The sequence below is a fragment of the Halomonas sp. SpR1 genome (assembly GCF_031010175.1).
Classification (GTDB): Bacteria; Pseudomonadota; Gammaproteobacteria; order Pseudomonadales; family Halomonadaceae; genus Vreelandella.
In genome coordinates, this window is sequence record NZ_JAUAMB010000025.1 from 1 (window position 1) to 57,671 (window position 57,671).

The 57,671-nt window shown below is 57.2% G+C and carries 42 protein-coding genes and 1 tRNA gene (1 of these 43 running past the window's edge); 24 read left to right on the forward strand and 19 right to left on the reverse strand.

Annotated features, from left to right (window positions below):
* Positions 1-180 precede the first annotated feature (180 nt).
* Positions 181-756, forward strand: a complete 576-nt coding sequence (locus tag QT231_RS16315; RefSeq protein ID WP_308337907.1) for an isochorismatase family protein — start codon at positions 181-183, stop codon at positions 754-756.
* A 15-nt stretch (positions 757-771) separates the two neighbouring features.
* Here the strand turns inward: QT231_RS16315 and yaaA are convergent, their stop codons facing one another.
* Entirely contained in the window at positions 772-1,551 is a 780-nt protein-coding gene (gene yaaA, locus QT231_RS16320) for a peroxide stress protein YaaA (protein WP_308337908.1), read from the reverse strand.
* Positions 1,552-1,666: 115 nt separating this feature from the next.
* Positions 1,667-2,698 (reverse strand): NADP(H)-dependent aldo-keto reductase, encoded by a 1,032-nt coding sequence (locus tag QT231_RS16325; RefSeq protein ID WP_308337909.1) that lies wholly within the window; start codon positions 2,696-2,698, stop codon positions 1,667-1,669.
* A 248-nt stretch (positions 2,699-2,946) separates the two neighbouring features.
* On the opposite strand from QT231_RS16325, the gene QT231_RS16330 reads away from it, so the two are divergent.
* Together QT231_RS16330 and QT231_RS16335 are read left to right on the forward strand one after the other, a co-directional pair.
* Complete coding sequence (locus QT231_RS16330) at positions 2,947-3,441, forward strand: tetratricopeptide repeat protein (protein ID WP_088698779.1); 495 nt, start codon at positions 2,947-2,949, stop codon at positions 3,439-3,441.
* 34 nt (positions 3,442-3,475) lie between these two features.
* Entirely contained in the window at positions 3,476-3,988 is a 513-nt protein-coding gene (locus QT231_RS16335; RefSeq protein ID WP_308337911.1) for a hypothetical protein, read from the forward strand.
* A gap of 20 nt (positions 3,989-4,008) precedes the next feature.
* On the opposite strand, the gene QT231_RS16340 is transcribed toward QT231_RS16335, so the two are convergent.
* The 6 genes from QT231_RS16340 to QT231_RS16365 all read right to left on the reverse strand — a co-directional run bounded on the left by QT231_RS16340 (position 4,009) and on the right by QT231_RS16365 (position 7,275).
* Positions 4,009-4,551: a TIGR00730 family Rossman fold protein gene (locus tag QT231_RS16340; RefSeq protein ID WP_308337912.1), complete on the reverse strand. Its 543-nt coding sequence runs from the start codon at positions 4,549-4,551 to the stop codon at positions 4,009-4,011.
* Between the two features lie 34 nt (positions 4,552-4,585).
* Positions 4,586-5,107, reverse strand: coding sequence for a DUF501 domain-containing protein (locus tag QT231_RS16345; RefSeq protein ID WP_308337913.1), 522 nt, complete (start codon positions 5,105-5,107; stop codon positions 4,586-4,588).
* Between the two features lie 12 nt (positions 5,108-5,119).
* Positions 5,120-5,422 (reverse strand): hypothetical protein, encoded by a 303-nt coding sequence (locus tag QT231_RS16350; protein ID WP_308337914.1) that lies wholly within the window; start codon positions 5,420-5,422, stop codon positions 5,120-5,122.
* A gap of 51 nt (positions 5,423-5,473) precedes the next feature.
* Positions 5,474-5,881, reverse strand: a complete 408-nt coding sequence (locus QT231_RS16355) for a thioesterase family protein (RefSeq protein WP_308337915.1) — start codon at positions 5,879-5,881, stop codon at positions 5,474-5,476.
* A 100-nt stretch (positions 5,882-5,981) separates the two neighbouring features.
* The gene (locus tag QT231_RS16360; protein WP_308337916.1) at positions 5,982-6,788 is read right to left on the reverse strand and encodes a hypothetical protein; all 807 of its coding nucleotides are present in this window, start codon (positions 6,786-6,788) and stop codon (positions 5,982-5,984) included.
* A 55-nt stretch (positions 6,789-6,843) separates the two neighbouring features.
* Positions 6,844-7,275, reverse strand: coding sequence for a hypothetical protein (locus QT231_RS16365; protein ID WP_308337917.1), 432 nt, complete (start codon positions 7,273-7,275; stop codon positions 6,844-6,846).
* A gap of 37 nt (positions 7,276-7,312) precedes the next feature.
* Between QT231_RS16365 and QT231_RS16370 the strand changes: the two genes are divergently transcribed.
* A complete protein-coding gene (locus tag QT231_RS16370; RefSeq protein ID WP_308337918.1) occupies positions 7,313-8,479 on the forward strand; it encodes a PatB family C-S lyase in 1,167 nt (388 codons plus the stop codon).
* Positions 8,480-8,493: 14 nt separating this feature from the next.
* On the opposite strand, the gene QT231_RS16375 is transcribed toward QT231_RS16370, so the two are convergent.
* The gene (locus QT231_RS16375) at positions 8,494-9,438 is read right to left on the reverse strand and encodes a tetratricopeptide repeat protein (RefSeq protein WP_308337919.1); all 945 of its coding nucleotides are present in this window, start codon (positions 9,436-9,438) and stop codon (positions 8,494-8,496) included.
* Positions 9,439-9,602: 164 nt separating this feature from the next.
* On the reverse strand, positions 9,603-10,661 hold the full coding sequence (locus QT231_RS16380; protein WP_308337920.1) for an SDR family oxidoreductase: 1,059 nt from the start codon (positions 10,659-10,661) through the stop codon (positions 9,603-9,605).
* Between the two features lie 141 nt (positions 10,662-10,802).
* On the opposite strand from QT231_RS16380, the gene QT231_RS16385 reads away from it, so the two are divergent.
* Positions 10,803-11,738 (forward strand): LysR family transcriptional regulator, encoded by a 936-nt coding sequence (locus QT231_RS16385; protein WP_308337921.1) that lies wholly within the window; start codon positions 10,803-10,805, stop codon positions 11,736-11,738.
* Between the two features lie 62 nt (positions 11,739-11,800).
* Here QT231_RS16385 and QT231_RS16390 read toward each other — a convergent pair whose 3' ends face one another.
* Complete coding sequence (locus tag QT231_RS16390; RefSeq protein WP_308337922.1) at positions 11,801-13,141, reverse strand: HlyD family type I secretion periplasmic adaptor subunit; 1,341 nt, start codon at positions 13,139-13,141, stop codon at positions 11,801-11,803.
* A complete protein-coding gene (locus tag QT231_RS16395) occupies positions 13,141-14,907 on the reverse strand; it encodes a type I secretion system permease/ATPase (RefSeq protein WP_308337923.1) in 1,767 nt (588 codons plus the stop codon). Before QT231_RS16395 ends, QT231_RS16390 begins: the two co-directional genes overlap by 1 nt.
* Positions 14,908-15,548: 641 nt before the next feature.
* Between QT231_RS16395 and QT231_RS16400 the strand changes: the two genes are divergently transcribed.
* Positions 15,549-30,581, forward strand: coding sequence for a carbohydrate-binding protein (locus QT231_RS16400; protein ID WP_308337924.1), 15,033 nt, complete (start codon positions 15,549-15,551; stop codon positions 30,579-30,581).
* Between the two features lie 441 nt (positions 30,582-31,022).
* On the opposite strand, the gene QT231_RS16405 is transcribed toward QT231_RS16400, so the two are convergent.
* Positions 31,023-31,099: transfer RNA gene (locus QT231_RS16405), tRNA-Met, on the reverse strand.
* A gap of 271 nt (positions 31,100-31,370) precedes the next feature.
* On the opposite strand from QT231_RS16405, the gene phbB reads away from it, so the two are divergent.
* The gene (phbB, locus tag QT231_RS16410; RefSeq protein WP_308337925.1) at positions 31,371-32,117 is read left to right on the forward strand and encodes an acetoacetyl-CoA reductase; all 747 of its coding nucleotides are present in this window, start codon (positions 31,371-31,373) and stop codon (positions 32,115-32,117) included.
* 62 nt (positions 32,118-32,179) lie between these two features.
* On the opposite strand, the gene QT231_RS16415 is transcribed toward phbB, so the two are convergent.
* On the reverse strand, positions 32,180-34,996 hold the full coding sequence (locus tag QT231_RS16415) for a DUF349 domain-containing protein (protein ID WP_308337926.1): 2,817 nt from the start codon (positions 34,994-34,996) through the stop codon (positions 32,180-32,182).
* Positions 34,997-35,242: 246 nt separating this feature from the next.
* Here QT231_RS16415 and minC point away from each other — a divergent pair, with 246 nt between their 5' ends.
* The 4 genes from minC (at position 35,243) to sbcB (ending at position 38,801) form a co-directional block, all read left to right on the forward strand.
* Positions 35,243-35,989, forward strand: a complete 747-nt coding sequence (minC, locus tag QT231_RS16420) for a septum site-determining protein MinC (protein ID WP_308337927.1) — start codon at positions 35,243-35,245, stop codon at positions 35,987-35,989.
* A gap of 157 nt (positions 35,990-36,146) precedes the next feature.
* A complete protein-coding gene (gene minD / locus QT231_RS16425; protein ID WP_308337928.1) occupies positions 36,147-36,965 on the forward strand; it encodes a septum site-determining protein MinD in 819 nt (272 codons plus the stop codon).
* Positions 36,962-37,213, forward strand: coding sequence for a cell division topological specificity factor MinE (gene minE / locus QT231_RS16430; protein WP_007111776.1), 252 nt, complete (start codon positions 36,962-36,964; stop codon positions 37,211-37,213). Before minD ends, minE begins: the two co-directional genes overlap by 4 nt.
* 94 nt (positions 37,214-37,307) lie before the next feature.
* Entirely contained in the window at positions 37,308-38,801 is a 1,494-nt protein-coding gene (gene sbcB, locus QT231_RS16435) for an exodeoxyribonuclease I (protein WP_308337929.1), read from the forward strand.
* 28 nt (positions 38,802-38,829) lie between these two features.
* Here sbcB and QT231_RS16440 read toward each other — a convergent pair whose 3' ends face one another.
* Positions 38,830-41,694 (reverse strand): insulinase family protein, encoded by a 2,865-nt coding sequence (locus tag QT231_RS16440; RefSeq protein ID WP_308337930.1) that lies wholly within the window; start codon positions 41,692-41,694, stop codon positions 38,830-38,832.
* Positions 41,694-42,380, reverse strand: coding sequence for an SOS response-associated peptidase (locus QT231_RS16445; RefSeq protein ID WP_308337931.1), 687 nt, complete (start codon positions 42,378-42,380; stop codon positions 41,694-41,696). Before QT231_RS16445 ends, QT231_RS16440 begins: the two co-directional genes overlap by 1 nt.
* A gap of 216 nt (positions 42,381-42,596) precedes the next feature.
* Between QT231_RS16445 and QT231_RS16450 the strand changes: the two genes are divergently transcribed.
* On the forward strand, positions 42,597-43,211 hold the full coding sequence (locus tag QT231_RS16450) for a TetR-like C-terminal domain-containing protein (protein ID WP_308337932.1): 615 nt from the start codon (positions 42,597-42,599) through the stop codon (positions 43,209-43,211).
* The gene (locus QT231_RS16455) at positions 43,208-43,873 is read left to right on the forward strand and encodes a 1-acyl-sn-glycerol-3-phosphate acyltransferase (protein ID WP_308337933.1); all 666 of its coding nucleotides are present in this window, start codon (positions 43,208-43,210) and stop codon (positions 43,871-43,873) included. Before QT231_RS16450 ends, QT231_RS16455 begins: the two co-directional genes overlap by 4 nt.
* A gap of 15 nt (positions 43,874-43,888) precedes the next feature.
* Here the strand turns inward: QT231_RS16455 and QT231_RS16460 are convergent, their stop codons facing one another.
* Both QT231_RS16460 and QT231_RS16465 read right to left on the reverse strand, forming a co-directional pair.
* Positions 43,889-45,163, reverse strand: coding sequence for an HlyC/CorC family transporter (locus QT231_RS16460; protein ID WP_308337934.1), 1,275 nt, complete (start codon positions 45,161-45,163; stop codon positions 43,889-43,891).
* A gap of 89 nt (positions 45,164-45,252) precedes the next feature.
* Positions 45,253-46,050 (reverse strand): cytochrome c biogenesis protein CcsA, encoded by a 798-nt coding sequence (locus QT231_RS16465; protein ID WP_308337935.1) that lies wholly within the window; start codon positions 46,048-46,050, stop codon positions 45,253-45,255.
* A 390-nt stretch (positions 46,051-46,440) separates the two neighbouring features.
* Here QT231_RS16465 and ffh point away from each other — a divergent pair, with 390 nt between their 5' ends.
* From ffh to QT231_RS16520, 11 genes are all read left to right on the forward strand, one after another.
* On the forward strand, positions 46,441-47,865 hold the full coding sequence (gene ffh, locus QT231_RS16470; RefSeq protein ID WP_308337936.1) for a signal recognition particle protein: 1,425 nt from the start codon (positions 46,441-46,443) through the stop codon (positions 47,863-47,865).
* A 244-nt stretch (positions 47,866-48,109) separates the two neighbouring features.
* Entirely contained in the window at positions 48,110-48,358 is a 249-nt protein-coding gene (gene rpsP / locus QT231_RS16475; RefSeq protein WP_009098555.1) for a 30S ribosomal protein S16, read from the forward strand.
* 43 nt (positions 48,359-48,401) lie between these two features.
* On the forward strand, positions 48,402-48,947 hold the full coding sequence (gene rimM / locus QT231_RS16480; RefSeq protein ID WP_308337937.1) for a ribosome maturation factor RimM: 546 nt from the start codon (positions 48,402-48,404) through the stop codon (positions 48,945-48,947).
* 101 nt (positions 48,948-49,048) lie between these two features.
* A complete protein-coding gene (gene trmD, locus QT231_RS16485; protein WP_308337956.1) occupies positions 49,049-49,810 on the forward strand; it encodes a tRNA (guanosine(37)-N1)-methyltransferase TrmD in 762 nt (253 codons plus the stop codon).
* 160 nt (positions 49,811-49,970) lie between these two features.
* Positions 49,971-50,327 carry a 50S ribosomal protein L19 gene (gene rplS / locus QT231_RS16490; protein ID WP_008958726.1) on the forward strand — a complete coding sequence of 119 codons (357 nt, stop codon included), beginning with the start codon at positions 49,971-49,973 and terminating at the stop codon, positions 50,325-50,327.
* A gap of 121 nt (positions 50,328-50,448) precedes the next feature.
* Entirely contained in the window at positions 50,449-51,330 is an 882-nt protein-coding gene (gene xerD / locus QT231_RS16495; protein WP_308337938.1) for a site-specific tyrosine recombinase XerD, read from the forward strand.
* Positions 51,305-52,108 (forward strand): DsbC family protein, encoded by an 804-nt coding sequence (locus QT231_RS16500; RefSeq protein WP_308337939.1) that lies wholly within the window; start codon positions 51,305-51,307, stop codon positions 52,106-52,108. Before xerD ends, QT231_RS16500 begins: the two co-directional genes overlap by 26 nt.
* 110 nt (positions 52,109-52,218) lie before the next feature.
* Positions 52,219-53,535: a homoserine dehydrogenase gene (locus tag QT231_RS16505; RefSeq protein ID WP_064236027.1), complete on the forward strand. Its 1,317-nt coding sequence runs from the start codon at positions 52,219-52,221 to the stop codon at positions 53,533-53,535.
* A 6-nt stretch (positions 53,536-53,541) separates the two neighbouring features.
* Positions 53,542-54,930: a threonine synthase gene (thrC, locus tag QT231_RS16510; protein ID WP_308337940.1), complete on the forward strand. Its 1,389-nt coding sequence runs from the start codon at positions 53,542-53,544 to the stop codon at positions 54,928-54,930.
* Between the two features lie 22 nt (positions 54,931-54,952).
* Complete coding sequence (locus QT231_RS16515; RefSeq protein ID WP_308337957.1) at positions 54,953-56,779, forward strand: DHH family phosphoesterase; 1,827 nt, start codon at positions 54,953-54,955, stop codon at positions 56,777-56,779.
* Between the two features lie 44 nt (positions 56,780-56,823).
* Positions 56,824-57,453 carry a YitT family protein gene (locus tag QT231_RS16520; protein WP_308337941.1) on the forward strand — a complete coding sequence of 210 codons (630 nt, stop codon included), beginning with the start codon at positions 56,824-56,826 and terminating at the stop codon, positions 57,451-57,453.
* A gap of 73 nt (positions 57,454-57,526) precedes the next feature.
* Here QT231_RS16520 and QT231_RS16525 read toward each other — a convergent pair whose 3' ends face one another.
* Positions 57,527-57,671, reverse strand: partial view of a heavy metal translocating P-type ATPase gene (locus QT231_RS16525; RefSeq protein ID WP_308337942.1) — the final stretch only. 2,411 nt of this gene lie beyond the right edge of the window; 145 of the gene's 2,556 nt are visible here — the last part of the coding sequence; the start codon falls outside the window, past its right edge — the gene reads right to left on this strand; the stop codon is at positions 57,527-57,529.

Here is a 57,671-nt window from a genome sequence, read left to right on the forward strand (position 1 = left end):
CAGGGACTGATCTCGATACTGGACGCGGTAAGATGGCTCAAGCGTTCTTCATGAACCGCCGTGGTACGGAACCGTATGCCCGGTGGTGTGAGAGGACAGGGGAGGCGACTCCCCTTCCTACTCGATTGTGTCGTACCTATTATGGTTAGCCCAAATAACGATAAAAATTGAGGAGGCAGCATGCAGCTACACCGGGATAAAAGCCTGTTATTAATGGTCGATTTTCAGGCCGGGCTACTGCCTGTGATCGAAGGCGGACAAGAAGCTGCTGGAGAAGCCGCCTGGCTAGGTGAAATGGCGTGCTTGCTAGAGGTGCCGGTATGGTTAACCGAGCAGTCTCCAGAAAAGCTGGGGGGAACCTCGGCACCACTGATCGCCTGCTTGAATGACTATCAGCTCTGGCAAAAACAGCACTTTGGCGCCATGGCGGAAGCTAAATTTCGTGAAGCACTAAACGCAACGGGGAAAACTCAGATTGTGCTGTGTGGAACAGAAGCGCATATCTGCGTGCTACAAACGGGATTAGGGCTATTAGAGGCAGGCTATGAGCTGTACTGGCTGTGTGACGCCTCTGCCAGCCGCCGCCCCCAAGAGGCAACGCTTGCCCGTGAGCGCGCCTGCGCAAGCGGTGCTGTGGCGGTGACGGCAGACATGGTGGCTTATGAGTGGCTACACCGGTGCGACACAGCGCTGTTTAAAGAGGCGCACCAGCGGTTTTTAAAGCCACGTTCGGCTCGCCCCGTACGTTTCTTCTAGGCTGTTCGCCTCGCTCTAGCGATCACTCTCCTTGCGAGTGAAAACGAAGGTATCGCCCTGGGATGCTGAGGCATCGAAGCGATAGCCGGCCACATCGAAAGCCTTAAGTTGATCTGGATCGTTAACCTGCTGCTGAATTAGCCAGGCGCTCATCAGCCCGCGGGCCTTTTTGGCGTAGAAGCTGATGATTTTAAAGGTGCCGTTTTTCTCATCTTTAAACACCGGCGTAATGATCCGTGCATTAAGCTGCTGGGTGTCTACCGCTTTGAAGTACTCATTCGAAGCGAGATTAACCAGCACGTTAGAGCCGCTTTCAGCAATGGCCTCATTGAGTGCCGGTGCCAGAATGGGCTTCCAGTAGGCATACAGATCCTTACCGGCGCTGTTAGGCAGCTTGGTGCCCATCTCCAGTCGATACGGCTGAATTAAGTCCAGAGGCCGTAGCAGGCCGTATAAGCCGGACAGTATGCGCAGATGCGATTGTGCGTAACTGTTCTCTGCCGCGCTGAAATTTTCCGCTTGCAGGCCGGCATAGACGTCGCCCTGAAAAGCCTGCGCGGCGGGTTTGGCATTGCTCATTGTGAAGGGTGGGCGCCACTCCTCAAAACGCGCCGCATTCAGTCCGGCCAATTTGTCGCTGATACCCATGAGTTCGCTGATTTGCTGCGGCGAGTAGTCGCGCAAAATAGTGATAAGCGCTTGGCTCTGTTTCAGAAAGTCGGGTTGTGTTACCTGCTCTGTGGTAGATGGGGTTTCAAAATCCAGCGTTTTGGCGGGAGAGATAATGCTCAGCATCGCATGCTCCTGGTCGTGCCCTGGTAAATAAAAGCTTGATATGGACGCAGTATACCAAGCCTCGGCGTAGGCCGAGGCTATAGTGGTGATAGCCTGAGGAGCGTCAGCTGTCTTTTTACGGACAGGGATTCGGCATGCGGCGGTGAATATCTTCGATTGCCTCTAGCACCTCGTCATCCAGCTTGAGGCTCTCGCTGGCAAGATTACTTTCCAACTGCTCCATTGTGGTTGCACCAATGATATTGCTGGTTAAGAAGCTGCGAGAGTTAACAAATGCCAGCGCCATTTGCGCGGGATCTAACTCGTGCTTCTCAGCAAGCGCAACGTAAGCCTGTGTGGCTGCTTCGGCTTCGGGCGAGGTGTAACGCTTGAAGCGCTCATAGAGTGTCAAACGCCCCTTAGGTGGCTGCGCACCATTCAGATATTTGCCTGAGAGTACCCCAAACCCTAACGGTGAATAAGCAAGTAGACCGACGTCTTCACGGTGGGCAATTTCAGCTAAACCGACCTCGAAAGAGCGGTTAAGAAGGTTGTAGGGGTTTTGGATAGACGCCACGCGGGGTAAATCCAGCTTGTCGGCTAGCTGCAGCGAACGCATTACGCCCCAGGGTGTGTCATTCGACAGCCCTATAGCCCGCACCTTACCGGCATCAACCAGTTCTTTCAGCGCGGCGAGGGTTTCTTCTAACGGTGTCGCGTCTTCGTCTTCGCTATGCACGTAGCCCAGCTTGCCAAAGAAGTTGGTTTGCCGATCTGGCCAGTGCAGTTGGTAAAGGTCAACGTAATCGGTATTCAAGCGCTCAAGGCTAGTGTCGATGGCCTGATGAATATGCTCACGGGTAAGGCGCGGCCCGCCCCGGATGTGTTCAAGCCCTGGCCCAGCTGCCTTGGTGGCTATGATCAGGTCGTCCCGGGCACCACGCTGCTTTAGCCAACTACCGATATAGCGCTCCGTGAGGCCCTGGGTCTTGGCCATGGGGGGAACGGGGTACATTTCTGCTGTGTCGATGAAATTGATGCCAAACGCCACGGCTCGATCGAGCTGCTCGTGGGCTTCAGCTTCGCTATTTTGCTCGCCAAACGTCATCGTGCCTAAGCAGAGTCGACTCACCTCCAGGCCGGTTCTGCCAAGTGGGCGCGTTTGCATGTTCATCTCCTTACTAAGGCGGAATTGCCATAAGATAAGCTACCATTACCAGGCTGGTAAACGGCGTCTGAATGGCATGTTAGCGAGGCTCTTTGCACGCAGCAAATTAATGGGGTTGAGTCGTCGCAAAGGCAGGCGTATGCTTGCCAGCCCATCGACCGGCTAAAGGCCGGTTTCTCGTGTGGTTGGCGACTATTATTAGTGTAACGCTGGCCCAAGGTTCCAACAGATAGGCAGGGTGGTTTGCCATGCTGCAGGCATCAACGTTGTTTACTCGGCTAGAGTTTCGTCTAGCTGAACGGCTGTTTCATAATCACTGGTTGTTGCCGCGTTCACCGCGCACCCAGCGTTTAACGATGCGCTTGTTTAAGCGCTGTGCGGAAGCGGGTCACCCTGATGCGCTCTCCGTTTATGGCCATATGTTGTTTCATCGCAGCCAGACGCCTCAAGACAAGGCGCGCGGCGCGCGTTACGTCCTGGAAGCGGCGCACGCCGGGGATGTGAAGTCACAATACCAGGTGGCGCAAATCCACGAGCATGGCTGTGCTCAGTACCCGCGACGCGAAGACTACGCGGTGACATGGTATGCCCGTGCCGCCCAGTCGGGGCACTATCTAGCGGCGGAGCGGCTTGCCCGTGCTTATCGCCTGGGCGAGTTAGGCTTGGCGGTGGATGGCGAGAGAGCGGCTTACTGGCAGCGACAGGCGGAACAGCCGACACTAGATAACGTGGCCGCCGCATGAAGCGTTACCGCGTTCTGATTGAGTGAGGAAGGTTGTGTCCGAGACGCTACCCACAGTGCTAGATATTGAAGCGTCCGGATTTGGGCGTGGCAGTTACCCCATTGAAGTAGGCATCGCCCGTGCCGATGGAAGCTGCTGCGCTTTTCTCATTCAACCGCTGGAGGAGTGGACGCACTGGGATCCTAAAGCCGAATTGCTGCACGGCATCACTCGTAAGCGCCTTGTTCAAGAGGGCTACCCGGTACGCCAAGTCGCCCACTGGCTGAACGATGAACTGCGCGAGCTGGGTAAGGCGTACAGCGATAGCTGGGGATACGATAACACCTGGCTATCGCTGCTCTTCCATCACGCGGGCATGCTGCCGCGTTTTCGCCTTGAGGCGCTAAGAATTCTGCTTAGCGAAGAGCAGCAGGCTGTGTGGAGCGACACCAAAGAAGCATTGATCGCCGAACAGGGTATTCACCGCCACCGGGCAGGTGAAGATGCCCGCTTACTGCAGCTTACCTATCAGCATACCCGCAAGCTCACCGAGCACCCGGGACGCTAATAACTCTCTCCTCATCAGTTTTATAGCTGGGCTTCCAGCGCCTCAAGCAACTCATGGGGTGACGGTGCGTCTAGCAGCATCTCGCGCGTGGGAGACGCCAAAAAGCCATGACTAACCGTGCTATCTAAAAAAGTCAGTAGCGGCGAATAGAACTCGTCAATGTTCAGCAACCCCATCGGTTTTTCATGCAGGCCCAGATAGCCCCACGTCCATATTTCAAACAGCTCTTCCAAAGTGCCGATCCCGCCGGGTAAGGCAATAAAAGCGTCGGCGTTGGCCGCCATAGTGGCTTTGCGTTCGTGCATGTTGCGCACCCGAATCAGCTCGCTTAAGCCAAAGTGGGCCTGTTCACGCTCCACCAGGTGGTCGGGCATAACACCAATGACTTCACCACCGGCTTCAAGTGCTGCGTTAGCCAGCTCGCCCATCAGGCCAACACGCGCCCCACCATACACCAGGGTGTGGCCGCGCTCCGCAAGCGTGCGCCCCAGTTTATTGGTCGCCTGACGGAAGGCAGGGCTGCTACCTTCACGGGAGCCCAGATAAACGCAAATTCGAGCCATTCGATTAATTCCTTATCACTGTATAAAAAGGCGATTAGGGCACGCAGCGATCTACCTGATGATGCTGATCCATCCACTGGCCAATCACATTGTTGCCGCAAAGGTGGTGGGCGTACTGAGTGTGCAGGCAGCGTATTTGGTGCCAGTTACTGATCCCGCCAATGCCGCGCTCGGTCATCACCTGGGTATAACCCAACTTAGCGACTTCTGCACGCTGAGCATCGCTCATAGCGTCCCAGCGGGCGGTTACATAGTCACGGTGGCTTTGTTGGTAAGCCTCAAGAAATTCGGGCTCTTCCTGGAGGCGCTGCTCGAGTGCTTTGATCACCCCAACGGCTTCGATGCGGGAAATTTCAACTTTAAGCACATCGGAACAGAGCCAATACAGGGTGGGGAAGGGTTTGCCATCAACAATCGGTGCCATGCGCAGTACCAGCGGTGTGCCTTCTCCGTCAGTAGCGGCTACCGCTTCAATACCACGCGGGGCGCGGCCAAGCTGCTGGGCGATAATGGCGAGCTGACGTTCGTCAGGCGCTTGGTTGGTGCGAATCACCATTGGATTGGTCTCTCACGAACGGTCATCTTGAACAAATTTAGTCGAGCGGCCAACGGCTCGGAAAAAGCAGCGATTCAGCTGTTCAGGGGACGCGACATAGCACCACGTCCGCTCACAGTATTCAGCGGCTCGCGCCATTAGCACGTCATAAAGGCGGTTGAAGGGGGCATCATAATCGTAGGGATCGGCACCAAACAAGCGGATATGCGGATAGTCAGCAAAGCGCTCGACAAAATAGTTTTCCAGATCGGCTTCTACGGCACGATGCTGGGCGATGTTGTCAGGGTCTATCCAGAGGTTGTAGCGGATGGCCATTATAAGGCTCCTATTGCCCCGCCGTCGCGGGGCAGCGTCAATCAGGCAGGCTTAGCACTCAGCAGGCGCATCCTGCAGATGCGACGTTAGTGCCTCGCGTAAGTCACCCTCAATGGGCATAGCGCACTTGGCCTGGTGGTCATACTGCACCATAACAGTGTGTCCTAGATTAGTGAGCTTGCCGTGCTGACGTGCCTCTTGGGTCACCGTAAACGAGCTAGTGCCTAACCGCGTTAAGTAAGTACGTATTTCGATGTCGTGACCGTAAAACAGTTCAGCCCGGTAGTCGACCTCCATGCGCGCCATAATCAAGCGCCACTGCTTAGGGTTTAAGTCAGGAGTAAAGAGTTTGAACAAGTCATTGCGGGCAAGCTCAAACCACGCTGGCAGGCGGGTGTTGTTAATGTGCCCTAAGGCATCGGTATCGTAAAAGGCGGGCTCAATGGTACGGGTAAACATGGCATGTCCTTGTTATTAAGAAAGCAGGTAGTTAGTACGGATAGCCGCAACGGCAACGTTCAGGATTAACCCAAGCAAGCGCTTGGTCAAGAAATCTTGGTCAAGCGGTGCGGCGTTGATACCACGCGGTGAGTTGCATCCACGCCAGTAGCCATAGCGTGGCCGCTGCGAAGCCTGCTAATGTGCCCCATAGCAACCCCAAGGTGCTGTAAGTATAGGAAACACATAGCGTGTAACTCAGTAGCGAGCCAAGTCCCATCGGGTAGTGTTTAATAACCGTCGCCACCGGCGCTGCCCCATGATTCAGGTGTAGGATCAGCAAAAAAGGCAGCATCGTGACGGGAAAGGCTGCCAACGTTCCCGCCCAGGCGGGCGGAAGCCAGTGGGCAAGGCTGGTAATGGTAAATATAATTACGGTGGCAAGTGCTGCGCGGGCGGCAAGCGCGGGTAATGAAAATGTTCTGCTGGCGGGTATCCTGACATCAGCAATGTTGCGAAATAAGCCGCTGAACAGAGCAATGGCGCACAGTGTCACCAGCGTGCCGCTCAGGCGCGTGAAGTTAAACTGAGCGAGTAGTGTGCTAACGGCGAGCCAAGCAACCAAACCGCCCGCCACGCCGCCAATAACACCTTTAACGCCAGGCTGTCGTCCAGCCACCCAATAACCGGCTCCTAGCGCCATTGTGGCCGTAAACCCCGCCAGAGTATGCACCGCACTTTGGGTCGCAAACTGAGGGGAAATTTCCAAGCCGATAAAAAATAGCGCCAACGCCGTGCCTAATGGGTAGCCCGCTAGCAGGCCCGCCATGCGCGGGCTAGCGCGCACCGCAATCGCGCCTAGCCCCAGCACCATGCTGATCGAAAGCCCTAATTTCGCAAGCTGCCAAGTGAGAGGGACTTCAATCATGCGGCGTTTTCCTTACTGTTATTGTTTGGGGGCTGTCAGCCTGCGAGCTCATTAATTAAACCAAACGCAGGCCTTGCTGGTCGCGCCAGGCGGCTTCAAGCGCGTCTTGTAGAGGCGCTTGCAAGTGCGCGGGGAGCCCCTCCTGCGCCGCTTGCAGTGAATCAAACGAGCGGTTACGCAGCCAGCAGTACGCCCAGGCGCAGGCTTCGGCGTCGCTATCGGGGGTAGGGCGAGCGGGCATTTGGTTGAGCAGAAAAACCGCAGTGCGCGGGGCCCAGAGCGGCATCTCGCCAAGCTCATCGTGGCTCCACTGTTCCAGGGTGGCACCGCTGGGCGTGGCGTCGGGTGTGCCTAGTTTCGCCACTCGAGCTGTCTCAGCCAAAATAAGCGCTAGCTGGTCTGTATCCGCTTGACCTAGCGAGCGCCATTGCCGCAGTAGCGCCGATAGTCCAGCGCGCATCTTGGTATAAAAGTCATCTTGCGGCATGCTTGGCACAACCCCTATTCAATGAGTGAGATTTGTCATGGCCTATGATTTTGCCACGCCTGTGGAGCGACGCCACCCAGAAGGTGGCTGGGCTTCGCAAAAATGGCACCGTTACGGCGACGATGTGTTACCCCTTTGGGTCGCCGATATGGATTTTCGCTCCCCGCCCGCGGTGATTGATGCGCTGCAGGCTAGGGTAGCTCACGGTGTATATGGCTATGGCGAAGTGCCCGCTACGTTAACAGAAACCCTGTGTCAGTGGAGCGCCCGCCACTACGACTGGCCCATTCAGCCGGCGTGGCAGCAGTGGCTACCAGGCGTCGTGCCAGCTTTGCACCTGGCCGCGTTAGCACTGACCGAACCAGGCGACGGCGTATTAACGGTGGCGCCGATCTACCCGCCATTTTTAGAAGTTGCCAAGCGCACCGGGCGACTGCCCCAGCAGGCGATGTTGGCAGCGCCTTCAACACCGAATGCGCCTTGGCAGCTCGATATTGCCGCCCTGGAGGCCGCTATTACGCCGCGTACGCGCTTGCTGCTGTGGTGCCAGCCCCACAACCCTACGGGGCGTGTATGGCGCCATGAGGAGCTTGCCGCGCTGGCTGAGCTGGTCGAGCGCCACGATCTTTGGGTGGTCTCCGATGAGCTGCACTGCGACCTGCTATTAGACGAAGGCGCCCAGCACCGCCCGTTAGCCGCGGCATTTCCGGAATTAGCGAAGCGCACCATTACCCTATGGGCACCGTCGAAAACCTTTAACCTGGCGGGATTAACCAGCGCCTGTGCGGTGATTCCCGACCCCGCACTGCGTGAGCGTTTTGCCGCAGCGACCAAAGGATTGCTGCCTGATGGCAATGTACTTGGCTTGGTCGCCGCAGAGGCGGCTTATCGCCATGGCGAACCGTGGCGGCAGGAACTGTTAAGTGTGTTGCGTGAACATCGTGCAACACTTCAGGCGCGCGTAGCGACTTGGCCGGGCGTTAGTTGGAGTGCGCCGGATTCTACCTATCTAGCGTGGCTGGATATGCGTAAGGCAGGTCTAGGCGATGCGCCGCATAAGACGCTGCTGAAAGAGGTCGGGGTGGCGCTTTCGGACGGGGCGGCCTTTGGCTGCCCCGGTTTTGTGCGGCTTAACTTTGGCACCACCGCCTCCCAACTGGAAGCGGCGCTGTCACGTATGGATTCACTGCTAAAGCGGGATTGAAAGCCTTCAGGTGCTTAGTAAAGCATTGCAAAGAGCTTGCGGCGGTAGGCAACAGTTAGCGGGTGGTCGGCGCCCAGGGCGTCGAACACCTGCAGCAGCGTTTTACGTGCCGCGTCATCGTTATAAGCGCGATCATGTTTCATTAGCGCCAGCAGCGCTTCGAGCCCTTCATCGTAATGACCGTCAGCCACTTGGCGCAGGGCGCGCTGGTACTGCGCTTCGCTATCGGTGCGATCGCCCAGGGCGGCAATCTCTTCGGCTGAGAGTGCCTGCTCGCTAAACTCGATGCTGGCACGTACGCCCCGTGCAGGCGCCGCATCGCGCTCTTCCGGCGGCAGGTTATCCAGCACATCGCGGGCCTCATTGCCTTGCCCTTCTGCCAACAATACCCGGGCGAACGCTACTTGATAGGCGTAGTGTTCGGGGTATTGCTCCATTAAGGTTTGGTAAATCTCGCGGGCGCCAGCGGTATCGCCTGCTTTCAGCGCCTCTTCCGCCTGCTCTTCTGGGGTGGGCGGTGCCTCACCTGGGGCAGGGAAGTAGCGGTTCAGCCACTCGCGTACTTCTTTCTCCGGCAAAGCGCCCTGGAAGCCATCAACTAAACCGCCTTGGCTAATCAGCTTCACATCAGGCACCGACTGTACGCCCAATTGGCCCCCGATTTCAGGGTTCGCCTCGATATCGAGCTTGCCGAGCAGGAAGGCGCCCGCGTACTCAACAACCAGCTTTTCCAGTATTGCAAGCAGGGTACTGCTGCCAGGATGAGAAGGTGAGTAGCAGCCCAATAGCACGGGCACCTTCATGGAGGCTTCCAGCACCTGCTGAATATTGCCTGCATTAAGCTCGATAATAACGTCTTCAGGGCGCACCGCTGCCTGGTTGGCGTCAGGCGTGGAAGCGTCGGCATTTCCGGTATCCGCAGTCAGCGGTTTACCTGAGCGGGGATCAATAATCTGCATGGGTAGACTCGGCATCAAAAAATGAACAATAGTTCCCCATGATATGCAGGCATGCCCGGGAGGATTCAAGGAAAGAGGGGGAAATAAAACCCAGGGCGCGATCATAGGCGCCCTGGTCGAACCATTTTTTCTGGCAATGTTGTTGGTATTGTTTTGGGTATTGCTTAAGGAATGATGCGTTCTGCGCGAAGGCGAGCGAATAAGTCGAAAAACGCCGCGCGGGTTTCGCGGAAGTGATCAAAGCCGAAATCGCGGGATTTGGTGACGTCGTTAACGCACTCAAGTTCTCGCCCCAGGTCGGCATCGGTGTGCCACCAGGAAGCTAGCTTGGAAACGTCAGGTTCAACCAGGTCGTGCTGCTCGGCAATCTCAGCCCAGGTTGGCGCAATGTCGGCCATTTGCATTTCAAGCGGCTGCGGCGTTTCCGGGCGATCTGGCACCTCAAGCTCAAAGAACTCACCTATTTCACGCCACAGTCGACGCCAGCGGAACACATCGCCATTGACCGTGTTGAAGGCTTCATTATGGGCACCGGGCGTTGACGCCGCCCACTCCATCTGCCGTGCTAACACCAGCGAATCGGTTAGGTCAGTCAAGGCATTCCACTGCACCTGTGAGCCTGGGAAGGTGAACGGTTTACCCGTGGCCTTGCAGATAGAGGCGTAAACCGCCAGCGTCACGCCCATGTTCATGGCATTACCGCGGGCATAGCCAATCACGGTGTGCGGGCGGTGCACGTTCCAGCTAAAGCCGTCCCGCTCCGCCGCTGCGAACATGATGTCTTCGAGGGTGTAGTAGAAGTTCTCGCCGGGTACGCGTGGCGCTGATTCGCGAAACGGCGTCTCGGTCTTGCCACTACCGTAGTTCTCGAAGGCGCCCAGGTACTGCTTGGTGCCGGTGACCAGCGAGACATGCGCCACGCTTGCGTCCTGTAAGGCATCGAGCAGGCTCTGCATCATCGCTCCGTTGGCTTCGACATTGGCTTTCTCATTGTCGCGGCGCACCCAGGTGCAGTAGAAAACGTGAGTAATGGGTAAGCCCGCAAGCGCCTTAGCCGTCGCTTCGCGATCGAGCAGGTCGGCGGCGACGGGAATGACGCCCTCTTGTTGAGAGGGGCGACGCGATAAACCATAAACGGTCCATCCGCTAGCGGTGAGATAGCTGGCCAGATTGCCGCCGGTAATGCCGGTAGCGCCTACTACAAGTGCTGTGCCTTTGCGCATCGTTAGCTCCTTAATGCAGACAAGAGATTCGGAACGGACGACGAACATGGTGCTCGTGCCCGATGAAAAGCAGTCTGGTCGCTGAGGATCATTGCTACAATTGGAAAAATCGCAAATCTTTATTGCGACAGGAGCAACTCAATGGATCTCAATGCGCTACGAACCTTTGAGCGCGTCGCCGCGACAGGAAGTTTTACCGCCACCGCGCGTCATTTTCATCGCGCGGTATCGTCGGTCTCGCGTCAGATCGCCGCTTTAGAAGAGGCGTTAGGACAGCAGCTGTTCTATCGGCATACTCGCGCCGTGACGCTGACCGAAGCGGGCTGGCGCTACTACCAGGAAGTTCGCGAGATACTGGAGCGGCTCGATCTGGCGAATGAAGCACTGATGGCACCCAATACACAGCCTAGCGGCGTGCTGCGCGTTAACGCCCCAGTGGCCTTCGGTCAGCGGCAGATCGTGCCGATTCTGTATCATTTTCAGCGCCGCTACCCGGCGATCAAAGCCGAGCTGATGCTGACCGATCAATTGACCGACCCAGTGCGCGAGGGCATCGATATCACCTTTCGCGTCGGGGCATTGGCGGATTCCACTTTGGTGGCGCGCCGCCTAGCGCCAATGAATTATGTGGTCGCCGCGGCGCCCGACTATTTGCAACGTTGTGGTACGCCCACCTGCCCGGATGACCTGAGCCAACATGACTGCCTGCTCTACCAGGGCGAAATGGGCCGCCAGCGCTGGTATTTCAATACTGCTGATCAGTCACAAGCCTGCACTTATAAAGTCGACGGCACCCTCTACAGCAACGATGCCGAGAGTTTGGTGCGCGCAGCATTAATGGGGCAGGGGCTGGTGATGTTTCCCACCTGGCTGATCGCTGACGAATTGGCAACCGGCGCACTGGTGCCGATACTCGAAGCGTGGGAGTGCGAAGTTATGCCGGGCAGGCGCGATATCCACGTGCTCTTTGCTCAGCGTCGCCTACACACAAACAAGGTGAGTGCATTTCTAGATCATCTGTTTGAGATGGTTGGGCCTACACCACACTGGGATCGCTGGCGTGAACAGCAGGATTAGCGCCGATAACACAGAAAAGATGTCTGAGAATATTTAACCTGCAACCGAACATGCAACAACCGTCAATCTTCACGCATGGCTCGGGCCAACATGTCGTTGATGGGTTTGGCCAAGTAGCTTGAAAAACTTCTTTCGCCTGTACGCAGCATCACTTCTGCTGGCATACCAGCGAGCAATTTCATGGTTTCGGTCATGTTTTCTTGCCCCACAGTGGTGACGCGCAGGCGCACCTTATAATAGCGGGCCCGGGTCGCTTCATCCTCGAAACTGTTGGCACTGACGTGGATAACCTCGCCGTCGATGACATTTGAAAGACGCTGGTTGAAAGCGCTGAAACGTATCTCGGCAGGCTGGCCCATATAAAGGTGGTCAATATCATGGTCCGGCACCTTGGCTTCCACAATGAAGCCAACATCGGTTGGCACAATATCGAGCAGCGGATCACCGGAACGGATAACGCCGCCCAGGGTATGCACTTTTAACCCCACCACCGTTCCCGACACCGGTGCCAGCACCTCAGTGCGGTTCACTTTATCCAACAGTGCGGTGAGGCGCTCTTCGGCGTCGGCCACTTCGGCTTGGGTCTGGCGTAGGGCTTCGCCTACCTGCTGCTGAAACTCCTGCAGGCGAACCTGTTTTTGCAGCGCATTTTCACTGATTTGCGAATGCAGGCGGGCGACTTCTGAGGCGTGCTGGGCATTGACGCTTTGGTATTCGAGGCTCTCGCGCTCCAGTTCGTGCATCCGCTGACTGCTGATCATGCCGTTTTGAAACAGTTTCCGATGGTTGGCGACGTCGCCCTCAAGCGAGCTGATACGGCGCTGATTGATGGCCTGGGTATTGATCAATCCTTCAATCTGCTCATTCATTTGCACCATCTGCTCATCAAGAGAAGCAAGCGTGCTTGTGAGCGACTCCCGCCGGGAATCGAATAAACGGCGCTGTACTTCAAGCACCTCCCTCACACGGGGATAGTCCGAGGTGGTCAGCTCCTCGGGAAAGTTGAGCGTTTCGGCGTCGCTCAGCTCAGCCAGTAGTCGGATTTCGGTCGCTCGGCTGATGAGATAGTCAGAGCGGGTGACCCGCAGTTGTGAGCGTACCTGGGTATCGTCCAACACCATCAGGATATCGCCCGTTTCAACATGATCACCATCTTCAACCTCGATGCTTTTGACAATACCGCCTTCCAAGTGCTGCACAGTCTTGGTGAAGCTCTCTACTGATACGGATCCTGGCGCCACAACGGAGACCGCAAGGTTAGCGAACACCGACCAACTGCCAAAGCCTCCTAGGGCGATAATTAGGATGGCGATGCCCAGCCGGCGGTAGCGTGTATCCTCAACCGGCAGTGCATCGGGCTTTTCAGCTGCGGTATTGTTGCCTTGTGAATTTTGCATGTTCATTACTGAGCCTCCTCGCCGCCATGGCGACCGCGTGCACTGGGTTTTAGCGACGCCACGCGCTGAGGTGGTGCGGGGCGACCTCCATCTGCGGTCATGCGAGTAACTGGCGCTATTCTGGTGGGTGGCTTGAGCGAGGCGATTTGGCCCTCTTTCAACACTAATACCCGATCAACATTTCTCAGCAGGAGCGAACGGTGAGTAATGATCAGTGCCGTGGTGCCTTCCTGGCGTAGCCGAACGAGACAGTGAGCAAGGGAGTGCTCACCCGCATCGTCCAGATTGGCATCGGGCTCGTCCAGAACTATCAGTACGGGTTGGCCATACAGCGCCCGGGCCAAGCCGATACGCTGGCGCTGGCCTGCGGAGAGGGCATTACCGCCATGGGAGAGCCAAGTGTCATAGCCGTTCGGCTGTTCGAGAATCATGTCATGCACACCGGCTCTCTGCGCTGCCAGTACCACTGCTTGAGGGTCGACTTCGTCAAAGCGAGCAATATTCTCCGAGATCGTGCCATCAAAGAGTTCAATATCCTGGGGCAGGTAGCCGATGTGGGGCCCCAGCGCCATGCGGTTCCACTGGGTGATATCGGCGCCATCTAGGCGAACACAGCCGAACTGACTCGGCCAAATACCCAGCGCCACACGCGCGAGCGTCGACTTGCCGGAGGCGCTGGGCCCCACGATGGCGATGTGCTCGCCCTTGGCGATGGTTAGGTTGATATCGCGCAGGGTGGCCAGCTTCTGTCCAGGCGGCGCTGCCGTGACGCCATCAAGCGCGAGACGCCCCTTAGGTTTGGGAAGTGGCATGCGCGGCTCTTCAGCCGGAATCGCCGCCAGTAGCTCCCCGAGGCGCGCCTTGGCGGTACGAGCGCCAGAAAACCCCTTCCAGCCGTTAATCATTTGATCGATAGGCGCCAGCGCCCGCCCCATCAGAATGGAACCGGCAATCATCATACCGGGCGTCAAGTCGCCCCCAAGTACCAGATAAGCCCCTAAGCCAAGAATCAACGACTGGAACATCAGCCTTAGCACTTTGGAGGTGTTGGTGATCAGCCCGGCTCTGTCGCTGGCTTTGGATTGCAGAACCAGGTATTCGCGATGGCGAGCGCACCACCGCCCCATGATGCCGGGTAGCATCCCCATGGCGTGCAGCACCTCTGCGTTTCTCAGATTGCTGTTGGCTAAATCCTGGGACATCACATGCTGACTGTTGGCATCGTTCAGAAGCGATTTAGTGGTGACTTCGTTAATGATGGCAAGTGTCGCCAGGATGATGCCTGCCCCCAAGGCGAAGAGCCCAAACCAGGGATGGAACAGTGCAAGCACACCGATATAGATCGGTACCCAAGGGGCATCGAAGAAAGCAAACAGGCCATTGCCGGAAAGAAATTGACGGAGTGTCGTCAGGTCATTCAGCGGTTGCGCCGAGGGCTTACCGGGCATCATCAATGAGCGTTTAAACATAGCCGAATACAAGCGCTGACTGATCTGGACATCGAGTTTGTTACCGATCCTTACGAGTATGCGCGAACGCATTAACTCTAGCCCGCCCATGACCATAAAAAGAAAGACCACAACCAGGGTCAGCATCAGTAGTGTTTCCTGGCTTCGTGTGGTGATGACGCGGTCGTAAACCTGCAGCATGTAGAGGGGCGGCACGAGCATCAGCAAGTTAATAAACAAACTGAATAGGCCAACGTAAAGGAAGCTGCTTCGGCAGATGCTAAGCACTTTCTGCAGATCTGTCCTCTCGCGTGAATTCAACATGGCTGAGCTCCAGAGCATTGTTGGATGGTTCTTCGGGCCCAGCTATGACTAACAACAGCACCTTTGTCAGTCAGCAAAGTGGGTCACCATGAGAGGGGGCATCGCCTGTTGGCTACCTACCTACCTTGAAAGCAATGCCACTCTTTTGTAATCACTTTGTAATTTATTTGTTATTCAGCGTATCAGGTTATTTTTAAAGGCAGGCTATTAATTTTTTAGTTTTGTTTGAGGTGATAAGTAGTGTGCGTTTTTTCTAATCATCGAGATTCACCGTCAGGCGAGGGCGTTATTTTTCTACTGAAAACCGCTTGTTTTTTTTGTAACTATATCCCCGATTAACGCTCAGTAGTTTTATGTGTTTATTGATATAGTGTTGATTATGTTGATTTTTTTTACATTATTTTAATGACTTGTTGTAACAATTGGATACAAAAGTGCGCTTCTCGCCTTCGCTTGCCACCCCCAAAAGCTCGATTAGACTCACGAAGTGTCGCTCCGATTTGTCAGCGGTTTAAGGCTGTCTGAAAAGCGGTGTTGGAAGAGAACAGAGTAACAAGCGCTGTAACAAGGGTTGGGTGGTTACTCCCAGGCGCACGCGCTGGTGCGCTTGCAGAATTCTAATGAAAACCGTGAGGTGAACCATGTTTTCAATGTCATTTGTTTCCGGTCAGGCGAAGTCTTTACTGGGAACCGTTCATGAAGGCGGGCGCTGGGGTAGAGATACGTTTCATGACCATCAGTTACACGTGGTTCCACATCCCAGCCCATGGGAGTCGTCTATCAAGGCCATACGCTTGGCGTGGGAAGATGCTCGTAATGAAATCTCGGTATTTGAAAGTTTCGAACGTCCCTTCGTTTTCGAAAACTTGCCTATGCCAGCGTTGGGAAGGTTGAAGATGCGCATTGAAGCGATGGATGAGTCCGGCAGTGTGCTGCCCAATTCAAGCATGACGATTGATTTAGATGTGGTACCAGAGAGTGATACGTCTCAAGAGACGCTTCCAGAGTCAAGAGAGGAAGCGTCTCTTGAGACTAAGAGTGCTGCGCTCGTCGATGACCCGGTGCTTCCACAAGCTGACGATGGTTTTGCAGTTCAGGCGGTGATAGCAGATACCTTCACTCCGATCCGGATTCAGGCAGAAGATGCTGACGACAGCGATGGCGTCTCGGCGGTTATTGCGGGCTCCGGTATTAACGTGGTCGATGACCCCCTCAGCCAGCCGAATGCGGTCAATGCCGACGGGCAAGCTTATGTGGACTATGGCGACGGTGTTAATGGTGGTGAAACACTGACGTTCACGTTCAGCGTTGAAGAGGCGGGTGAGTACGAACTGGCGCTGGGCTATGCGCTTAGTCAAAACGACGATGGCACCGATCGAAACCGCCCCCTACGGCTGGACGTCAACGACCAGTTAGTGGATCGCATGTTCGATCTGCCCAGTACCACACTCACGAGTACTTCAACCGACTTCAGCGACTACGGTGAACGTACCATTCGCGTACTGCTCGAGGCGGGCGAGAACACGGTAATCTTTACCTCTAACGGCGCTAGCGGCCCTAATGTTGACTACCTGGAAGTCCGCGCACCGGATCCGGATGTGTACGTTGTTCAGGCGGAAGATCTCGTGCTTTCGCCATTGGCCGACAACGAAAACGGTGCGACCAACCGCGTGGTCACCGTCGACAACATCGCCGACTTAACCGATGGGCTGGAGACCTTCCGTGTGGGCGCCGAGGGCGCAAGCTATCTCGACTGGGCATTCAACAATGCCAATGCCTACGGCGAGTTCACTCTGGATGTCGCCACTTCGGGCACCTACAGCGTGACGGTGACCTATGCGACCAGTACGGCGCGTCCGTTGGATCTCTCCTTGGTGGACGAGGGGGGGGTGACCCAGGTAGGTACGTTCAATTTCACCCCGACGGCGGAGCCGAACTACTACCCCGACGATGTCAGTGATGTGCCCACGGCCAATCAGCCAGCGGGCCCTGGCGGTAACAACCCGACTCGACAGACCGAATGGGAAGGCTGGTCCACCGAAACCATTGAAATCTCTCTCGCCGGGGGCAGCAACACCCTACGCCTCGGCGGCGCTGCCAACGGCCCCAATATCGATAAGTTAGAGGTGGCGCTAGTGGCGGCAGACCCGGTCGACCCCACGACGCCAGTGATCGATGCCATCGTGATGCAGGCTGAAGACGCCGATCTCGGGGCTGGTAATGACGCAGGCACCTTGGTGCGCGACGCCGAGAACCCCGAAAGCGGGACAAGTTTTCAAGGGCTTCGTCCTGATTATTCCGGCACCGGCTATGTCGACTACGGCAGTGCGCCGGGAGATAGCCTAACCTTCACGGTCAATGTCGCCGAAGCCGGCAGCTATGATCTGAACTTCCGCTATGCCAGCAGCGGCGACCGTCCGATGAGCCTTGCCGTCAACGGTTCGCCGCTGGCGCAGCAGGCCTTTGCGTCCACGGATCCCAATGCAACTAACGAAGCACCGGAAGGCTTCGATGTGTGGGCCTATCAAAGCCTGACTACCGAACTCGTTGCAGGCGACAATACGATCGTCCTAAGCATTCCCGAAGGAGCTGGGAGTGGCCCGAACCTTGACCGACTTGAAGTCACGACCGCGGGCACCGGCCCGGTCGGCGATGTTCAGGCGGATGCCGATGAAACGCCGCTGGTGTTCAGCGCTGACAACAGCTTGATCAACGGCGCAGCCGTGGGCGAGGCTGGTTTCAGTGTGACCGGGCTCGATGAAGACATTGCGTCTGTGGGGATAAGCTTTGATGGCGGCGTCACCGTTGAGGAGGTAACGCCTAATACGGACGGCAGCTTCACTCTCGATCTTTCTGGCCGTGGCGACGGTGACCTCACAGCCACTCTGATCGCCATGGATGCCTTTGGTAACCGTGTCGAGCAGTCAATTGACCTTACCCTGGATACCACGGCTGATGAAGGTGATGATCTAGCCCTTGAGGGCCCGGGTGCCGAGATCGCTACTGGGGACAGCGACGCAGTGGTGTTCGGCGTTGCCGGTATTGATGCCGATTCGATCCTCGAAGTCAGCTTTGACGGTGGCGAGACGCGCCAAACTGCCTCTAGCGATGGTGACAGCCTGACGGTTGACCTTAGCGGCCAGGGCCCGGGCGACGTAACGGTGACGCTAATTGTCACCGACGCCGCCGGTAACGAAGCCACGGTGCAAGATACGGTCACGCTAGCCGCGGCGCCTGGCCCGGTGGCGATCGATGTCAGCTTCGACAATGCGACCATCAGCGCTTATAACGACACCCAGGACAACCCGGCAAGCGGTACCGGCGCTACGGTGGAAGACGACGGCGCCACGCTTTCGCTGACCGATAACGTCTGGAAACGGGCAGAACTGCCAAGCAGCTACACCATTACCGGCCAGACATTGCTGACGCTGGATGTGGCGATTTCGGACGCGCCGGTACCGGAAATTGTCGCGATCGGTTTCGATGCTGACGAAAACCCCTTCAACGGTGGCAATAGCGTCTACCAACTAGGCGGTACCCAGACCCAGGGTGGTTTCGTTGATTTGCGCGGCCAAGGTGTCGACAACGGCGACGGTAGCTTCCGCTTCACCATCGACCTGTCGGCGCATGCCGGAATCACTATCGACTCGCTGGTATTCGTCAACGACGATGATTTAGGCGCAAAGGGTAGTACAAGTTTCAGCGCCGTGAGCCTTTCCGAAGAAGAGGCAGGGGAAACCAATAGCGCGCCTCGTGTGGTAGGCGGTGGTATCGCAGATCTGAGTTTGGATGAAGGCGCAAACATCGAGGTCGATTTGCCCTTCGTCGATGATGATGGCGATGCCTTGAGCTACAGCTTCGTGGTGACCGACAGCGACGGCCAAGAGATCAGTATGGACGGCCTGAGCGTGGATAGCCAAGTGTTGAGCGGCAGTCTCGAAGGACTGGCACCCGGCAACTACACCGTTTCGGTGACCGCCGATGACGGTACCGCCAGCACCTCGACCGACTTCACGCTGACGGTCGAGAACGTCAACGATGCGCCAGCCGCTGAGCCTGTTGCGCTTGAACCTTACTTCGGTGAAGTGGGTGAGAGCTTCATCCAGATTCCGCTTGCGGACTTCGCCACACTGTTCTCCGACCCTGACGGCGATACCCTGACGCTCTCCGCCGAGGATTTGCCCGCTGGGCTTGAGGTGGTGGACGGCATTATCCAGGGCATTCCCAGCCTAGGGGGCTCGTTCGACGTGGTGATTCGCGCCACCGATCCGTCTGGCCTTTCAGCTACCCAAACGCTGAGCTTCGTTATCGAAGGCACGCAGGTGGGTGACGCCATCACCATCGAGGCGGAAAATTTCACCGACCTGGATGCCGCCAACTTGATTGTGACCGGCAGTGCGAGCGCGTCCAATGAACAGCTGATCCGGCTGACCAGTAATGAACCCGCCACCATCGGCACCGACCTGGCCGCTGGTGGTGTCGAGCCTGGCTGGTACGTGGCGCGGCTGTATGTGTTTGATGAAAACGATGGTGAAGGTGCATTAACGCTCACCATTGGCGATACCGTCCTGCAGGCGCGTAATAGTGCAAGTGATAGCCTAAGTTCCGATGTGGTGCTCAACGACAACTTTGGCACCATCGTGGGCAGCGGGCCAAGGGGGAATGCAGGGCAGAGCGGTAACCGCAAGGAAATCGTCTTTGAAACGCCCTTTGAGGTGACTGCTGGTGATTTAGCAAGTCTCGAATTGCGAGGTGCCGGTGGCGAACAAATGCGCATCGATTCGCTGACGTTCGAGCGAATCGATGAGCCGGTTAACTCGGCGCCGACGCTTGAAGGCCTCTCTACCGACGTTAGCGTCGACGAAAACAGCTCAGCCGTGGCTAACCTGGTGATCGACGATGCCGATGGTGACAGCCTGACCGTCACGCTATCCGGTGCCGACGCAGCGCTCTTCAGCTTTGATCAGGCAACCGGCGAGCTGGCGTTCATCAACCAGCCAGACGCAGAGCTTGCTGCCGACAGCAATGAAGACGGCGTCTATGAGCTCACGGTGACCGTTTCCGACGGCGAAGACAGCGTTTCCCAGGACACCCTGATCACGGTGGCGGATATTAACGAAAGTATCGTCATCGATCAGACGACTTACTCCATTGATGAGAATCTGACCGAGATCGGTGCGATTCCAGTGGTCGACGAAGATGGTGCTTCCACCGGGCTCAACGCGCCGGTATTTGCTATCACCGGCGGCATTGATGCACCGCTGTTCATTATCGATGAGGCGACCGGCGTACTGAGTTTCACCAGCGCCCGCGACTTCGAGCTGGCGGTGGATGATGACGAGGACGGTGTTTACGAAGTAGAAGTAACGGTCACTGACGGTGATCTGACCGATGTTCAGACCCTGGAAGTCACCGTGAATGACGTCGACGAAGCCCCCTTCACGCCACTCAGCCTGCAGATCCAAGACGGCACGGTGACCAGCTTCGATGACGACGCCAATGCAACGGATACCACGGTGCGCAATGCGGGCAATCCCGAAGATAACCCGGATTTAGAAAACGGCCTGCGTCCGGACTTTTCCGGTACCGGCTATCTGGACTTCGGCGATACCGCTGGCGATAACGTTACTTGGCAGGTCGATGTAGCCCAGGCGGGTCAGTACGACATCAGCGTGCGCTACGCCACCAACTCCGATCGTCCACTGGATCTGGTGATCAATGGCGGCACCCCGGTCGTCCTCGATATGTTGGCGACCGATCCGGATGGCACCGGGCCGGTAGAAGGATTCGACAACTGGCTGTTCGAAACCGTCACTGTCACCTTAGAGGCGGGTAGCAACAGCATCGAACTGGCGATTCCAGAAGGCGCGACCACCGGTCCCAATATCGACCGGATCGAAATCACTGAAGGGGGTACAGGGCCGATTCCCGTCGATGACAGTGCAGACGAAGATGGTAATCTGACGCTGACCGCCGCCGAAGCCACCCTTGAGCCTGATCAACTTGCCACGGCGCTGTTCAATGTGGCCGGTGCCGATGCCGATATCGTGATGTACGAAGTCAGCTTCGACGGCGGCACCACGCGCACGGAAGTAACGCCGGAAGAAAATGGTGATATCACGGTGGATCTCAGTGGCCAAAGCGGTGACGTCACCGTGACGCTGATCGTCACCGACGCTGTGGGCAACGAGGCTCAGGCAAACGAAAGCGTGATCATTGGTGACGGCAATGTGGTGGTGGAGCCCTTTACCGTTCAGGGTGAAGACGCCATCGTTACCGATGTCGGCGGCACTGCCCAAGGAGCCGTCACGCGCGTGGTAGATGCAGACAATCCCGATGACTTTGGTAACTTCCGTGAGGGAGCCGTCGGTGACGCCTACTTGGACTTCGGCACCGATGCCGGCGATCAAATTACCTTCAACATCGATGCGCCAGCGGCGGGTACCTACACGGCCACGATTCGTTACGCCAACGGTGGAGCCGCGCCTCGCCCATTGGATTTGGCGGTGAATGGCACCGCTCAGCCTCAGGTTCCCTTTGTCAATGCGGCGGACGATGGCGTTAACGACCCCTGGGATGAATGGTTGGAGCAAGAGGTAGAGGTAACGCTTGATGAAGGCGCTAATACCTTCACGTTGACCATTCCCACTGCGCCCAACGGCGGTGTGGGCAACGGCCCCAACATCGACCAGATCACTTTCGACTACCAACAGGACGATGGTAGCGAACCTCCGGCCGAGCCCTTCTTGTTCGAAATTCAGGGCGAGGCTCTTTCGATCGATGACGATGAGCCTACCCCGGATACAGTGGTGCGTGACGCCGATAATCCTGAAACCAACGAAGCGGCTGGCCCCGATGGGCTATGGGATGGCTATACCGGCACTGGCTATCTGGACATGGGTGGCGAAGCCGGTGATGCGGCCTTCTTTGACGTGAGTGTCGAAGAAGCGGGCACCTATACCCTGAGCGTGCGCTACACCAATGGCGGTGGAGACGGTGCTGACCGGCCCATGAATATTTTGGTGGGCGGCGAGTCCCAGGGTGAGATGGCCTTCCCCCTCACGGGTGAAGGCAACGCCGGCTGGTTGAACTGGCAAGAAGCCACTATCGAAGTTGAGCTTGAGGCGGGCAGCAATACGATCCGGCTTGAGAACGTGGGCAATGCAGGCCCCAACATCGATAGCCTGAGCGTCACGCGGGACGCTGTCGAGCCGCCGGATGTGGTGGAACCGGTTGACCGCTTCTCGGTCAAGATCAACTTCCAACCCGAAGATGTTGCGATACCGGAAGGCTACATTGCCGACAACGGCAAAGCTTTCGGCACTCAATCGGTGACCATCGACGGCCAGACCTACCAATATGGCTGGGTCACCGAGGCGTCGATCTACGATGACGAGCCCGGTACCATTCCATTAGATATTTCGAGCCTTACCAACGTGGCGGTCAACGACCGCACCGATGATATTGCGGGGCTTGATCCGCGTCAGGGCACCTATGCCCATTTTGACCAGCCTGGAAGCCAGTATGTGCGCGCTGGCTGGGAAATAGAGCTGGAAGACGGCTACTACGAGGTCACCATTTCGATTGGCGATACCTCTGGGCCGTACGACAGCCGCAATGTGCTGAATGCAGAAGGCGAGCTGTTCAACGATCCCTTCACCCCGTTCCGCCCTGACGACTTCCCGGCGGACAGCAATCCGGGCGACGATACCGAGGGCGTGCGCTCTGACTTGGTCACTCGCATCGTACAGGTGAGCGACGGTCGTCTGACGCTGGATTCGCTGGGTCTCGATAACGAGAATACTGAGATTCAGTACATTGAGATCCAGTCGCTTCCCGACCTGACCCCGGAGGATGATCGTGAAGCGCCGCAGGACTATGCCTTCTTCACCGATGCCCGTGCTATTGCTGGCGTCGGGGAGAATGAAGTGGAGGTTGACCTCGACGGAGAAGATGGCGCTGTCCCCACCGGTGTTGATCCGACCTCGGATATCTTCGTGGGTATTTCGGTGGTCGACGGGCGTGGTGGTGCCTTGCTGGAAAGCCTAAACGACGGCTCGGTGAAGCTATTCGAAACGGTTACCGGTGAAGAGGTCTCGTTCAACGTTAATACGACCGGCGGCTTTGACTCACTGACCATCTCACCCAGCCAGATGCTCAAGCCGTTTACCAGCTATACCCTGGTGATCGATGGCTTCCAGGATCGCGGCCCCAACGATGATGCCGATGCGCCCACCCGGGAATTCCAGAAGTACACTAACACCTTCGTCACCGGTGAAGAGCCGGAAGTCGTCGCCCGCGACGTGGCCTTCAACGATGTGGTTGAGCTCAACGGTGCTGCCGACAATGCCTATGGCTTCACATCGCTTGAGATGAGCCCCGACGGCGCCTTCATGTACATCGCGACCATCGGCGGTGATCTGTTGCGCTACAACGTCGATCCGGTCGACGGCTCGCTATCCAACCGCCAGGACCTAAGCCTGCCGAGCGATTACTTCGACCAGCCCGGGGAGAGTCAGCAACGTGGCATCATCGGCCTGACGGTCGACCCCACCGATCCGAACGTGCTGTGGATCACCGATAACTATCCCATCCCCCTCAACGGGCGCGATAACGGCGTGCCGGAATTCAGCGGACGCATTACCAAAATCACGCTGGACGGTGGCAATGAGTTCTCGGGTACTGCCGAGCCCTATATCACCGGGCTGCCACGTTCCAACGGCGACCATGTGACCAATAGTCTCGAGTTCCGCGCCAACCCCGACTATGATGCGGCCACCAATCCCGATGTGCCGACGCATCTGCTGTATTTGATTCAGGGCTCCAACTCGGCCATGGGTGAGCCTGATAGCGCCTGGGGCAACCGGCCCGAGCGGCTACTAAATGCCTCGGTGATGGAGATCGATCCGACCCGTGATGCGCCTCCTGGGGGCTTTGATGTCTCCACCGAACCTGTGCCCGACAACGGCCAGAACACCCGTTTCAATGACCCGGATGGCCATCCCAAGGATGATCCTATTCCCATGGGAAACGGCGAGTTTCTGGTGTTCGACGAACGCGGTGTGGCCACGGTGCAGGACGCTGATGGCACCGTGCTCCAGAGCTACTACGATCCTTTTGCTGAAGGCGCGGTACTGACCCTATTCGCCACCGGGGCGCGCAACGCCTACGATCTGGTCTGGCACTCCAACGGCTTCCTGTACGTGCCGACTAACGGCTCGGCGGCGGGCGGCAACGTGCCGGACGATCCCTCGACGCCGGAGAACGAGCGTTACACTAACGTAGAGAAGCAGGACGACTATTTGTTCAAGGTCGTCGAAGGGGGGTATTACGGTCACCCCAATCCGCTTCGGGATGAGTATATTATGAACGGTGGCAACCCCACCGGGGGCACTGATCCCAACCAGGTTGATAGCTACCCAACCGGAACGAATCCCGAGGGGAGCTACGATATCTCTGGCGTTTATTCGCTGGGCGAGAACCGATCACCCAATGGCGCGGTGGAATACACCAGCGGTATTTTCGGTGGCAACCTTCAGGGCAATCTGCTGTTCACCGAATACTCAGGCGGTGATGACGTGCGCAGCATTACCCTCGATGCCAACGGCAATGTGATCGGCGATGACGTGCTACGCGATCCTGAAGGTAACGTTATCAGCTACGTCGATCCGCTGGATATTATCGAGAACCCGGTGACCGGCCAGCTCTATCTACTGACCTTGAACCGGGGTAATGGGCAGAGCCAAATCATTCGTCTGGACCCCGCACCGGGCGGTGTGGTGGATCCGGTGGACCCTGATCCAGGCGACGATCTGGTATCACTGCTGGTTATTCAGGCAGAAGATAACACCCCCAATGATGGCACTTCCGTGACGCTTGCCGACGCGGAGATACAAATCCGTGATCTTAACAATCCAGAAACCACTGCAGGGTTACCTAACGGACTGCGCCCCGGCGCCTTTGGTTTGGATGGCAATACCAACGATAACGACGGTGTGCCCGGCGGCTATGCAGACTTCGGCGCCACCAATGCCGACTTCCTCACGTTCAGCTTTAATCTTAATGCCGACCAGGCCGGTGAGTCGGTGCTGCGGCTGCGCTATGCCAATGGTGGTACCGCTGATCGTCCACTTGAGGTATTCGTCAACAACGTTAGCGTCGGAGTGTTCGACTTTAGTCCTCCTCCAGGGCTTACCGGGGATGCGGCCTGGGCAGAGTGGCTGACCGAAGACGTGGCAGCGTCGCTGGTGGTGGGAGAAAACACCGTCCGGTTGCAGTCTACGGATAATACCGGTCCCAACATTGACCAGCTTGAAGTGCTGCAGTCGCCGCCGGATACCACGCCAGGCTTCACCGAATATGAGGCTGAGAGCGCCTTGCTTGATGGCCCTGTAGTGGTGCCGGAAAGCGCTGATGACCGCAACGCCTCTGGCGAAGGCTACGTTGATTTCGATGGCACAGGCGATCAAACCATCACCTGGACTGTCGATGTCAATGAGACCGGCAACTACGAAATCGGCTTCCGCTACGCCCTGGCGGCGAGCAAAGCCGACCGCCCGATGGAAGTGACCATCAACGGCGTTAACTTAGGGCTGGTCAACTTCGTCGGTCAGAGCAATGAGGCGGAAAACGACTGGTTCTTCCAGGAGCTATTGGTCAACCTGCAAGCGGGCAGCAACACCATCAGCGTGACGGCACCTGAGGCCAATGGTCCCAATGTGGATCTGCTTCGGGTTCCAGATGCACCTACCGATACCTTTATGCCGGTGTACGCCGATGTCTCCGACGGTGCGCGCATTGAGCTGGAGAGTGGTGACAATGCCCGAGCGATCAACGACCTGACGGCCGATTTCTACTTTACGGTGGATGCCGATGGCCTTTATCGCCTGGATCTTGCGGCTAACGCCGGTGCCAACGATGGCCAGGGCCTGACCCTGACGCTCAACGGTCAGCCAGTGGATGTGCTGGCCTATCCGGGACAGGGGGATGCCGGGGAAGAAGGCACCTATGTCGAGCTTGAGGCTGGCGTGGAGTACAACCTGCGAGTGGTTTCCACTGCCGATGGTGCCGATGAGCTGGACTACCTTGATGTGACACCGGTCTCGGGTAATGACAACGCCGACATTGCCATCCAAAGCGGCGATGCTGCCTACTACTCTGACCGGCTGCACTTCAGCTACCTGGAGAACAATAGCGCCTCGAATCCTGATCGAGACTTCAAAGAGAGCGCAACGGTAACGATTTCTAACACTGGAAGCGAGGCATTGGAAATTCTCGATGCCGATATCGATGGCCCGTTCGTGCTACAAGATCCGAGTATCTTCGAAGGCTTGACGCTCGCCGCTGGAGAGTCGCTGGAGGTGACGGTGCTGTTTGACCGTGACAGTTACACCCCGCCAACCAACGACGCTGGCGACGGAGTGTTCGAAGGGCGCATTCGTCTGACGACCAACGATGCCGACTCGCCGATTGCCGAGATTTACATGGCAGGCTTCTGGCAGGCGCGAGACGAGGGCGGTTGGGAACCCAATGTCAACGAGGTCTGGGAAGTCTTCGGCTTCGGTAACCGCATCGATGGCCTGACCACCGTAGGAGGCGGCGAAAACTCCGTACTCAATGACTTCGACCTTTATCGCCCCGTAAATGACGACGAAGTACTGTCACGCTACTGGACGCTGGCCGATGGTGCTGGCGAAGCGAAAATTACTCAGTTGGCGGCATATCATGGCGGCGGCGGGGCCACACTGGGTATCCATAACCCTGGTAATAAAGGCCAAGACATCATCTTCAGCAACCATGCTGGCGATAACAACCAGAGCCTTCTGCCTGTGAAGAGCGATGGGCAGTTTGCTACCGCGAATTTCTCTTTGGCGGATATTCCCAGCGGCTGGACCGGCCAGGGCGTGTTTGGCATCGAGGTGGCGAACCTCTCCACCGACCCATCGCTGAATCCTGAAGGGGGCGGCACGCCGCCAGCGGATGCCGAAGGCATTGAGCGCGGCTACACGGTGCGCATGTTCCGGGCGCTGGATGCCGAGGGCAACGTGATTCCCAATACCTATCTGGGTGTCATGGATTACACCGGCATCAACTACGACTACAACGACAACATGTTCCTCATTGAGGGTGTGACGCCGGTAGCCGGGGGTGAGTTGACGGTGATCAATAATGACGGCGTACCATCCAATGATCGCCTAGTAATGTCGCGCATTGAAAATCCGGCCAACGCCGCGCAGGAAGTGCACGATGAAGCCACCATCACGATCAGGAACGATGGCTTCGAAACCCTTGATATCAACAGTATTGAGGTCAGTGATACCACCTTGTTCGAGCTGACGGAGGCGTTCGCGGCGATTAGCCTGGAGCCGGGCGAGTCCATCGACGTAACGGTGCGCTTCATCGCCGATGATCCCAACGATGCCAGCCTGTACGAGGCAAGCCTAGTCATCAACTCAAGCGATGCTGATGAGGGCGAGAAGGTCATCCAGCTCGCCGGTTTGGCCCAGAACCAGTCCGAGAGCGGCCAAGAACCGCTCGTTCAGGAGATCATCAACGCCTTCGGCTATACCACCAATGTGGCCGAGGGGCAGATGAATCAGGGGGGGCTGGTGGAAGCCAATGGCGACGAGATCCTGTCGCCTTACTTCCAGCGTGCTGACGGTAGCTCGCCGATCAAGATCACCCAACTGGCGGCCTACCACACCCAGGGTGACGTGGCCCGCCTGTTCATCCACGACGTGGATAGCCGGGATCTCGACGAGATTCTGGCCCACGATGAGGCCGATGGTCAGACGCTACTGCCGCGCACGCTCAACAATGGCGATCTCTTGACCACGACGACGTTGGATCGTGATGCACCCTTTGGGTTCTTCGCTGAGATTTCGGGTCGCCAGGGCTATATTTCCTGGTCGGATCCGGATGCCAACCTTTATGAGGACACCATTGATGCTATCGGCAATCCGGGCACCAATCTCAACTGGGACGAGAACGATGGTCACCTGATTCGCGTCTATATCGCCAAGGATGCTGCCGGTAACGTGATTCCAGATACCTATATCGTGATTCAGGATTACGCGGGGGTTAACTACGACTACAACGACAATATCTTCCTGGTCGAGAACGTCCAGACCTATGATCCCACCGGGGCGGAGGATGCTGACGGCAACGGCCGGGTGGATCTGTACGACGACGATGACAACGACGGCGTACCGAACTTCATCGACAACCCCGAGCCGGTGGGCCAGACCGCCTTCAATGCCGGTGAGACAGCTTGGGCAGTAGGCAACGATGGCTTGACCCTCGAAGCCAAGCTTTATGATAACGGCGGTCAGGGAGTGGCGTATAACGACACCACCGCTGCGCACCAGGGGGCGGCCTTCCGCGCTGACGAAGCGGTGGATATCTCCAACGGCACCGAGGCGCTTGGCTACATTGCCGATGGCGAGTGGGTCGAGTACACCCTCAACGTGGAGACGGCGGGCACCTATACGCTTAGCTTCTCAACGTCTGCGGTCACCGATGGCAAGACCATCACCGCGGCCTTCGAACAGGGGGGTGGCTTCTATACCCCGGCGCAGGTACAGAATCTGCCTAACACCGGTAGCTTCACCAGCTTCCAGACCGTTGGTCCGCTGACCTTTGAACTGGAAGAGGGCGAGCAGGTGCTAAGACTGACCTTTAACGGTGGCCAGTTGGATCTGGCGTCGTTCACCCTGGACTTCGAAGCACCGTTGAACGATGGACAGAGTGCCTTTAATGACACCCAGACTGCCTGGGAGGTTGGCGCGGAGGGCTTGAGTCTGGAAGCGCGCTTCTATGACAACGGTGGCCAGGACGTCGCCTATAACGATACCACCGCCGCCCATCAGGGCGATGCCTTCCGATCCGACGAGGCGGTGGATATCTCCACGCCCTCGCAGGCGATCGGCTTCATCGAGGACGGCGAGTGGGTGGAATACACCATCAATGTGGCGGAAGACGGCGTTTACGACCTCGACTTCCTCACCTCTATGGCTTCCTCCAACCCGGCCGCACGCTCGATTACCGCAAGCTTCGCCAAGGGCGATACGCCCTACGTGACGGCTTCATCGGTCGGGGTATCGCCAACGGGAAGCTGGACCTCCTTCACCCAGACCGATACCACCCAGGTAACGCTCGAAGCCGGTGAGCAGGTGCTACGGCTAACCTTCAATGGCGGGCCCATGGATCTCGCATCGTTCAACTTAGTGCCCGTTGATCAAACCCCGGTCAATCAGGCGCCTGAGGTGGAGGCCGGTATTGATGACATCACGATGGTGGAAGGCGAAGCGATCAACTTCAGTCTACCTGAGGATGCCTTTGTCGATGACGATGGGGACAGCTTGACTTATACCGCCAGCGGCTTGCCCAGCGGAATCTCAATGTCAACGGAAGGCGTGTTCTCGGGTACGGCGACTAGCGCGGGAAGCTTCGACATTATCGTGACTGCTTCGGATGGTCAGGATAGCGTTCAGGCGGCGTTCACGTTAGCGGTAGAAGAGGCCCCGGTCGTCGACGGCCAGCAAGCTTTCACGGATGACGGAAATCCCTGGCAGGTGGGTAGTGACTTCACGCTAGATGCGGTCAACTACGATGAAGGAGGGCAGAACGTTGCTTATAACGATGCCGAGGCTGATCAGATTGGATCGGACTTCCGTCCTGGTGATGGTGTGGATATCGTCGGTGACGGTGACGCCATTGGCTGGGTGGACGAGGGCGAATGGGTGGAATACACACTTAACATCCAACAGGCTGGGGTCTACGACCTTTCGTTCTTGTCTGCCCTTGGTGATAGCAGCGGTGCACAGCGCAGCATCACGGCGACCTTTACTAAAGGCGACGGTACGCCCTACGCGTCGATTGACCCGGTGGTGATATCGCCGACAGGTGGCTGGGGCAATTTCCAGCCCACTGATGCCACCCAGGTAGCGTTAGAGACCGGCGAGCAGGTGCTGAGATTGACCTTCAATGGCGGGTCGCAGGATCTGGCTTCGTTCAGCTTGGCACGTGATGGTCAGCAGGCTTTCAATGCAGGCGGCACTCCATGGTTGGTGGATGCTGATGAAGGCTTGACGCTTAATGCGGCTCTGTTCGACGAAGGTGGTCAGGAGGTTGCCTACAACGACGCCGATGCTGTGCAGATTGGGTCTGACTTCCGCCCGGATGAAGGGGTAGATATTGTTGGGCAGGGCGAGGCGATAGGCTGGGTCGATGAAGGTGAATGGGTGGAATACACCATCAACGTCGAACAGGCTGGCAGCCACACCCTGTCGTTCGTGACCTCGTCACCCAATAATGGCCGCACCATCTCTGCTGCGGTTGAACAGGATGGCGTCTTTTACGAACAGTCCGCCCCGGCGTCGGTGCCGAACTCTGGCGCCTGGGGAACCTATTTGGACGGACCTTCGCTAACGCTGGATCTTGAAGAGGGTGTCCAGGTGTTGCGACTTACCTTCAACGGTGGTTCTCAGGATCTGGCTTCGTTTCAGATCAGTCGAGATCCTGATGTGAATGCGGCCAGTGTGTTGAACATGGATATGATGAACATGGCCAGCGATATGAATGATGGTTCGTCCATGGAGGAAGAACTCGTTGCGATGAGTGATGATGTGAGCATCAGCGGCGTGCAGGAAAATGACCAAGGCGTCTTGATGTAATGTTCGAATCATATAGCACTTGCTAGAGTCCGCGAGGCGGTGCTGATGAGATAAAAGTGTTAATAAAGCCTGCGAGAAATCGCAGGCTTTATTCGCGCAGTGAATTTGGTTTGCCACTGTCGGCGGGGTGATACCCCGTTTCTCTATGGACTGCGCAAGACGCTCTCTGAGTGACAGCAAAGGATGGATTGTATCTTTGGCAAATTCGATCAGTTCGTGGCGCAAAAGGAGCTAAATAGGTATGTGGCCATCGCCCTGATCAATGCCAGTATGCACTGCTCAAACGCATGATTTTCGAAATTGGGGTAGTAAAGTCGCCTGGAGGGCCGTTAGAAGAACTTGCTGATGTAATAGTGAAAGCTAATGTAATAGAGAAAATTAGCCGACAAACAAAAACAAAAAAGGCAGACCAGTAAGTAACTGATCTGCCTTTCGAAATATTGGTAGCGGGGACCGGATTTGAACCGATGACCTTCGGGTTATGAGCCCGACGAGCTACCAGACTGCTCCACCCCGCATCAACGTGTGGCGTATTCTACAGAGATTTTGCGTTAAGTCAATAAGGGGATTAACACGTTCGGCTTATAGCGGTTGCGCGCATCCTGCTGCAACATGGAGAGAGTGCAGCTATGCTTTAAATAGCCATAACAAAAAGCTTACGTTGGTGCATTGCTCAAGCAAATAATGCACTAGGGTAATACAGGCGCAGTCGCGCTTATTCACAATGGCTTGCGACGTAACGTGCATGTTTTGAGATCCAAGCCATTTGTCATATCAGGGAGGTAGTCAATGGCCAATCAAGCCCCCGTCGCCTGGGTAACTGGTGGAACTGGTGGTATCGGTACGGCAATTTGTCGTTCGTTGGCAGATGCGGGATATCTGGTTGTGGCGGGTTATCGAAACCCCGACAAGGCCAAAACCTGGCTGGAAACGCAGCAAGCCGACGGCTATAACAATATCGAATTGTCAGGTGTCGATCTTGCTGACCACAACGCCTGCCTGGAAGGTGCCCGTGAAATCCACGACAAGTATGGCCCGATTAGTGTGCTGGTGAACTGTGCGGGCATCACCCGTGACGGCACCATGAAAAAAATGTCCTACGAGCAGTGGTACGAAGTGCTCGATACCAACCTCAACAGCGTTTTTAACACCTGCCGTAGCGTCATTGAGATGATGCTTGAGAATGGTTATGGCCGAATTATCAATATTTCATCCATCAACGGGCGTAAAGGCCAGTTTGGTCAGGTCAACTACGCGGCGGCGAAAGCCGGTATGCATGGCTTGACCATGTCGCTGGCGCAGGAGACAGCCACCAAAGGGATTACCGTCAACACCGTATCACCGGGTTATATCGCCACCGATATGATCATGAATATTCCAGAAAAAGTTCGCGAAGCAATTCGGGAAGCAATTCCAGTGAAGCGCTATGGCACGCCAGAGGAGATTGGCCGTCTGGTCACCTTCCTAGCCGATAAGGAGTCAGGATTTATTACCGGTGCAAACATTGATATCAACGGTGGTCAGTTTATGGGCTAGTGGTTAGCCCAAGAGAAGAGGGCAAACGGGAGGCTATAAGCCTCCCGTTTTTCTTGCTAATGCTACGGCAGTGGCACTCGCGCCAGTCTGCTGAGCAGATTATCCAACTCCTCCACTTCAGCCTCCCATAGTGTGGCTGGCATTGGCCCTAGCGCCAATAGCGCAACCAGGATGTCGGTCACTTCTTGATCACGGCTACGCTCTTGATTGAAGCCTTCATTCAAACGCTCTACCTGAATCGCCAGACGCAGCGGCTCATCGCTTTGCCGCACGCTACCCACGGCCAGCATCGAGAGGTGCACTCTTAACCTGGCAAGGGAATCGGCTATGCGAGCATGATCAGCGTCTGATAGCGGTACTGCTACGCTATGGCGCTGTTGATTGCGTACGTTATGTGACTGATGAAAAGCGCTGGGCAAGGAAGTGTTGAGAAACGTTTGCGCGTCCACATCGCTGGGGGTTCCCTCGCCGAGATAGCGCTGGTCGGCGGCCAAGTGAGCGTTCACTAATGGCATAATCGCATGCCAATGTTGAACCGTGTCGGCGACCGCCAAACGGTTTAGGCGTTCTCGGCGTGCGCGCACAATGCCACTCATCCGCCGCTGCATGCCTTCGCTGCGTCGATTGCGGGGCAGTGGCTCAAGCTGGTTGGCCTGCTCGATAAAGCGCTCCAGTGTGGCCGACTCACTCGCCTCAAGAGGCTGCCAGCTATCCATTTCGTCGATGAGAGCCTGCATCTCATCAAGCTGCTTTTGCTGGCGCGCTGCTTGCTCACTTTTATGCGCATCGCGTTGGGCAAAAAGTTGGTCACACTCGTGGCGAAAGGTTTTCCACAGCGTTTGCTCCTCGCCTTTTGGGGCTCGACCTAGCGCTCGCCACTGCTGCTGTAACTGTTTGGTCAGTTGAACGCGCTGGGCCAACGGCTGACTGTCGTCGTTGCGCAGTGCGCTCACTTGACTGATCAGTTCGCGTTTTTGCGAGGCGATCGTTTCAGCGCGCTGATCAATCAACGCCTGTAGCTGATGGCGAATAGTACCAAAGCGCCGCCCAACAGCCTCTGAGCGCTCACGAGGAACGGGGCTGTAGTGCCGCCATTGGTGGCGCGCTTTGTCGCGAATCTGCCGCAGTACATCGGGGTCGGCATCTTCTGCGGGCTGAGCCAGCAGGCTTTCAAGCTGCTCACACAGCGCTTCTCGGGCTTTCAGGTTGTTCTCGCGCTCTTTACTGAGCTGATCCCGCCAAGGGGCAAGACGCTCGTGGATACGATCCGAGGCACTGCGGAAACGGGCAGACTGTTCGCGGTTGGCCGCCGCATCGCCCAGTGACTTCCACTCTTTGACCAGCTGGCGATGGTGGCGGTCAAGCGCTTCTTCCGCCATGTAGAGATCGTCAGCCAATGCTTCGATGCTCGCACATAGCTGCTCGCGCTTTGGCCCGGCGACAAACCCCCGCCAGTCGCGTAATTCCGCAAGCCGGGCGGCCAAGTGCTTTAAGCGCGTTTTGAGCGGTTGGGTGGCGGCGCTTTCCAGCGCTTCAATGCGCGGTTTTAGCCGCTGGTGCAGTCGGCTGGCGCTTTTAAAGGCGCCGCGCTCTAGCAAGTGCTCAAAGGTGTCGAGTTCCGCGCTATGGGCCTCCAGTGTGGCGCTGTCCTCTGTAGGCTGCGAGGGTGCGGTGCTATCAGCATTACACGCAGCCTGGGCGCGGCCGAGCAGCGCCGGAGGCGTTAAGGTGTCTGGCCACTGGCATTCGCTAATCAGAGTGGCCAGGGTAGCGTGGTCGCCACTGGCCAGGGCGGTTTCGATGGGAGCGCTTACCGCGCACCAGCGCTGCCACGCCTCTAGGCACTGATCGTAGTGCTGCATCGCCAGCGTGTAGCGCTGGCGCAGGGTCTCGCTGGGTGGGTGGACATCGGAAAGCGCCTGCCAGCGTTGGCCGAGTAGCTGACGCTGGGCTCGCAGGCTGTCGATATCCTGCACGGTCATGGCGGAAGCGTGGCATAGGCCGTCGAGGGTCTCTTCGATGCCTTCAAGCAGCTGCTCACGGGTGTTTTCGGCTTCTTCACGGCGCTCGTCGCTCTGCTGGCGAGCCTGCTCCTGGGTCTCGTGGTCGTGAAGTGTTTTGCGGCAATTGAGCACGGCTTGATGAAAGCGCTGCTCCTGTTCCACGCTGGCCGGCTGGTTCAGTTGCTCCCACTGACGTTCAAGGTGTCGAAAACGCCCACCGTAAAGAGGCTCCCAGGGCGCGCGGGCATGCTGCTCCAGCTGATTCAAAAGCGTTTCGCGCTGCTGCTCTTCAGCTTCCAGCCATTGGGCGTCGCTGCGCAGGCGGTTGAGGCGTTCCCGGGCCAGGCGAACCACCTGACGGTCTCGACGTGCCTCTTTCAGCAACCGTTTTAGTCCCTCTTCATCTTCAATGCGCTCGGCGGCCTGATGGCGAACGGCGGCCACCCCATTGTGGCAAGCTTGATGAATCAGCTCATTCTCGTCGCTCAACTTACTCAGTGCGACCAAACGCAGATTGAGGTTGTCCCCCTGCAGGGCTACCGCACTCAGTACCCGCGGCTCTTCGACCTGTTCAACCAGTGCCTGGCGCTGGTTCAGGTCAGTATGGCCTTCTCGCCCACTAAGTCGTTGGCAAACCGCATTGAACCAGGTTTTATCCTGCTGATGATGGGGGTATGCGTTTACCAGGCCTGCGCAGTCATCCAGAGCCAACAGAGCGGCAAGGCGAATCTGACTATCGCTATCTTGAGTGAGCGACTGCAGCGCTTGACGCTGCTCCGCTTGCTCGGGGTTCAGTCGTTGGAGGGCCTGACGGCGCACCTCGGGGTCAGGGTGTTGCCACCGAGGTGCGAACAGGCGTCTTAACAGTCCGTGCATGGATCATCCTGCGAGTATGAAATGCGTAGCATGAAAAAAACGGCTCGGTGGTTGCAGTCACCGGCGCAGTCGCTTAGCTTGGCGTTGCTATTGCTATCTTGTAATAAGCATGGTGTGACAAACAGCTATTTTCTAGGCCACACTGCTTCTAGACCACACTGTTTTTAGACTACAGTGTTTCTAGACGACGAGATGCGTGATAGTACGCTACCTTAATCTTATATGAACATGACGGGGAGTTCGGCCATGAGCCTTAACGTGGATAGTGCCGTAGTGGCCTTTACCTTCAAAGGCGGCATGCTGCCGATGACCGTCATGGAGCTAAGTAGTGCTGACCCGGAGCAAATCCGGCAGCAGTTGGCTGGCAAATTTTCCCAGTCCCCCGCTTTCTTTCAGCATACACCGGTTGTGCTCAGCGTGGAAAAACTCGATGAACCCCACTTAGCCCTTGAGCGTATTTGTGCCGTGTGCCGTGACCATAAACTGTTGCCGGTGGCCGTGCGCGGTGGCACTGAGCCGGTTCGCCAGTCGGCCTGGGCGCTGGGGTTGGGTTGGTTTCCGCCGGTGGCAGAAGGGCGTGCGCGGGTGCTGGAAAGTGTCGGTAGCTCGCCGGTGCAGGAGGTCGTCCGTGAGGAGCCAGTGAGCGAGTCCGAAGCGCCAACGCTTGCCACGCGGCTTTATCGCGGTACCGTTCGCTCTGGGCAGCAAGTAAGTGCCTCTGATGGTGATTTAGTGGTCATCGGGGCGGTGAATGCCGGGGCGGAAGTGCTGGCGGCCGGCAGTATTCATGTCTACGGTGCACTGCGGGGTCGTGCACTGGCAGGCATTCATGGTAATACCCAGGCGGGTATTTATTGCCGCGAACTGGAGGCTGAGCTGCTTTCAGTGGCAGGCAATTATAAGCGTTCGGAAGATATCGACGCACAACTTCTGGGGCGTCCTGCAGAAGTTCACTTTACAAAAGAACAGCTTGAAATTAAGCCACTGGGCTAAGGTATTTGTATGAGGCTGCGTTGGTGCTTCATGCCTAGCGACGCCGAAGACGCTATCCGTTACAGTATGGCATGTTGATGACATTGACGTTCCCGTTATGCGCTGAGCGCCAACTGACTCGCGCTCGCGACGAACGACTTCAAGAAGGAAGTGACTCTTGGCCAAGATAATTGTAGTGACCTCTGGTAAAGGAGGGGTCGGTAAAACCACTAGTGCGGCAGCCATCTCGACAGGACTTGCGCTGCGCGGTAAAAAAACAGTCGTCATTGATTTTGATGTGGGCCTGCGTAATCTCGACCTGATCATGGGCTGCGAACGACGCGTGGTGTATGACTTAGTCAACGTGATTCAAGGTGAAGCAGGGCTTAACCAAGCGTTGATTCGTGATAAGCGCGTCGAGAATCTATTTATTTTGCCCGCTTCCCAGACCCGCGATAAAGATGCCCTTACCCAAGAGGGCGTTGCAGAGATTTTGGAGAAGTTGAAAGAAGATTTCGACTTCATTCTTTGCGATTCACCCGCCGGTATCGAACGCGGTGCGCAGTTGGCCATGTACTTTGCCGACGAGGCGATTGTTGTCACCAACCCCGAAGTATCGTCAGTGCGTGACTCTGACCGTATTTTAGGCCTGTTGGCCTCTAAAACCCGGCGTGCCGAGCAGGGCGATGATCCTATCAAGGAGCACCTGCTAGTGACGCGCTATAACCCCGAACGAGTGACCTCCGGCGATATGCTGACGCTGGACGATATCCGCGAGATTTTGGCGATCAATCTGCTGGGCTTGATCCCTGAATCAGAGGCCGTGCTACGTGCCTCTAACCAGGGCGTGCCCGTTACCCACGATATCTCCAGCGATGCGGGGCAAGCGTACAGTGATACGGTATCGCGCCTGCTCGGTGAAGACATGCCGCTGCGTTTCCATGAAATGCAACGCAAGGGCCTGCTGAGCCGTATGTTCGGGGGAGGTCGTCGATGAAACTGCTTGAGTTCTTGAAGCGTGAGCGCAGAAAATCCGCCTCGGTAGCCAAAGAACGTTTGCAAATTATTGTCGCGCATCAGCGTAGCCAGCGCGGTCAGCCCGACTATATGCCGATGCTTGAGCGCGAACTGCTTGAGGTGATACGTCGTTACGTCCACGTGGACGACGACGCCATTCAAATTTCCTTGGACAGCGAAGACAACTGCTCTGTGCTGGAGCTGAACGTTACGCTTCCAAAGAGCTGAGCCCTCTGCCTGGGGTTAGAAACTGAAGACGGGGCGAAAGGGGTGGCGGGTGTGCTAGGCTTGGGCTTTTCATTGCCCAGCGGAGTGATTGTCCATGGCGCCACCCAATGCTGCCCCTGCCAGTTTCCTCTGGCATGACTATGAGACCTTCGGGGCGGATCCGCGTCGCGATCGGCCAGCACAGTTCGCAGCCCTGCGTACTGATGCCGATCTGAACGAGATCGGTGAGCCGATTGAGCTCTACTGCAAACCCGCCGACGATTATCTGCCTCATCCGGCCGCCTGTTTGATCACCGGCATTACCCCGCAAAAAGCCCAACGCAATGGTCTCCCCGAGGCAGAATTCGCGGGCGAGATTCAACGCCATATGAGCGAGCCGGGCACCTGCGTGGTGGGCTACAACAGCCTGCGTTTTGATGACGAAGTCTCGCGGCATCTGTTTTATCGTAATTTGCTTGATCCATACTCCCGTGAGTGGCAGAACGGCAATTCCCGCTGGGATTTAATCGATGTTGTGCGCGCCTTTTATGCGCTGCGCCCGGATGGAATCGAGTGGCCGCTGCGCGAAGACGGCGCGCCCAGCTTCAAGCTAGAGCACTTAACCGCAGCTAACGGCATTGCCCATGAGGGCGCCCACGATGCAGTAGCCGATGTGCGGGCCACTATCGCTTTGGCGCGTTTGCTCAAAGCGCGCAATGCCAAGCTGTTTGACTATCTGCTCGGCCTGCGCGGTAAGCGTGCAGTGGCTAAACAGCTCGATTTGCCCAACGCCAAGCCGCTGCTGCATATTTCCCGTCGTTATCCCGCCAGCCGGGGCTGTAGTGCGTTAGTGATGCCGCTAGCCGAACACCCGACTAACCCTAATGGGGTGATCGTTTACGATTTGAGCGTTGATCCCAGCGATATGCTGAGCATGTCGGCGGAGCAGATTCGTGAGCGGGTTTTTGTCAGTCAGCAGGATTTAGCCGAAGGCGAGGCGCGTATTCCGCTGAAGGTGATCCATATTAACCGATGCCCGGTGGTGTTCCCCGCCAGTGCTTTGAAAGATGTCGAGGGGCCTAATCAGGGCGAGTACGGCACCATCGTCGAGCGCTTAGGTTTGGATGTGGCGGCATGCCGGCAGCACTGGAAAACTCTGCGTGATGCCAATGGTGTCGCTGCTAAGGTCGCAGAGGTGTTTAGCGCCGGTTACGACGACGCCCCACAAGACCCTGATCTAATGCTCTATTCGGGCAGCTTCTTCTCCGCCGCGGATCGCCAGCAGATGGAACGGGTGCGAGAGATGGAACCGTGGGATCTGGTCGGGCAGCGCTTTGCGTTTCAGGATCCGCGCCTGGAAGAGATGCTGTTTCGCTATCGCGCGCGCAGCTACCCCGACACTCTGGAAGGCGAGGAGCGCGAGCAGTGGGAGGCGTTTCGCTGGATGCGCATCAATGATCCAGCCTTGGCAGGCTTTACCCTGAAGGCGTTTGCGCGGGAAATTGAGCAGTACAATCAGCAAACTCTCACTGATCGCGAGCGGCAGATTCTGGAAGAGCTGGTGATGTTCGTGGAGGCGATGATGCCGGCCCAGGCGTTTGACGCCTGAGCCGGTGTCGATGGTCTAACAGCGCTGTTTATTCACGCACTTTAGGCAGCGCTGAGCGTGCTTCGCGGTAATCGCTTACATCGCTGGGTTCGTCACCTGGATTAAAGCGTATATCCAGAGTGTGCTCGCGCAGCGATGGCCACAGGTTTTTTATATCCTCAAGGCTAACGTCCAACACTAGCTTGGCCAACTGATCGCGGCGGTCGAAGCGAACGTCTTCCAACGCCGTTGCCTGCCAGTAGCGGTTAGTCATACCCGCAAGGCTGGTATCGCGCTGGCGCAACTGGTCGTGGACCGCTTGGCGATAAGGCGCTAAGTCATCGTCGCTAAGTTCTTCAAGACGCTGGCTAGCCTCGTCAAGAAACGCGTCCATGCGTTCGGCAATGGTGCCGCTGTCTACGTCGGGAGATTGCACCATGAGTGCAATGCCGGGGGCTTCGAGCAGCGGCGAATAGCCCGCATTAACGATGTAGCCAAGCTGCTGCTCGGTGCGTAACTGCTGGTAGAAGGGCGTTTCCAACCACTGGGCGATCACCGCGGTAGTGGCTTGCTCCTCTGGCGTCTGATTGCGACCCTGTAGATAGCGCAGTACCAAGGACTCATCCCGAGAGCTGTGAGGGTGCAGTACGCTGTGCTCTTCACTAGCCGCAAGCGGGGTTAGGTTGGCAATAGCGTCGCGGGTTAGTCGTGGCTTGAGCTTGGCACGCATCAGCAGTGTCTGTTCATGGGCCAGGTCAGCATCCAGGTTACCCACCGCCATGGCATCGACATACAGGTCATTTAGAAAGCGTTTGCGGAAATCTTCAAGTTGGCCGCGGTTAAAGCGTCTGCTGGCGGCAAGAAGCTCGGCGGTAGACCACTGTGGTGTCAGCAGGGCTTCGCCTAGAGTGCGGCTGGCTTGGCCGCTGAGCGACGCCTGAGGCGCATTGCGCCACTCCCTCTGCAGCTGGTAGCGCACGCGCTCGAAAGCGCTGTTAGTGATCTCTGCGTGTGCTAATTGCTCAAGGGTTTGTTCAATCAGCGGGGTTTGGCCATCACGCCAGCCAGAGAACGATAGCGTCATGCCTCTGGCGTGGGGGTAGGCGCTAAACGACTGTCCTGCCAGCCACGCTGGGTAGAGAGATTCATTCAAGCTGTCGTTGAGCCAGCTGGCGAGGAGCCGAGTGAGTACGGCTTCTTCGGCGGAGTAGCTGGCGGTGGGGCTTTGTAGGCTAATGCGCCACTCAACTTTGGGGGTGTCAAAGCGTTCATCCTGCATATGCCAAGCGCTAAACGATGGCGTATCAACCAGCAGGCTGGGACGTTCATCCTGACCTTCCAGCAGCGTTAAATCACTGGCAATAAAGGGGTTGGGCCCCGGCAGTGCTAAGCCACTAAGCGCCTGTCCTGGCTGGTCAGGCGCTTGCTCTCTCCACTGAGTATGAAACCACGGTGAAACGGTGTCGCTTTCCACATCCGGCGCCGAGTAGAAGCGCAGCATGTTGTCTGGCGTTAGCGCGTTTAAATAGGTCTGCTGAAGTTCTGTATCGGGGCCATCCATGCGGTAGGGCGCGTACTGAACGTCTTCTACCGGGTAGCGCGATAGGCTCATGGAGAGGCGCGTGGCTTCTTGCTGCGGGGCGCCATGCTGTTGGAAGCGGAAGGCTTGCTCATTGAGATCTGCCTGCTCCTGGTAACGCCATTCCGAGAGGCCGTCGTTGCGCAGTTGCTCAATGGCGGCAAACAGGGTGGCTTCAATATCGTCCAAGCGTTCGGCGCCTGCTGGCGTCAGGCTGATAGAGATAGTGAATAGCGCTTCGTTACCATCACCGCGGCCTACTCCGGCAGAGAGACCATCGGCCAGGCCTGCATCGCGCAGCACTGCTAACAGGCTGCCTTCACCCTCATCGCCCAGCAAGTGGGCGATCACCTGGGTGGGTTTTGTGCGGTAGTCGTCGGTGGGGTCGGGCACCGGGAAGTAGAAATTCACCTGGCGGCGATCCTGCAGCGACTGACGCTCGATATAGCGGGGCAGCGTGTCTGAATCAACCAGCGGCGCGTCACTCGTCGGCACGCTTAAGTCGTTGTCGGGAATATCGGCAAAGCGTTCGGCGACCAGCTCTTCCAATTGATCCAGTGGCTGCGGCGCCACAATCGCCAAGTTCATCACATTGGCGTCGTAATGCTGGTGATAGAAATCGATTACCCGCTCGCGCAGCGTGGCTTCGCCTTCAGGCGGGCTGGCTAAGGTTTCCCGGCTACCCACGGCAAAGCCGGTGGTGGGGTTGTCAGGATTGAGCAACTGATTGAGCACATCGTTCTCGCGCCGGGACTCGTCGCGAATACGCGCCATATACTCCGAGTGAACGATATTGCGTTCACTCTCCAGATGATCGGCGTTAAACAGTGGTGAGAGGAAAAATTCGCTGAAACGGTCAAGTGCTCCCGGCAGCGCCGACGGCTCAATATCGAAGAAGTAGTTGGTATCCTGCTGCGCGGTAAAGGCGTTGTGGGAGCCCGCGTTATTGGAAATATAGCGCTGGTAGGCATCCGATTCCGGGTAGGGTTCGGTGCCCAAAAACAGCATATGTTCTAGAAAGTGCGCTAACCCCTGGAGGTCCTCGGGGTCTTGGGCGCTACCTACGCGTACATTCATCGATGCTGCCGCTTTGTCAGCTTCCGGATCGCTGACCAGTAATGCATTGAGGCCATTTTCAAGGGTCAGCACGCGGTAGTCGCGGCTGTCATACGGGCTAGTGATCGGGGTGACAGTCTCAGCAATGGCGTCGGCAGTGGCATCATTGCCATGGTTAGCGGCGAAGGCGAGTGGCGCCATGGCGATACTGGCAATAACGCCGAATAGAGCGCGCTGGGGGAAAGGCCGCCAGCGGGTTAAGCAAGTGGATCGCAACATTACAGCTCCTGTGACACAGCCCAGCGCAGCATCGACCCGGTGGGATGGGCGCAGGCCGGTGACTGGTAGGCGGGATTATTGACATGTTTAGATACCGGAAAAGCGCCCAACAGTTCCAATGGCGCAGGGGCTAATAACGAATTAAGCGTTTCGGTATCGGTGTCGGGGTTGAGCCAGGCGGATAGCGCATGGCTGGGAATGGTCACCGGCAAGCGGTCAGTTAACGGTGATAACAGCAGATTGGCGGGCACGGTAATCAGAGCAGCCGAATCAGTAAATGCCGTTAACGTGGTGTGGTAGCGGCACCAGAGGGCGCCCAATAGAAGCGGTGCCCGGGTTACCTGGGTGACTAAATAGGGCTGCTTACTGCGCGGCTGGGTTTTCCAGACATAGAAACCGCTCACCGGAATAACGCAGCGGCGCGCGCTAAAGGCATCGCGAAACATCGCCCGTGATCCAAGGGTTTCCGCTCGGGCACAGTGGGGCGCGTGATCCAGTACCTCCAGCCAGGGAGGCGTCAGGCCCCAAAAAAGCGACGAAAGCCGGTATTGGCCCTGCTCTAGTCGAATCGCCGAGATTGGCCGCCGGGGGGCTAAGTTAGGCGACTCAACCAATGGTTCGGCGTTGACGAGCGTCGGCAGTAAACGGGCCAGCGGTAGATTTTGCACATGCAGTCGCCCCGTCATACCTATCTCCTACTCATTAAAATCTTCCCGGAACTTAAACAAAATTGTTGAGGAAGTGTAACTGGATAGCGGGGGACTTCGCGCAATAAAGCACGAAATGGTGTGTTTTAGTGTCGAAAACAGTGTTCGATGTAAGGTATCCTATCGTATCCCTTGCTCCCGCTAAAGCGCAGTGAGGCTTTCCTCCTTGTTTGCCGTTGACCTTAAGAGATCGCCATGGCCCGTCCTAGACAGCATGCGCCCGATGCCCTCCACGCGCAGGTCATGCACGCTTGTGATGAGTGGTTGGCTGAACAGCCAGTCCATGGTCTCTCACTGCGTGCTTTGGCTAGAGAGGTTGGCTGCGCCCCCAGCACCCTACTGAAGCTATATGGCAGCTTCAATAACTTATTACAGCACGTCAATGTGGAAACCCTGGCACGCTTACAGCACACCATTACAAGCCTGAGGGACGATGATCCTGAGCCATGGCTGCGCTCGCTGGCGCGAGCCTACTGGCGGTTCGCTGAGCAGGATTGCTACCGCTGGCAACTGCTGTTCGATTACCCGCTGGCCCAGGAGGGTGAGCTTGATCAGCGTCAAAGTGATCTGATCGAGGCGCTATTTACCCAAGTGGAAGCATCGATCAAGGCTTACCAGCCCGCGCTGGATGATCTCGAAGCCCGTCGTTTGGGGCGCACGCTGTGGGGGAGCGTCCACGGGCTAGTCCAGCTTGGGCTTAATGAGCGATTGGGCTACTGGCAGGGCCAGCAGTTGAAAGTGGATGAGCTGTTGGATCAACTGATGAGCACCATTCTGGCCGGCTTGCGCCATCATGAGGCGGCGACGTGACGGGGTGGGTCAATGCGGGTCGCCAGGCGCTACGCTGGCTGATTTTTATCTCCATGCGGCTCTGCTACCGGCTGCAGGTGCATGGTCGTGAGCATATCCCCAAGCAGGGGGGCGCGCTGGTGGTGTGTAATCACGTGAGCTTTATGGATGCCTTGGTGCTCGGCGGTGCCAGCCCCCGGCCGCTGCGCTTTGTTATGGATCAGCCGATTTTTGACTCTCCCTGGCTCAAGTGGTGGTTTCAACTTGTTGGGGCGATCCCCATTGAGTCTGAGCGGCGCAGCCCGGGTGCTCTGAGGCGCGCCCTGGATGACGTCAGCGCAGCGCTGCGCGAGGGGCAGGTCGTGATGGTCTTTCCTGAAGGACGGCTGACCCCGGATGGCGAGATTCACGCTTTTCGGCGCGGCTTAGAGGCGATTCTAGCTCGGGACGATGTGCCGGTGATTCCGGCTGGACTGGCAGGCTTATGGGGATCGTGGACATCCCATCATAACGGCAAGGCGCTAAAGAAATGCCCTAAGCGCTTTCGGGCGCCGGTGAGTCTGCACTTTGGGCCCCCACTCAACCGCCTGGACGCCGATGATATAGCGCTGCGGCGGTTTCTCGAAGCGCGGGTCAGGGCCTTAAAAGCGGCGGCCGATCAGGAGCTATCCAGCCGCCGCTAACTTGCTTACCTGCGACTAGCGGCGTGGCGCCCGCTGCTTTTGCCAGCAGCGCGCCGAGGTGATGAGGTTATCGCGAATCTCCAAAATCTCCATGCGCATATTGTCAATTTGCAGACACGCAGGCCCTTCCGGAAAGGCTTCCAGATGCTCAAGAATAAGACCGTTGAGCGTCTTGGGGCCATCGGTAGGCAATTGCCAGCCAAGCATCTTGTTAATCTCGCGGATGTTGGCAGTGCCTTCAATCACATGGCTGCCATCGTCCTGCCGATGAATTTCTTCGTCCTCAGAGACATCAGTGGTGAATTCACCCACGATCTCTTCCAGAATATCTTCCAGAGTGACTAGGCCCTCTACGTCGCCGTACTCATCCACCACAATGCCGATACGCCGCTTCTGCTTCTGAAAGTTGAGCAGCTGGGTATGGAGCGGTGTGGATTCGGGAATGAAGTAGGGTTCGCGAGCCTCCTGCACAATCGACGCTTTGGTGACTTCGTCCCGGGAGAGAAAGCGTGCCGCGTTGCGCAGATGCAGCATGCCGATAATATTATTGATATCGCCTTTATAGACCGGTAGCCGGGTATGCTGGCTGGTACGAATCTGGGTCAAAATATCTTCGAGCGAGTCATCCAGGTCGATACCCAGCACCTCGTGACGGGGCACCATAATGTCGTTCACAGTGACATTCTCAAGATCAAGGATCGACAGCAGCATCGCCCGGTGGCGGTAGGGGATCAATGTACCCGCCTCGTGAACCACCGTACGTAGCTCGTCGCGGGTCAGGCTATCGCCCCCGTTATCAACGCTTTTGACGCCTACCAGCCGGAGCAGGCCGTTAGACATCACGTTAACCAGCCATACGAGTGGGTAAAGCAGCTTGAGCAACGGCTCAAGGGCGTAGGAGGTCGGGTAGGCGATCCGCTCGGGTTTAATCGCGGCGTAGGTCTTCGGCGTGACTTCGGCAAAAATCAGAATCGTGATGGTCAGTAGGGCAGTCGAGATCGCAGGCCCAGATACGTCGCCGAAGAAGTGAATGGCAATAATAGTCGCAATGGAGGCCGCCAGGTTATTGACGAAATTGTTGCCGATCAGGATAACGCCGATAAGGCGGTCAGGGCGGGTGAGCAGGCGCATAACCCGTTTGGCTCTGCGGTCACCGCTGTTGGCTTGATGGCTCAAGCGGTAGCGGTTAATCGACATCATGCCGGTTTCAGAGCTGGAGAAGAACGCAGAAAGCAGTATCAGTAAGGCTAGCAGGCCGAACAGTAACCCCAGGGGGAAGTCGTCGCTCAAGTCGAAAAGTCCTTTGTGGCGGATTAGGCTCGATTTGTAGAAGGTAGCGATTGGTGTGTCAAGACAACCAAAGGCGTGATCACGCCCCGTTAGCGGTTGAGTAAAATCTCAAGCACGAACTTACTGCCAAAGTAGGCCAGCACCAGCAGGCCGCAACCCCCAAGCGTCCAGCGCACGGCACGCATGCCGCGCCAGCCAAAGCGGTAACGGCCGACTAAAAGCGTAGTGAAGATTACCCAGGCAAGCAGAGATAGCACGGTTTTATGCGCCAAATGCTGGGCAAAGAAGTTGTCGAGAAAAATAAGCCCGCTGGCGATGGAGAGCGTCAACAAAATAATGCCCGCCCACACCAGTTCAAACAGCACCCGTTCCATGGTGGTCAGCGGCGGCAGCGATTGCACAATGCCGCGAATATGGTGATGGCGCAGCGCCTGATTCTGCAGGCCGACCAGCACAGCCTGAACGGCGGCAATCGCCAATACGGCAAACGCCAATGCTGAGCTTATCGCGTGCAATAAAATGCCCGGTGTCAGTCCGGTGTGGCCGCCTTGGTTCGGCAGCCAGGTGGCAGCGAGAAGCGCAATACCCGCCAGTGGAAACAGCGCAATGCCCGCGTTGAGTACCGGCTTGAATAGGCTGGCTACCAGCACAACATTGACGGCCACCGCCATCAGCAGCGTGGCACTGGTGGTAAAGCCAGGCAGCAGGCCGGGGGACTGCCCCAATAATTTGACCACCACAGGAATGTGCAGCAATAACCCCAGCACAGCGAGCAGACGAACCATGCCCTGGCGGGGCGGCACACGCCGAAACAGCGTCATGCCCTGCCAAATGGCCGCGGCAACGTAAAGAACAAAAGCAATCGTGGCGAAAGGGAGCGCCTGCATGATGCTATCCGTGCGCCTTGCAGCGCGTTGCGGTGAATAAATAAACGGGTTAAGTGTGATTACGACCAAAATCTATCCAGCTACTATAACGAATCCAAGCGGCGTCGCCCAGCGGGGCAAACGCATCAAATAGGTAAGAACCCAGAGTAAGTATCTAAGAGTGCCAGGGAAAGCTGTAAGTAAGGGTCTTTCGCCATGGCCGGAAAAATGTTCCCGACAATTCCGGCATTTCCGCCATCCATGGCGGTCAGATGGCGACTTGTCCTGATCGGTTGCAGTAGGGTTGCTGGCACTCGCCCATGGAGACTCGAAGCGTGAGCGCGTATAATCTTTTTACTAAATAGTCCAGGGCGTGCGCGCCGACGGCAGTGACGGAGGCAGAGAGGCCCCATGTTCCAGAATCTAAGCGAGCGTCTTTCCCAGACGTTAAAGTCGATCAAGGGTCAGGCTCGCCTGACCGACGACAATATTAAAGATACCCTGCGCGAAGTACGCCGCGCCCTGCTTGAGGCCGACGTAGCACTCCCGGTCATCAAGGCGTTCATTGAACGCGTTCGCGAGCGTGCGGTCGGGCAGGAAGTCTCCAAAAGCCTCTCGCCAGGCCAGCAGTTCGTCAAAATCGTCCAGCAGGAGCTGGAAGCGATTATGGGCGAAGCCAACGACGGCTTTGTGCTCAAGGGCTCCCCCGCCGTTGTACTGATGGCCGGTCTACAGGGCGCGGGTAAAACCACCTCGGTGGCCAAGCTGGCCCGCTACCTGCGCGAACGCGAGAAAAAGAAAGTGTTGGTGGTGTCCGCCGATGTCTACCGCCCGGCAGCTATCGACCAGCTTGAAACCCTGGCCAAAGAGGTAGAGGTAGATTTCTTCCCTTCACGCTCTGACCAGCAGCCGGTAGCGATAGCCGAAGCGGCCATTAAGCACGCCAAGATTCAGTTCCACGATGTGGTGTTGATCGATACCGCCGGTCGCTTGGCGATCGATGAAGCCATGATGGCGGAAATCCAGGCGCTGCATAAAGCGGTCTCGCCCCAGGAAACGCTGTTTGTCGTCGACGCCATGACCGGCCAGGATGCCGCCAATACCGCCAAGGCATTCAGCGAAGCGCTGCCGCTAACCGGCGTGATCCTGACCAAAGCGGATGGCGATGCCCGCGGCGGTGCGGCGCTATCGGTACGCCACATTACCGGCAAGCCGATCAAGTTTATGGGTGTCGGTGAAAAAGTCGACGCTCTGGAGCCGTTCCACCCAGACCGTGTCGCTTCACGCATCCTGGGCATGGGCGACATGCTGTCGCTGATCGAGGAAGCCGAGCGCACCGTCGACAAGTCCAAAGCCGAACAGCTGGCCAAAAAGGTCAAGAAAGGCGACGGTTTTGATCTTGAAGATTTCCGCGACCAGCTCCAGCAGCTCAAGAAAATGGGCGGCATGGGTGGCCTGTTAGGCAAGCTGCCCGGCATGGGACAGATGGCAGAGATGGCCCAAGGCCCTGGCCCAGAGAAAGAGTTGGGCAAGCTGGAAGCATTGATTAACTCCATGACCCCCAAGGAACGCCGCAAGCCCGATATTATCAACGGCTCGCGCAAACGTCGCATTGCTGCTGGCGCAGGCCTACAAGTGCCTGACCTTAATCGACTGCTCAAGCAGCATAAGCAGATGCAGAAAATGATGAAGAAAGCAGGCCAGAAGGGCGGTATGCAAAAAATGATGCGCGGCATGTCCGGCATGATGGGCGGCGGCCCCGGCGGGCCTGGTGGTATGGGCGGCCCCGGCGGCATGGGCGGTATGGGTGGCCCCGGCGGATTGCCGCGGCGCTAATTAAGTAGCAGTTCCCTTGGCAAGGTTGACGGCCTATGAGTTTTCTGGCTGTCAGGCTTTCCAAGTCATGCGCATTTGCGTAGAATGCGGCCTCTTCATGCGTGGGTGTTGCGTAAAAGCGCGTTAATCGCGGTGCAGCGCCTAGCAATGAAGGCCTTTATAAGCATGTAGCACGACGAGTGTTCCGATAGCGATTTGCGCTATAACCACACTCTCGTAACCTCAACCGAAGGATAGTTATCGTATGGTTACCATTCGTTTGGCCCGTGGTGGCGCCAAGAAGCGTCCCTTTTACCACCTGACCGTTACCGACTCGCGTAACGCTCGCGACGGTCGTTTCATCGAGCGTATCGGCTTCTTCAACCCGGTTGCCCGTGGTCAGGAAGAGCGTCTGCGCGTTGATCTAGACCGTGTTACTCATTGGCAGAGCCAAGGCGCCCAGCTGTCTGGTCGCGTTGCTGAGCTGGTAAAAGAAGCACGCAAACAGGCCTAAGCCTGTTTAAAGTAGAGTCTGATGTTGTAAGTTGAGGTCGTCGATGACGCGTTTTGAAACAAGCCATACTGACGACACGCATGTGGTGTTAGGCAAGCTGACTAGCCCTCACGGGATAAAAGGTTGGCTCAAGGTGTATTCATACACCAGCCCCATGGACAACATTCTGGACTACCCCGAATGGTGGGTGCGCAAGGGGGAAACCCTGATGCCAGTGACCATTGTTCAGGGACATCGGCAGGGCAAGGGCCTTGTAGTGCAGCTTAAAGGCGTGGATGACCGGGATGCGGCAGAAGCATTAGCCCAAACTGACATCGTACTGCCCAAGGACGCACTGCCTGAGCTACCGGCCGATGAGTATTATTGGCATGAGCTTGAAGGCATGACAGTCTTCACTCAGGCTGGCGAGCGGCTAGGACGGGTAAGCTACCTATTTGAAACCGGCGCCAACGATGTCATGGTGGTTCGCGGCGATTCTGAGTCAATCGACAAACGCGAGCGGTTGCTGCCATTTTTGCCAGACGATGTCATTATCGAAATCAGTTCCCAAGAGGGCCGTATGGTCGTCGATTGGGATCCTGAATTTTGACCAAGCTTATGAACAGTTTGAGTAGTGATGTATCTACTGACTCAACTGAGTTGGAGAGTGACAACGCGCCGGAAACGGAGAGCAAAGCAGCAGCGCCTGCAATGTGGATCGGTGTCGTGTCGTTGTTTCCCGAGATGTTCGACGCGCTAACCCAACAGGGCGTAGTGGGAAGAGCGGTAGAGAAACAGCGTATTGCACTTGAGTTTTGGAATCCGCGGGATTACGCCACTGACCGCCACCGCAGCGTTGATGATCGCCCCTATGGCGGTGGTCCAGGCATGTTGATGAAAGTCGACACCCTGCGCGCAGCGATATTTGCAGCCCGGGAACGGGCGCAGCAAGCCACCGGCTTCGTGCCGACGGTGATCTACCTCTCGCCCCAGGGGCGTAAGCTGGATCAGCAGGGCGTTCAAGCACTGGCTTCCGCCGGGCCTTTAGTGGTCGTGGCTGGGCGCTACGAAGGTATTGATGAACGCGTGGTGGAGAGTGACATTGATGAAGAGTGGTCGATTGGCGACTATGTGCTGAGCGGCGGTGAGCTGCCCGCAATGGTGCTGATTGATGCAGCGGCAAGGCTGATTCCCGGCGTGCTGGGCCATCAGGATTCCGCTATCGAAGACTCGTTTAATGACGGCCTGTTAGACTGCCCGCACTATACCCGTCCGGAAAACATCGACGGGCGCCAGGTGCCGGATGTGCTGTTAAGCGGAAATCATGCAGCCATCAAGCGTTGGCGATTAAAGCAGTCACTAGGCCGGACATGGCAACGCCGTCCAGACCTGCTGGAAGGGCGAACGTTAGATACCGAACAGCGTAAGCTGTTGAACGAGTTTATCGAAGAACACGCTCTGTCTACTGAGTAGTTTGTTTCAGCTACCTAGGCCAGAGCGGCGGTGCAGGGCGAAAAAGCGCACCTGTGTCACCCATAACGACTCCCGCGTAGCTCGTTTCGAGCGCCGGGATCACGGCTCCCGCCACCCATGATAGAGCGGTCAAGCCAACACGTTATTCAGGAGTATGATGATGAGCAGCAAAAGCAAAGTGATCCAGGCGATCGAATCTGAGCAAATGGGCAAGGAAATTCCTGCCTTTGCCCCCGGCGACACCATTGTCGTTCAGGTAAAAGTAAAAGAAGGTACTCGCGAGCGTCTGCAGGCGTTTGAAGGTGTGGTGATTGGTAAGCGTAACCGTGGCCTGAACTCCGCTTTCACCGTGCGTAAAATTTCTCACGGCGTTGGCGTTGAGCGTACCTTCCAGACCTACAGCCCTCTGGTTGACTCGATCGAAGTCAAGCGTCGCGGTGACGTGCGTCAAGCCAAGCTTTACTACCTGCGCGAGCGCAGCGGTCGTTCAGCACGTATCAAGGAAAAGCTGGCTTAAACGCCGCGGCTCCTCGGGCGCTCGCGCTGTTCCTAGATACGCGTTGCGCCCAGATACTAGAACCCCGTCACCGCTTTGCGGGACGGGGTTTTTTATAAGCTACTGCTGAGACTGCTGACGTATGAGCGTTATCGATGCCTTTTTAGATGCTCTCTGGCTTGAGCAAGGCGCCAGCGACCATACGTTAGCCGCCTATCGACGCGATTTAACCGCCTGGCAAGCCCACTTGGAGAGCCACGGCGATGCGCTCTTGGCGCCGCCGCCGGAGCGTCTTAGTGAGTGGCTGGCCAGCCGCCGGGAGGAAGGCTACCAACTGCGTAGCAATGCCCGGCTGCTGTCGACGCTGCGCAGCTTCTACCGCTGGGGACGTTTAAATAACCAGGTGGAAAGCGACCCGCTCACCGATATCAAGCTACCCCGCGTGATCCCCGGCTTGCCGAATACCTTGGAAGAGGACGAGGTGGAGCGCCTGCTATTAGCGCCCGATACCGATACCCCGCTGGGCGTCCGTGACCGTGCCATGCTGGAATTGCTTTACGCCTGTGGCTTGCGGGTCTCTGAGCTGGTAGGGCTCACCGGCGACGCGGTCAACCTGCGTCAAAACGTGGTGCGGGTGCGCGGTAAGGGCGATAAAGACCGTCTGGTGCCCATGGGTGAAGAGGCGGCGGATTGGCTGGCCCACTATATGCAGACCGCACGGCTGGCGCTGATGAGCGACCCGACTCGCCCAGCGCTATTTCCCGGTCGGGGCGATAAAGCCATGACCCGGCAAACCTTTTGGCACCGGATTAAGGTGCATGCGATAACGGCAGGCATCACCCGGCCGCTGTCCCCGCACACGCTTCGCCACGCTTTTGCGACCCATTTATTGAATCATGGGGCCAATTTGCGGGTCGTACAGCTGCTGCTGGGTCATAGCGACCTGTCGACGACCCAAATTTATACTCATGTGGCCCAGGCGCGCTTGGAAAGCCTACATGCAGAACATCACCCACGAGGTTGAATTGATAATGCGTCAACGCCGTTTTGTAGCACACCCTTTACTGACACCTTTCTCAATGCTGGCGTGTTTGTTAACCGCCAGCCTGTTACCTGCCGCTGCCCAGGCCGATGAAGTGGCGGATCGACTTGCTGGATCGCTAAGCGTCAATGGCCAGCCGATGCCCGTGGAAGCGGTCACCGAAACGCCTATGGAGGGCGTCTATCACGTGCGGCTGGAGAGCGGCGAATCTTTTTACTCCAACGCTGACGGTAGCCACTTCCTGGTCGGTGATCTGTATGAAAATGGCGATCAGGGGCTGGTCAACTTGACCGAACAAGAGCAAAACCAGGCGCGTGCCGATGCGCTGGCAGCCGTGCCTGACAGTGAGTTGGTGATCTTCCGTGGCGCCGATGAGCCAAAAGCAACAGTGACGGTATTTACCGACCCGACCTGCCCCTACTGCGCGCGGTTACACGACACTATTCCGGAGTTGAATGAACGCGGTATCGCCGTTCACTATATGGCGTTTCCTCGTGCAGGTATGGGCAGCCAAGCGGCCACCACACTGCAGCAGGTGTGGTGCTCGGATAATCGCAGCGAAGCGATGACTCAAGCCAAAGAGGGCGAGGCTATTTCCAGCACGGCAGACTGCGACAATCCCGTGGCAGGGCAGTATGATCTGGGCAAAGCATTGGGCGTACAGGGCACCCCCGCGATTATTTTGCCCGATGGGCAGCTAGTGCCGGGATTTGTGCCCCCCGAGCGGCTCTCCGCCATGTTAGGCTTGGATGACGAATAACCTCACATTGCAAGTGAATATAAAACGCTGAGACACGGTCTTTAAGATCGACATCAAAACCGTAATTAAGGCCAGCACCACCAGGTGCATAACACGAAAGGGGAAGTATTTTGAAACCGGTAAGAGTAGGTATCTGTGGTTTAGGAACTGTCGGTGGCGGCACCTTTAACGTATTGACCCGCAACGCCGACGATATCGCGCGTCGCGCTGGCCGCCCTATTGTGATTGAGCAGGTGGCTCACCGCAGTATTCATCCTGACTGCGATATTACCGGCATCAATGCCACCTCGGATGTATTTGAAGTGGCAACCAACCCCAACGTAGACGTCCTGGTGGAGCTGATTGGCGGTTACGATATCGCCCGTGAACTGGTGCTCACGGCGATTGAAAATGGCAAGCACGTGGTCACCGCCAACAAAGCGCTGATTGCGGTGCACGGTAACGAAATCTTCAAGGCCGCGCATGAAAAGGGCGTGATCGTGGCGTTTGAAGCTGCGGTCGCTGGTGGTATTCCTGTCATCAAGTCGCTGCGCGAAGGCCTGGGTGCCAACCGCATCGAATGGGTGGCAGGCATTATTAACGGCACCGGTAACTACATTCTTACCCATATGCGCGACGAAGGCCGGGCGTTTGAAGACGTGCTCGCGGAAGCCCAGGCGCTGGGTTACGCCGAATCCGATCCCACCTTTGACGTGGAAGGCATCGACGCGGCGCATAAGCTGACGATTCTGGCCTCGATTGCCTACGGCGTTCCGCTGCAGTTCGAGAAAGCCTTTACCGAGGGCATCTCACGGATCACCGCCGAAGATGTCGAGCAGGCCGATAACCTTGGCTACGTGATCAAGCACCTGGGTATCTCCAAGCGCACCGATCAAGGGTTGGAGCTGCGTGTTCACCCCACGCTGATTCCTAAAGAGCGCCTGCTGGCCAATGTACACGGCGTCAAAAATGCCATTGCAGTCATGGGCGACGCCGTTGGGCCGACGCTCTATTACGGTGCGGGTGCTGGTGCCGAGCCGACCGCTTCAGCGGTGGTGGCCGACTTGCTCGACGTGGCGCGGGATATCTCCACTGATCACCACTACCGGGTTCCCTACCTGGCGTTTAGCGGCATCGACGAAGACGTCAGCCAACTGCCCATCATGCCGATGGAAGAGATCATTACCGCCTACTATCTGCGCCTGTTGGCGGTAGACCGCCCCGGGGTACTGGCCCGGGTGGCAACGATACTGGCCGAGCAGGGCATCTCTATCGAAGCGCTGATTCAGAAAGAGGCCACCGAAGGTGAATTAGTGCCGATCATTCTGCTCACTCACCGCACCAAAGAGAAACAGATGAACGCAGCGATCCGTGAAATCGAATCCATGGCGGATATCGCCGGGCCTGTTACACGCATCCGCGTGGAAGGCCTGGACGAAGGGGAGTAGATCAAGATGCGCTATATAAGCACGCGCGGGCAGGCGCCCGCGCTCTCCTTTGAGGAAGTGGTGCTCACCGGTATGGCCAGCGACGGCGGTCTCTATGTGCCGGAAACCCTGCCCGAGTTCTCCCGGGAAGAGCTGGCCGAGATGGCCGGTCTCTCCTACGCGGAAATCGCTTTCCGGGTGATGAAGCCGTTTGTGAACGGTGAGATCGACGACGCTACCTTCCGCAACATCGTCACCGAGGCTTACGCGACCTTTAATCACGACGCGGTGCTGCCGCTCAAGCAATTGGACGCTAATCACTTCCTGCTCGAGCAGTTTCACGGCCCTACGTTGGCGTTTAAAGACGTCGCGCTACAGCTGCTCGGTCGCCTGCTGGATCACTTCCTGAAAAAGCGCGGCGAGCGCGCGGTGATCATGGGGGCGACCTCCGGTGATACTGGCTCTGCGGCGATCGAAGGCTGTCGCCACTGCGACAACCTGGATATCTTCATTCTGCATCCGCACAACCGGGTTTCCGAAGTGCAGCGCCGCCAGATGACCACGGTGCTGGCCAATAACGTCTTTAATATTGCCATTGAGGGCAATTTTGACGACGCCCAGGCGATGGTCAAGGCAAGCTTCGCTGACCAGACGTTCCTCAACGGTACCCGCTTGGTGGCGGTAAACTCGATCAACTGGGCGCGCATTATGGCGCAGATCGTTTACTACATCGCCTCCGGCGTTGCCCTGGGAGCGCCGCACCGCGAGGTGAGCTTCTGCGTGCCGTCGGCTAACTTTGGCAACGTTTTTGCGGGCTATATGGCCTACAAAATGGGCCTGCCGGTGAAACAGTTCATTATCGCCACCAACGCCAACGATATTCTCCACCGCACCCTGACCGCCAACGACTTCTCCAAAAAAGAGCTGGCGGCGACGCTGGCACCCTCTATGGATATCGTGGTGTCGTCTAACTTTGAGCGCCTGCTGTTTGATGCCTACGACCGTGACGGCCTGGCCGTCGCAGCACTGCTGGAGCGCTTCCAGCAGGAGCCAACGGCGCTGGCCGATGCACCGCTGGCCAAGCTGCGCGAGAAGTTCGCCAGCTACAGCGTGGACGACGCAACGATTCTGGAAGCGATCCGCGATGCCCATAAGCGCACCGGCGAAATGCTCGACCCGCATACCGCTACCGGCTACCGCGCTGCCGAGCGTGCTCGCATTGATCAGTCAACACCGATGATAACGCTGGCCACTGCGCATCCGGCCAAGTTTGCCGAAGCCGTAGTGAAAGCGGGCTTCCTGGGCGTGCCACTGCCGCCGCATATGGAAGACCTGATTGAGCGCGAAGAGCGCTACACCGTGCTGCCCGCCGAGCTTGCCGCTGTGCAGCAGTTTGTCGTGGAAAACCGGCGTTGAAGTCCCATTCGTCGAGACACCGATGACCTCAGTGACCGATCACCCCCATAGCACGCTCTCCTCTAGCGCGCGGTCTGCTAGCCCAAGCAGACCGCGCTTAGAGCCTCGTCCGGTGGACGAGGCGCTCTATGCCCGAGCCCAGGCGGAAGGCTTAAGCGAGTTGCAGGCGCGGCTGCTCGCTTCTCGTCTGCCCGGCTATAGCGGTGAACTGCTACCGTTAATCTCGCCCAGCCTGCGCTATCTGGCCCATCCGGAAAAACTTGCCGACGGCCGTCGTGCCGCCGAGCGTATTGCCCAGGCGGTAGCGGAAGGCGAAGCGATTGGTATCCTCACCGACTACGATGTGGATGGCATCACCTCCCACGTGGTGATCCGGCGCACCCTGGTGGAGCTGTTCGGCGTGCCGGAAGGTAAGCTACATAGTTTGATTGGCCACCGTATTCACGATGGCTACGGCATTAGCCTGCCGCTGGTGGAGCGCACCCTGGCGCAAAAGCCGTTTCCTACCCTGGTGATTACCGCCGATTGCGGTAGCTCTGATGAACCCCGCATCGCACGCCTTAAGGCAGCGGGTATCGATGTGGTGGTGAGTGACCACCACGCGCTGCCGATAGAAGGGCCGCCATCTTCTGCCTATGCCTGCGTTAACCCTACCCGTGATGACTGCGAATATCCTGATAAAACCATCGCCGGCTGTATGGTGGCGTGGCTATTGATGTCGCTTGCCCGCAGTGTGCTGATCGAGTGGGGCGTGCTGTCAGAATCCACGCCTAAACTATCGCCCTGGCTCTCTTACGTTGCATTGGGCACTGTAGCGGATTGTGTTTCATTGGGCGGCAGCCCGGCGAACCGTGCGGTGGTCAATCAAGGGTTAAAACTGATCAATCGCATGGATGCAGCCTGTTGGCGGGCGATGGCCACACGCTTAGGCGCCGACAGCGTGCCGTTTAACGCCGAAACGCTGGCGTTTCAGATGGGGCCGCGCATCAACGCCCGCTCGCGGCTGGACGACCCCTACGCGGCGCTGCACTTTATGCTCGCCGAGAACGATGGGGTCGCCAATCGCCAGCTCGACGTGCTGGATCAGGATAATCAGTCCCGTAAAGCCATTGAGGCCGATATGGCCGCAGAGGCACGCACGCTCGCCACAGTGGCTCTGAACGCCGATGAGCCCGCCGTGGTGGTGCTGCTGGAAGATGGCCACCCAGGCGTGCAGGGCATTGTTGCCTCACGTTTGGTGCAGGCCTACGGGCGTCCAGCGCTGGTGCTTACCCAAGCGTCTGCACCGGGCATGCTTACCGGTTCCGGCCGCTCGATTGACGGGCTGCATATGCGCGATGCCCTACAGCGCACCTTTGAGCTCGCTCCCCAGGCGCTACCGCGCTTTGGTGGCCACAGTGGCGCGGCAGGGGTGGGTGTGCCACGGGATCAGCTTGAGGCTTTTAAGACGGCCTTCCTGCAGGCAGTAGGCGAGCAGTTGCAGGGGCGAACGCTCTACCCGCGACTTTGGACGGATGGTGAACTCTCCACGGCGCAGCTTTCGCTGACCACGTTGCAAGAGATCGAAACCCTTGGCCCCTATGGGCGGGAGTTTGACCCGCCGCTGTTTGAGGGGCGCTTTATTGTCGAAGCGCTGCGCCCGGTGGGGGCTGAAGGCGCCCACCTGATGCTGGAGCTCTCCACCGGCCCGGTAACCTGCAAGGCGATCTGGTTTCGCGCCTTAACGCCGGGTGAGCTGCCTGGGTTTAGCGTCGGCGATACGCTGCACTGCGCCTATAAGCTTAACCGCAACCGCTGGCGGGGTCGCGAAACGCTCCAACTGATGGTCGAGCACGCCAGCGCCATTTAATTAATCACTTTATAACCTCAATAAGCCAAGTAAGGACGCCCCCCATGCGCGTGGAAGATTTACCAACGGATCAGCATCGCCCCTATGAAGATGTGATGGCGATGTTGCTGGGGACTTTCTTCGTCGCGCTGGGGGTAACCTTTTATACCCATGCGGTTTTGCTCACTGGCAGCACGGCGGGTTTAGCGCTATTGCTCAGCTATATGACCAGCAACGTCACCGGTTGGGGCTTTGGGGTGTACTTTTTTGCCATTAACCTACCGTTTTACTACCTGGCGGTTAAGCGGATGGGCTGGAGCTTTACCCTGCGCACCTTTGCCGCCATCGGCTTGGTCTCGCTGTTTTCGGAACTGACCCAGGGCTGGGTGCAGTTTGGCAACGTGCCATCGCTCTATGCTGCTTTGATGGGCGGCGCGCTGATGGGCATTGGCATGTTAATGCTATTTCGCCACCGTACTAGCCTGGGCGGCATCAATATCCTCGCGCTTTATCTGCAGGATAAACACGGCCTGCGCGCAGGCTACGTTCAACTGGCTATCGATGGTGTCATCCTGCTGATTGCACTCACACAGTTACCGCTGGATCGCGTGGGCTACTCAGTGCTGGGCGCACTGACCCTCAATCTGATTATCGCCCTGAACCATAAGCCAGGGCGTTATATTGGCGATAGTTAGAATGGCTAAGCGAGCCAGAACCACCATACGATAGCGGCGATAAGCCCTAGCCCCGCCAAGTTGATCAATAAGCTCATGCGGCGTTCTCCTGGCGGGATGATTTCCAGAGTCGTAATCGATTGGCGTTACTCACCACGGTGATGGAGGAGAGCGACATGGCGGCTCCGGCAATCATGGGTGATAACAGCGTGCCGGTTATTGGGTAGAGCACACCGGCG

Bases quoted from the DNA above. Each gene is read 5' to 3' on its own strand.
- QT231_RS16315 (WP_308337907.1), top strand. From the start codon at position 181: ATGCAGCTACACCGGGATAAAAGCCTGTTATTAATGGTCGATTTTCAG.
- yaaA (WP_308337908.1), bottom strand. From the start codon at position 1,551: ATGCTGAGCATTATCTCTCCCGCCAAAACGCTGGATTTTGAAACCCCA.
- QT231_RS16325 (WP_308337909.1), bottom strand. From the start codon at position 2,698: ATGCAAACGCGCCCACTTGGCAGAACCGGCCTGGAGGTGAGTCGACTC.
- QT231_RS16330 (WP_088698779.1), top strand. From the start codon at position 2,947: ATGCTGCAGGCATCAACGTTGTTTACTCGGCTAGAGTTTCGTCTAGCT.
- QT231_RS16340 (WP_308337912.1), bottom strand. From the start codon at position 4,551: ATGGCTCGAATTTGCGTTTATCTGGGCTCCCGTGAAGGTAGCAGCCCT.
- QT231_RS16345 (WP_308337913.1), bottom strand. From the start codon at position 5,107: ATGGTGATTCGCACCAACCAAGCGCCTGACGAACGTCAGCTCGCCATT.
- QT231_RS16350 (WP_308337914.1), bottom strand. From the start codon at position 5,422: ATGGCCATCCGCTACAACCTCTGGATAGACCCTGACAACATCGCCCAG.
- QT231_RS16355 (WP_308337915.1), bottom strand. From the start codon at position 5,881: ATGTTTACCCGTACCATTGAGCCCGCCTTTTACGATACCGATGCCTTA.
- QT231_RS16360 (WP_308337916.1), bottom strand. From the start codon at position 6,788: ATGATTGAAGTCCCTCTCACTTGGCAGCTTGCGAAATTAGGGCTTTCG.
- QT231_RS16365 (WP_308337917.1), bottom strand. From the start codon at position 7,275: ATGCCGCAAGATGACTTTTATACCAAGATGCGCGCTGGACTATCGGCG.
- QT231_RS16370 (WP_308337918.1), top strand. From the start codon at position 7,313: ATGGCCTATGATTTTGCCACGCCTGTGGAGCGACGCCACCCAGAAGGT.
- QT231_RS16375 (WP_308337919.1), bottom strand. From the start codon at position 9,438: ATGCAGATTATTGATCCCCGCTCAGGTAAACCGCTGACTGCGGATACC.
- QT231_RS16380 (WP_308337920.1), bottom strand. From the start codon at position 10,661: ATGCGCAAAGGCACAGCACTTGTAGTAGGCGCTACCGGCATTACCGGC.
- QT231_RS16385 (WP_308337921.1), top strand. From the start codon at position 10,803: ATGGATCTCAATGCGCTACGAACCTTTGAGCGCGTCGCCGCGACAGGA.
- QT231_RS16390 (WP_308337922.1), bottom strand. From the start codon at position 13,141: ATGAACATGCAAAATTCACAAGGCAACAATACCGCAGCTGAAAAGCCC.
- QT231_RS16395 (WP_308337923.1), bottom strand. From the start codon at position 14,907: ATGTTGAATTCACGCGAGAGGACAGATCTGCAGAAAGTGCTTAGCATC.
- QT231_RS16400 (WP_308337924.1), top strand. From the start codon at position 15,549: ATGTTTTCAATGTCATTTGTTTCCGGTCAGGCGAAGTCTTTACTGGGA.
- phbB (WP_308337925.1), top strand. From the start codon at position 31,371: ATGGCCAATCAAGCCCCCGTCGCCTGGGTAACTGGTGGAACTGGTGGT.
- QT231_RS16415 (WP_308337926.1), bottom strand. From the start codon at position 34,996: ATGCACGGACTGTTAAGACGCCTGTTCGCACCTCGGTGGCAACACCCT.
- minC (WP_308337927.1), top strand. From the start codon at position 35,243: ATGAGCCTTAACGTGGATAGTGCCGTAGTGGCCTTTACCTTCAAAGGC.
- minE (WP_007111776.1), top strand. From the start codon at position 36,962: ATGAAACTGCTTGAGTTCTTGAAGCGTGAGCGCAGAAAATCCGCCTCG.
- sbcB (WP_308337929.1), top strand. From the start codon at position 37,308: ATGGCGCCACCCAATGCTGCCCCTGCCAGTTTCCTCTGGCATGACTAT.
- QT231_RS16440 (WP_308337930.1), bottom strand. From the start codon at position 41,694: ATGTTGCGATCCACTTGCTTAACCCGCTGGCGGCCTTTCCCCCAGCGC.
- QT231_RS16445 (WP_308337931.1), bottom strand. From the start codon at position 42,380: ATGACGGGGCGACTGCATGTGCAAAATCTACCGCTGGCCCGTTTACTG.
- QT231_RS16450 (WP_308337932.1), top strand. From the start codon at position 42,597: ATGGCCCGTCCTAGACAGCATGCGCCCGATGCCCTCCACGCGCAGGTC.
- QT231_RS16465 (WP_308337935.1), bottom strand. From the start codon at position 46,050: ATGCAGGCGCTCCCTTTCGCCACGATTGCTTTTGTTCTTTACGTTGCC.
- ffh (WP_308337936.1), top strand. From the start codon at position 46,441: ATGTTCCAGAATCTAAGCGAGCGTCTTTCCCAGACGTTAAAGTCGATC.
- rpsP (WP_009098555.1), top strand. From the start codon at position 48,110: ATGGTTACCATTCGTTTGGCCCGTGGTGGCGCCAAGAAGCGTCCCTTT.
- rimM (WP_308337937.1), top strand. From the start codon at position 48,402: ATGACGCGTTTTGAAACAAGCCATACTGACGACACGCATGTGGTGTTA.
- trmD (WP_308337956.1), top strand. From the start codon at position 49,049: ATGTGGATCGGTGTCGTGTCGTTGTTTCCCGAGATGTTCGACGCGCTA.
- rplS (WP_008958726.1), top strand. From the start codon at position 49,971: ATGAGCAGCAAAAGCAAAGTGATCCAGGCGATCGAATCTGAGCAAATG.
- xerD (WP_308337938.1), top strand. From the start codon at position 50,449: ATGAGCGTTATCGATGCCTTTTTAGATGCTCTCTGGCTTGAGCAAGGC.
- QT231_RS16500 (WP_308337939.1), top strand. From the start codon at position 51,305: ATGCAGAACATCACCCACGAGGTTGAATTGATAATGCGTCAACGCCGT.
- thrC (WP_308337940.1), top strand. From the start codon at position 53,542: ATGCGCTATATAAGCACGCGCGGGCAGGCGCCCGCGCTCTCCTTTGAG.
- QT231_RS16515 (WP_308337957.1), top strand. From the start codon at position 54,953: ATGACCTCAGTGACCGATCACCCCCATAGCACGCTCTCCTCTAGCGCG.
- QT231_RS16520 (WP_308337941.1), top strand. From the start codon at position 56,824: ATGCGCGTGGAAGATTTACCAACGGATCAGCATCGCCCCTATGAAGAT.